Genomic DNA, 54,865 nt, shown 5'->3' with positions numbered 1-54,865 from the left:
AGGCCCTGGCGGGCCCCGTCGTCATCGTCATCGGCAGCGAGGGCAAGGGCCTCGGCCGCCTCGTCGGCGAGACCTGCGACTACCGGGTCCGGATCTCCATGCCGGGCGGCGCCGAATCCCTGAACGCCGGAGTCGCAGCGGGCATCGTGCTCTACGAGGTGGCACGCCGCAGGGCCTGACCCCCCCGGCGCCGTACGTCTCCCGGCACCGGGAACGCACGGGTCCCTCGCGGCCTGGCGGCCCTCGAACCGTCAGGCCGGCCGCGCCCCTTCCCCTGCGCTCAACGTCCCCATGAGCTGCGGCGGTTGACGTACGACAGACGTACGGGAGCGCCCGTACGCCACAGGTTGTCCGGATCTTGACGGGTCTCGGACACTTCGGACCCGTCAAGGCAGTGTCCTAATCACACGTCACTCGGTTAGATGAGTGTGGACACCAGAACGCCTCGGTTCGACGACCAACCCGCCCTGAGCATGACGAAGGTGGCCAGCGACCCCGCCCAGGTCATCGTCAACCACGCCAGCTTCCGGGTGCAGCTCGCCCCGGGCCAACGCACCCGGCTGCGCCACGCGGGCCCCGCCGGACCGGCCAGGATCCCCGCCATGAGCGGCGCAGGCAGCCGCAGGCGGACTCCCGTCGTCTGGAGCGGCAGGTCCGAGCCGGGCGACCCCGGAGCGACCGGGCTCCTCCAGGCCGTACGGAACTCCACCGCCGGCCACCTCGACGCCCACCCGGGCGGCGGCTTCGGCACGGGCTACGACGACATGGGCGCCGGCACACAGGTCATCCCGCGCCTCGACGACACCCAGCCCAACCCCGTACTCCGGGCGCCCCATCAGGCCGCAGGCGGCCGCACCGGCCCCCTGCTGCCCCCGATGCGGCAGGCCGTCGGCGCCTACGACCCCGTCGACACCCCGCCCCCCTACCCGTACGACTTCACCCACGACGACGACCCCGACGCCGAGCGCACCACCTCCGCCGGGGAACGACGCCACGCCAACGACACCGTCCGGCACGCCTACTACCCCGGCCGCCGGATGAACCTCGGCGTCGTACTCCTCCCGCTGCGCGTCATCCTCGGCTTCCTCGCCATCTACGCCGGCATGGGCAAGCTCTGCGACCCCGCCTACTTCGACGACGGCGACCGCGGCTCCATGGTCAGGTGGCTGACCTCGCTGCACCCCTGGTCCGCCGCCGAACCCCTGCGCGACTTCGGACTCGCCCACCCCGTCGCCACCGGCCTCTCCGTCGCCTTCCTCCAGGTCGTCGTCGGCGTCCTCACCGTCCTCGGCCTCTGGCAGCGGATCGCAGCGGCCTTCGGCGCCCTGCTCTCCGCCGCCGTCCTCGTGGCGGTCAGCTGGCGCACCGCCGCCACCTACGACACCACCGACATCATCCTGCTCGCCGCCTGGAGCCCGCTCGTCATCGCCGGCGCACCCGTCTACTCCGTCGACGGACGCCTCGCGGGGGAGGCCTGGCGCACCCTCGGCCCGCGCTCCGACATCTGGGACCTCCGCCGCCGCGTCCTGCGCCGCGGCACCGTGGTCGCCACGGTCGTCGTCGGCCTGACCCTCCTGGTCGGCTCCATGCTCGGCGGCGCGGTCCGCTCCACCGAGGTCGTCACCGTGCCCGGCCCCGACAGCTACCCGTCCAACCAGCTGCCCGGCTCCCCGCTCCCCGAGGAGACCAAGGGCAAGAAGCGCAAGCCCTCCAGCACCCCGGACAACCGCACCCCCGAGACGACACCCTCCAGCACCCCCGGCACCCCGTCGGCCGAGGAGTCCACCCCGGGCTCCGGCACCGGGCGCGACTCCGGCCCCACGGCCGGCGCGAGCACCGGCGCGCCCAGCCAGACCCAGGGCACCGGCCAGGCACCCCCGGAGGCACCGACCCCGCAGGAGCCCCCGGCCGGCGACCCTGGCCCCAGCTCGTCCGGTTCCGACGGCTCCGGAGGCGGCACGACCGGCGGCTCGGACGGCGGCGGCTCCGACGGCGGATCCGACGGCGGCTCGTCCGGCGGCGCAGGACAGAACCCCATCGGCGGCCTGCTCGGCTGAGACCGCACGACACACCGCGAGGGCGGTCACCGGAGCTCCGGTGACCGCCCTCGTCGACGTACGGAGGCGGGTCAGCCGCCCGCCTGGGCGCCCAGCTCCTTCGCCGCCTCCGTGAGGTCCTTCGCGGTGTCGATCGCCCGCCAGTAAGCCCCGTGCGGCAGCGGGAAACCGGCCAGCCGGCGCTCACGGGCCAGCCGGGGGAACGTCGTCCGCTCATGGTCGCCACGGTCCGGCAGCATCGCGGTGAACGCGGGCGCGAAGACGTACACACCCGCGTTGATCAGATACGGCGACGGCGGCGACTCGATGAAGTCGGTGATGTGCCCGAACGCGTCCGTCTCCACGGCCCCCCACGGAATCCGCGGACGGGCCAGCGCGAGCGTCGCGGTGGCATCCCGCTCCGCGTGGAACGCCGCCATCTCCCGTAGCGAGAAGCGCGTCCAGATGTCCCCGTTCGTCGCGTACCAGGGCTCCGACGGCTCGGGCAGCCGCGCCGCGGCATGCCTGAGACCGCCGCCCCGGCCCAAGGGCTCGGTCTCGACGACGGTCGTGACACGCAACGGAAGATCGGCCGAGTCCAGCCACTCCTGCAGCACATCGGCGAGATGGCCGCACGAGATCACGGCGTCGGTGACGCCCTCGGCGGCCAGCCAGGACAGCTGATGGCCGATGATCGGGGTCCCGGTCCCCGGGATCTCGACCATCGGCTTGGGGCGGTCATCGGTGTACGGGCGCAGCCGCGAGCCCTGACCACCCGCCAGGATCACGGCCTGCGTCGGAAACGTATGCATGCCAGGCACGATATGCCGTGCCCGGACACGCCCCGCTCAGCTGAACTGCGCGACGCCCGAGGCGAACGAGGTGTCGCAGACCGGACGGGAGAAACGGTGGGCGCGCGTCGGACCGTACTGGTCCACGGCGGCCTTGCCCAGCGCCTTGGCGATCGACATGCAGTGCTTCGCCAGGGACGGACGCCCCTCGACGGTGCGCTGGAGGCTCGTCAGCGCGACACCCGGGTCCTTCTCACGGAGCTCCAGCAGGAGCTTGTCCCGCAGAACGTCCTGAGGTGCCGGAGCCTTCGCCTGCTTGGACACGGTCTCCGAGGCGGCGGTCAGCAACTGGGTCTCGGTGTCCTGCCCCGACCACTGCACACGGGTGACCGCGAGGGTCCCGGACAGAACCATGACGACGGGCAGTACGAAAGCTAGGGTTCGGCCGATTCGGCGCGCGGTATGGGTCACGCAGGCGAGCGTAGCGGGCAGTGATGACTTGGCGACATTTCGTCACCCCTGCGGGGGATGGTTCGAGTGACCCTTTCGAATCGGGTGTTGACGCCCCGGGGCGAACTGACCGGTGTGCCGGGGTATTCGGAGCCCATCGGATCCGAAACCCGATTCCGCCCGCGAGACGCGAACGGCCCCGCGTCCTCGGAAGGACACGGGGCCGTGGCGGCTGAAGCGTGAAGCGCAGGCAGCCGGACGGATCAGGCGGCCGGACGGATCAGGCGGTCAGGCGCTCACCGGTCGACGTGGCGAAGACGTGCAGCTCGTCCGGGCGCGGGACGACGTGCAGCTCGGTGCCCTTCTCCGGAACGGCACGGCCGCCGACGCGGACGACCAGGTCCTTGTGCTCGCCACCGACCTGCGCGGCACCGTAGACGAAACCGTCGGCGCCGAGCTCCTCGACCACGTTGACGGAGACGGCCAGACCGGCCGGGGCGTCGGAGGAGGCCTTGGAGAGGCCGGTCGCTGCGGCGCCGCCGTGCTCGACGATGTCGAAGTGCTCGGGGCGGATGCCGACCGTGACGGTGGTGTCACCACGGTTGGCGGCGGCGGTGAGCGCCTCACGGGAGACCGGGACGACGCTGTTGCCGAACTTCACGCCACCGTCGGTGATCGGGACCTCGACGAGGTTCATCGCGGGGGAGCCGATGAAGCCGGCGACGAAGAGGTTCGCCGGGCGGTCGTACATGTTGCGCGGCGAGTCGACCTGCTGGAGCAGACCGTCCTTGAGGACCGCGACACGGTCACCCATGGTGAGGGCCTCGACCTGGTCGTGGGTGACGTACACGGTGGTGATGCCGAGGCGGCGCTGCAGGGAGGCGATCTGCGTACGCGTCGAGACACGGAGCTTGGCGTCGAGGTTCGACAGCGGCTCGTCCATGAGGAAGACCTGCGGCTCACGCACGATCGCGCGGCCCATCGCCACACGCTGACGCTGACCACCGGAGAGCGCCTTCGGCTTGCGGTCCAGGTAGTCGGTGAGGTCCAGCATCTTGGCGGCCTCTTCGACCTTCGCCCGGATCTCGGTCTTGTTCACACCGGCGATCTTGAGGGCGAAGCCCATGTTGTCCGCGACGGACATGTGCGGGTAGAGCGCGTAGTTCTGGAACACCATGGCGATGTCCCGGTCCTTCGGGGGCAGGTGCGTGACGTCGCGGTCACCGATGCGGATCGCACCGCCGTTGACGTCCTCGAGACCCGCGAGCATGCGCAGGGAGGTCGACTTGCCACAACCGGAAGGACCGACGAGGACGAGGAACTCGCCGTCCTCGATGTCGATCTCGAGCTGGTCCACAGCCGGCTTCGTGGAGCCGGGGTAGACGCGGGACGCCTTGTCGAACGTGACACTGGCCATAGCGATGCTTCTCCTCCACCGGCAGGAACGTGCCGGACGATCCGAGTAAGGGAGTGGTGTGGTCCACTGGAGTGAACCTGAGGTGACGCTACCTGGCGTTTTCGAATATGTCAGTAGTCCGAAGGTCACGAAAAATTCGTCGGCAGAGCAGCACACTTTTGACCGTGTGCAGCCCCTGGGCAGAGCACCAGCTTTTTGGCTCCTGCACCAGTGGTGGCACTTCCTGCTTCAGCGCCCTCTGCCGGCCGACCGCACCCCTGAGAGGCACACCCGCCCGGTCTTACATGGGCTCCACAGGCATCACGGCCGACGGCCCGTCGGTCCGTACCGCTCTTCGTCACGCAGCCAGCAGCACGTCTGCCAGCTCCGATGCCTTGATCACGGAGGGTGGCCTCCGCCCCGGCGGCAGCGCGGAGGCCGCCAGCCAGTACAACCGCATCCCCTCGTCCCTGAGGTTCCGCGCCGCATTCACATCCCGGTCATGTACGGCGCCGCACTCCGCGCACGTCCACTCCCGCACCGACACGTCGAGCGACGGCCCCTTCGTGTGGCAGTCGGAACACCGGCGCGTCGACGGAAAGAAACGGTCGACGATCACCAGCGTCCGGCCGTACCACGCGCAACGAAGCTGCCGCAACAGCTCCCCCCAGGCCGCATCCATGATCGACCGACTGAGCGCAGCCTTGCGCCGACGCCCTCTCCCTGTCGCCGGCCGCAGCAGATTCACGATGGCCAGATCCTCCACCACGAGCACTTGGTTCTCGCGCACGAGGCGGGTGGTCAACTGGTCCAGCATGTCCCTGCGCACATCGCTGATCAGCGCATACAGCCGAGCAATTCGCTCCCGGGCCTTCCCCCGGTTCGCCGACCCCTTCTTCTTCCGGTGCAGCCCCCGCTGCAACCGCGCCAGCTCCTTCTCGTACTTCCGCAAGAGCCGTGGATGATCCACCTTCGTCCCGTCGTCCAGCGTCACCAACGCCGCCAGACCCAGATCGATCCCCACCGCCCTCGGCTCACGCCCACCCGGCAGGAACACGGTGGGCAACGGCTCGATCCGCTCCTCGACGAGAACCGAGACGAAGTACCGGCCGGCGCGGTCCCGCATCACGGACACCTTCACCGGATCCACGCCCACCGGCAGCGGCCGCGACCACCGCACATCGAGTGGCTCCGACTGCTTCGCCAGTGTCAACCGCCCCGTGCCCGGAAGCTCTGGATCCTCCACCCACCGGAAGCCCGTCCGCACGTACGTCGCCGAGTCCCGCGAGCGGTGCTTCCTCTTCCGCTGCGGATACTTCGCCGACTGCTTGAAGAAGCGCGTGAACGCCCCGTCCAGATGCCGCAACGACTGCTGCAACACCGTCGACGACACCTCACGCAGCCAGCCCGTCTCCGACGCCTGCCGCCACCCCGTCAACGCACGGCACGACTCCGCGAACCCCACCGACACCCCATGCCGCTCCCAGGCGCCTGTCCGAAGGGCCAGCCCCTCGTTGTAGACCCAGCGGCAGGCCCCGAAGGTCTTCTCCAGCTGCTCGGCCTGTGACGGAGTCGGATAGAAGCGGTAGCGGTACACGCGCTGCTGGGTGCCGGGCTGCTTGGTCCGGCTCTTCATGGCGGTGGACGCGCGGCCGTGGTGCTTTGTGCGGTCGGCGATGCCCAGGGCGTCGCGTTTGATGCGCTTTGCTTCTTCGCCAGTCACCCGCACCGGCTGGTCCACTGCGTCCGTCATGCCCGTTCCCCCCGACTGTCCTATATGCGGAACAGCACGTCAGTCCTCTTAACGCACGGATGGTCGGATGGTCACGGGGGCGGTGAAACTTCGTGGAGACGGGCCCGGGCCGCTGTGTAGAGTGAGGGCTTGCGCGCGCGGTTTGGCGTGCACTGTGCCGCCTTAGCTCAATTGGTAGAGCAGCGATCTTGTAAGTCGCAGGTCGTCGGTTCGATTCCGACAGGCGGCTCAAACACCAGGTCAGCGCCATGCTGGCCTGGTTTTTTGTTCGAGCGGCGGCCCCCCGGGTTCAGTGTCGGCCGGTGATGCGGTCCGCTGCCTTTGCGAGGCGGTCCGTGGTGAGTCGTGGGGAGGCGGATTCCCTGCGGTCGGCCGTGCGGTAGGCGGCGTACAGGGTGTGGACGCCGAGCCAGCGGAGGGGTTCGGGTTCCCAGCGGCGGACCTTGTGGTTGACCCAGGGGAGGGTCGTGAGGTCGGTGGGGCCGGCCTGGCCGGAGTCCTGCTGGATCAGGTCGCGGAGGGTGCGGGCCGCGAGGTTGGCGGTGGCGACGCCGGAGCCGACGTAGCCGCCGGCCCAGCCGAGGCCGGTGGAGCGGTCCAGGGTGACGGTGGCGCACCAGTCGCGCGGGACGCCGAGCACGCCGGACCAGGCGTGGTCGATGCGGGTGCCCGCGGTGGTGGGGAAGAAGCGGACGAGCAGGTCGCGCAGGGCCTCGATGGTGGCGGGCTGGGTCCGGCCGTCGTTGTCCGTCGCGGAGCCGTAGCGGTAGGGGACTCCGCGGCCGCCGAGGGCGATGCGGTCGTCGGCGGTGCGCTGGGCGTACATGTAGGCGTGGGACAGGTCGCAGAGGGTTTCGCGGCCGTCCCAGCCGATGGTGTCCCAGAGGGCCTTGGGCAGGGGCTCGGTGACGATCATGGAGGAGTTCATGGGGAGCCAGGTGCGCTTCTGGCCCTTGAGGCCCGCGGTGAATCCCTCGGTGCAGCGCAGTACGTAGGGGGCGCGGACCGTGCCGTACGGGGTGACGGCGTGCTTGGGCTTGATCTCGGTGACGGGTGTCGACTCGTGGATCGTGACGCCGAGTGCTTCCACGGTGTCGGCGAGGCCCTTGACCAGTTTGGCGGGGTGCAGGCGTGCGCCGTGGGGGGTCCAGCTGGAGCCGACGGCGCCGGAGACGCGGATGTGTTCGGCGGTCTCGCGGGCGCCGCGCAGGACGCGGTCGGTCTCGCCGAAGGCGATCTCGACGGAGTGGTGGTCCTTGAGGCGGGTGAGCTGGGAGGGGGAGTGGGCGACTTCGAGGACCCCGCCGTGGTGGATGTCGGCGTCGATGTTCTCCTCGGCGGCCGTGCGGATGACTTCGCCGACGGTGTCGTTCATGGCTTTCTGGAGGCGGACGGCGGCGTCGTGGCCGTGGAGCTTGGCGTAGCGGTCGCGGCCCGCGATGCCGTTGTAGAGCCAGCCGCCGTTGCGGCCGGAGGCGCCGTATCCGCAGAACTTGGCTTCCAGGACGGTGATGTTGAGGAAGGGGACGGCTTTCTTGAGGTAGTAGGCCGTCCAGAGTCCGGTGTAGCCGCCGCCGACGATGCAGACGTCGGCGGTGGTGTCGCCGGGCAGGGGTTCGCGTGGGGCGGGGGTGCCTTCGTGCGCGTACCAGAAGGAAATGCCGCCGTTGACGGTACTGACGGTGTTCATGTGTCCCCTGCTTGTCCGTGTGCAGCCCAGTCGCTGGAGGGACGTTACCTCTACGATCGCGGCGTGATCGACGTTCCGGATGACCTGGTCATGAATCTGTGTGAGCACAAGGAAGCGGCGGGGCGGGTGTTCGCCGATGCGTTGCCCGGGCTGGCGGGGAGGTTTCTGGAGGAGTGGGGGCTGCGGTGTGACGGGCCGGTGATGTGCGGGATGTGCGCGCTGGTGGTTCCGGTGGTGCGGGAGGCGGATGGCCGTGGGGCGGCGCTGAAGCTCCAGATGGTGGATGCGGAGACGGTGGACGAGCCGGTCGCGCTGCGGGTGTGGGGTGCGGCCGGTGCGGGGGTGGTGGGGCTGCTGGAGCACGATGCGGCGACGGGGACGATGCTGCTGGAACGGCTTGACGAGCGGCGCCCGTTGACCGCGGTGGAGGATGCGCGGGAGGCGGTGCGGGTGCTCGCGGAGTCGTTGGCCCGGCTGGTGCGGGTACCGGCTCCGCCGGGGATGCGGCTGTTGGGGGACGAGGTCGCCGGGATGCTGGCGGAGACGCCCGGGGCGGTGTCGGCGCTGGCGGACGCGGACGAGCGGCGGTTGCTGCTGGATTGTGCGGCGGCGGTGCGGGAGGTGGCGGGGGAGCCGGGGGACCGGCTGCTGCACTGGGATCTGCACTACGCCAACATCCTGGCCGGGCGCGCGGAGGAGGGCCGGGCGGGGGAGTGGGTGGCTCTGGACCCGAAGCCTCTCGCGGGTGATCCGGGGTTCGAGCTGTTCCCGGCGCTGGACCAGCGCTTCGACGCGTCCGAGGTGCTGTGGAGGTTCGATTTGCTGTGCGAGGTGCTGGAGTTGGACCGGGAGCGTGCACGGGCGTGGACGCTGGGGCGGGTCCTGCAGAACGGGTTGTGGGGGATCCGGGGCGGGGCGCGGCGGGTTCCGGCGGACCATGCGGAGATCGGCCGGCGGCTGCTGGGGCTGGACTGAGGGGCGCGGGGCCTGCCCGTCTGTTTAGGCTGCCCCCATGATTCGCGTAGCCACTCCTGAAGATGTCCCTGCTATTCATGCGATGGTCCGTGAGCTCGCCGAGTACGAGAAGGCGCTCGACGAGGCGAATGCCACCGAACAGCAGCTGCGTGACGCCCTGTTCGGGGAGCGGCCCGCGGCGTATGCGCATGTGGCGGTGTCGGACGACGACGGCGAGGTCGTCGGGTTCGCGCTGTGGTTCCTCAACTTCTCGACGTGGCGCGGGGTGCACGGGGTGTACCTGGAGGATCTGTACGTACGCCCCGAGCGGCGCGGCGGCGGTCACGGGAAGGCGCTGCTGACGGAGCTGGCGCGGATCTGCGTGGAGCGTGGTTACGGGCGGCTGGAGTGGTCGGTGCTGGACTGGAACGCCCCGTCCATCGCGTTCTACGAGTCGCTGGGTGCGCGTCCCCAGGACGAGTGGACGGTGTACCGGCTGACGGACGGGGCGCTGGCGGAGCTCGGAGCGGTCTGAGGGCCACCCTGGTTCTTCCCTGGTTCCCTACGGTACGAGGACGACCTTGCCCATCGTGCCGCGCGTTTCGAGCGCGCGGTGGGCGGCGGCCGCTTCGGCGAGCGGGAAGCGCTGGACGGCGGGGCGGAGGCGGCCCGCCGCGGCTTCGGCGAGAGCGCGGGTCTCCAGTGCTCGCAGGCCGCCTCCCTTCTCGATCATGGCGGGGCCGAGGACGTTGCGTGACGTGATGCCGCGCGCGGTGCTCTCCTCCTCGGTGAGGGTGAGGACCTGGCCGCCGGAGGCGCCGTGGACGAGGTGTTCGCCGCCCGGGCCGAGCAGGTCGAGGGCGGCGCGCGCCGTGATCCCGCCGACCGAGTCGAAGAGGACGGTGGCGTGGCGGCCGAGGGCTTCGAGGTGGGCGCGGGCGTGCCGCGGCCAGTCGGGGAGGGTGTAGTCGACGGCGAGGTCGGCTCCGTTCGCCGTGGCGTGGGCGGTTTTGGCGGGTCCGCCCGCCAGGCCGATGACGGTGGCTCCGGCGTTCTTCGCGTACTGGACGAGGAGGGTGCCGATGCCTCCGGCCGCGGCGGTGACGACGGCGACGGAGTGGGGGCCGAGTTCGGTGAACCCGAGGATCCCCAGGGTGGTGCGGCCCGTGCCGATCATGGCCACGGCCTCGGCCGGGCCGAGGCCGGCGGGGAGCGGGTGGAGCTTCCCGGCGTCGACGACGGCCAGTTCGGCGTAGCCGCCGGGGGCGCCGCCGATGTGGGCGACGACGTCGCGGCCGAGCCAGGCGGGGTCGGTGCCCTCGCCGAGCGATTCGACGGTGCCCGCGATCTCGCGGCCGGGGATGGTCGGCAGTTCGGCGGCGGTGAGCCGGTAGGGGCTGGGTCTGCCTTCGCGCAGGTGGGTGTCGAGGAGGTGGACCCCGGCCGCGGCGACGGCGATGCGGACCTGGCCGGAGGCGGGGACGGGGTCCTCGGTCCGTTCGTGGCGGAGGTTCTCCGCGGGGCCGAAGGCGTGGAGGCGGATGGCGTGCATGGCGGGGCTCCCCGGGTGGTGGCGTGGTGGTCGGCGTACCACCAGCCTCGGACCTCAGGTGCGCTTGAGGTCAAGGAGTCCCTGCTGTACGGGGAGCGTTCTTCGGTGTCCTGCCGAGGAGTTCCACCGCCAGGACCGCCGCTTCGATGCCGCTGTTGAACGCGACCTCGCTGAGGAGCCCGGGGGCGGCGACCTGGTCGCCGGCGAGGAGGATCCCGTCGCCCCTGTCGACGGCGGGCCGGTCGCGCCAGGTGGTGCCGGGCTTGTCGACGGCGCCGGTACGGCCGGACGCGAGTGCTTCGCGGCGCCAGGTGGTGCGGTCGCGCCAGCCGGGGAAGCCGAGGCCGAGCAGGTCCTCGGCGCGGCGGACGGCGTCGGCGCGCGGGGTGCCGGGGGCGAGGGGGATCTGTGCCTGGATGAGCTGTTCGCCCGCTGGGGCGAGGGTGGGGTCCTGGGCGGTGAACCGTTCGATCCAGCCGGGGGAGTCGAGGTCGGAGACGATGAACGGGTCGCCGCGCCGGGTCCGCAGGGCCAGGTCGAGCAGGGCGGTCCGGCCGCTGTCCCAGGTCAGGGTGGGGTCGTCGAGCAGGGTGCGGGCGGAGTCCAGCTGGGTGGCGACGATCACCGGTCCGCCGCGGTGGAGTCCGGCCAGGTCGCGGGGGCCGATGCGGGTGGCGGTCTCGATGCGTACGCCGAGGTTCCAGGCCCGCGCGGCCATCCGGTCGACGAGCTGCGCCCAGCCGCCGACGGGGTAGTGGGCCTCGGGCGGCAGCGCGGTGGCGCGGCGCAGCCGTTCCTGGACGAAGGCGGCGGAGAGCGAACCGGGGTCGTGGTGGAAGAGGGCCACGCCCATGTAGTGCGCGGCCGCGCGTGCGCCCGCTTCGCCCACCTGGGTGGTGGCCCAGCTGAGGAAGTCCGCGTCGACGGGGGCCAGGCGGGGGTTACGGCGGCTGAGGCGCAGCATGGCGAGGGGCGGGGTCCTGCGCAGAACGCCCGCACGGTGGAAGAGGAAGCGGGTGCCTTCGAGGGGCGGTACGGAGGCGAGCCGGCCGAGGAGCCCCCGCTGTTCGAGCCAGGTCCAGTGCGGTCCGCGGCGGTAGAGGGCGTGCGGGCCCTCGTTGGTGAGGTAGGGGCCCTCCGCGGTTCTGGCCCGCCCGCCGAGGGTGTGGTGGGCCTCGTGGATGGTGACCGCGGCCCGGGATTCGGCGGCGGTGATGGCGGCGGTGAGTCCGGCGAGGCCGCCGCCGACGATGTGGATGCGCTGCATGGCTGGATCTCCTCACGAGGGGCGCTTCTGCACGGAGGACGGTTCGGCCGGCCGGTTCTGTGACACCGACCCGGGGGGTGTCAGTGGTGTGCGTCACGATGGGGGGCATGGCACGTACAGGCAACAGGAGCAGCAGGAGCGCGGGCGCGGCGAAGGGCGGGGTGGCCGGGGCGCGGCGGCCGGAGGTCCGGCTGCCGTCCCTCGTGGCGTACGACGGGGAGGGGCTGGAGCCCGACGGGGACTACGACGGGGTGCGGTTCGAGGAGACGGACCTGGCCGACGCGTCGGGGCCCGGGGCGCGCTTCATGGACTGCGAGCTGCGGGGCTGCGCCCTGGACCGGACGGAGCTGGTGCGGGCCAGGTTCATCGACTCGGTGCTGACGGGCGTACGGGGTGTGGGCACCGATCTCGCGGGGGCGTCGCTGCGTGATGTGGAGGTCCTGGACGCGCGGCTGGGCGGGGTGCAGCTGCACGGAGCGGTGCTGGAGCGGGTGCTTGTGCGGGGCGGGAAGATCGATTACCTGAATCTGCGCAAGGCGCGGCTCAAGGACGTGGTGTTCGAGGGGTGTGTGCTCTCGGAGCCTGATTTCGGGGAGGCGCAGCTGGTCAGGGTGGAGTTCCGGGACTGTGTGCTGAAGCGCGCCGACTTCAGTTCCGTACGGATGGAGTCCGTCGATCTGCGGACGGTCGCCGAGCTCGACATCGCGCGGGGTGTGGAGCGGCTGGCGGGGGCGGTGATCAGCCCGTCCCAGCTGATGGAGCTGGCTCCGGCGTTCGCGGCGCAGATCGGGGTGCGGGTGGAGGCGTAGGCGCGGGCCCGCTCAGAGGCGGGGGAAGCGGGCCTGGAGGTCCCAGACGACGGGGTTGTCGGCGAGGCCTTCGTGCATGTCGGCCAGGTCGGCGATGAGGTCGTGCAGGAAGTCGCGGGCCTCGCGGCGCAGCAGGGAGTGGCTGAAGGTGAGCGGGGGTTCGTCGCCGGGCATCCAGTCGGCGTCGACGTCGACCCAGCCGAAGCGGCGCTCGAAGAACATGCGGTCGGACGACTCGGTGAAGTCGAGCTCGGCGAACTGCTGGCGGTGCGAGCGGTTGCCCCGGGGGTCGCGGTCGATCTGCTCGACGATGTCGCAGAGCGCCCAGGCGAAGTCGAGTACGGGCACCCATCCCCAGGCTGTGGATACTTCCCGGTCGGCCTTGGTGTCGGCGAGGTAGACGTCCCCGGAGAAGAGGTCGTGCCGCAGGGCGCGGACGTCCGCGCGGCGGTAGTCGGTCTGCGGGGGGTCCGGGAAGCGCCGGGAGAGGGAGTAGCCGATGTCGAGCACGGTTCGATGGTGTCATGCCGTGCGGTCCTCCCGTGCCGCCCGGCTCCGGGGCCTCAGGTGAGCAGCCGTTGTTCCTTGGCGACGGAGACCGCTCCCGCCCGGGTGTCCACGCCGAGCTTCTCGTAGATCCGGCCCAGGTGGGTCTTGACGGTGGCCTCGCTGATGAAGAGGGCCCGTGCGATGTCGCGGTTGCCGAGGCCCTGCGACAGCTGGCCCAGGATGTCGAGTTCGCGTCCGGTGAGGGTGGGCCGGGGGTTGCGCATCCGGGCCATGACCCGGCCGGCGACCGGGGCGGAGAGTGTGGTGCGGCCCTGTGCGGCGGCGCGGATCGCGGCGAAGAGTTCCTCGGGGCGTTCGGCCTTGAGCAGGTAGCCGGTGGCCCCGGCCTCGATGGCGCGGGTGATGTCGGCGTCGGTGTCGTACGTGGTGAGGACGAGGACGTGTGCGGTCCCGGCGGCGGCGATGCGCCGGGTGGCCTCGACGCCGTCGATCCCGGGGCCCAGCTGGAGGTCCATGAGGACGACGTCGGGGCCGAGCCGGGCGGCCAGGGCGACGGCCTCCTCGCCGCTGCCCGCCTCGCCCACGACCTCGATGTCGGGTTCGCCGCCGAGGAGGGCGAGCAGCCCGGCCCGTACGACGGCGTGGTCGTCGCAGAGCAGGATGCGTACGGGCGGAGTCATGCCTGTCCCTCCGGGGCTGACGGGTTTGACGGTGCTGACGGGGCTGACGGTTCCGGTGGGGCTTGTGGGCCCGACGGGGCGGCGGGATGGGGCAGGGGCACGGCGGCGGACAGCACCGTGCCTTCCCCGGGCGCCGATTCGACGGTCAGGGTGCCGCCGAGCTGCCGCACCCGGGCCCGCATCGCCGGCAGCCCGTGGCCGCGTACGTCCGCGGGCGGGCGCGGTGCCGGCCGGTCCGGGTCGAAGCCCCGGCCGTTGTCGGCGATGTCGAGGACCACCCGGTCGCCGAGGTGGGTCAGGGTGAGCGCGGCGACGGTGGCCTCGGCGTGCTCGGTGACGTTCGCGAGGGCGCCCTGCGCGATCCGCAGCAGCGCCGACTGCACCCGGTCGGGCAGCGGTGCGGCCGGGACGCCCTCCACATGGCAGCGGACGGTGGGGCCGTCGCCGGACCGGTCGGTCTCCCGGGCGGCGAGTGCGTGCAGCGCCGCCTCCAGCCCGCCGCCCTCCGCCAGGTCGGCGGGGGCGAGGTCGTGCACGAAGCGGCGGGCCTCGGCGAGATTGCGCTCCGCGATGCCGGTCGCCGTCAGGACGTGGCGGCGTGCGGTGGCCGGGTCGGCGTCCCAGGAGCGGTCGGCGGCCTGGAGCAGCATCTGCTGACTGGAGAGGCCCTGGGCCAAGGTGTCGTGGATCTCCATGGACAGCCGCTGGCGTTCGGCGAGGGTCCCTTCCCGGCGTTCGGTGGCGGCCAGTTCCCGACGGGTGCGCAGCAGGTCGTCGATCAGCTCACGCTGACGTACGGACAGGTCGCGTTGGCGTACGGCCTGGCGCTGCATATGGACGAAGACGGCCGTCGCGACGGCGGCGACGGCGGGCGGGGCCAGGACGAGATTCGGGTCGAAGCCACTGGCGAGCCGCAGTTGTGCGGCGACGACGAACACGGTGAGCAGGGCGACGAGCGCCAGGGCGGCGCGCGGCGGCAGGATCCGCAGGCCCGTGTAGAAGAGCGGGACGGCGCACCACGCGAAGCTCGGCGCGAGGACGACCAGGACCATCCACACCACGACGAGGGCGCCGAGCCAGGTCAGGCGGCGTGGTGTGGGCCGGGAGCCGAGCACCGGGCCGAGGAGGTACAGCCCGGCGAGCACGGCCGACAGGGCGATGATCCAAGGGGTACGGGCCTCGCCGGGGTGGCGCATGAGGAAGCGCGCGAGCGAGGCGCCGAGCAGCAGGAAGAACGCGGCGTGCATGAGGAGGGCCAGCCACCGGGCATCCGGATCGCCCGCTGCGCCCGGCCCGGTTCCGTTCCGCCGCACCTCGTACCCCGCGCTCCCTCGTCCGTGACCTGCGCTGTCCTGTCGCCGCACTGCTGACCTGCGCGGACGCCCATGCGTATCCCCGTGCGCACCCCCATGGTCACCCCCCGGCGCCCCCTCCGCATCAACCGATCGGCTGACAGGGCGGTCGGCCGACACGGGTGCGGCTTCCAGCCGGTACGCCGACCGTGCGGGCCCGGATCCGGCCGGAGGATCGATACAGGAAGCCGGACGGCTGGGAGCCGAGCCGCAGAACACCCGAGGGGACCACCATGAAGAAGATGTCGCTGCGCACCCGTGTCCTGACCGGTGCCGTCGCCGTCGGCGCCCTGGGCGCCGGAACCTTCGGCGCGATGTCCGCGAACGCCTCCACCCCCGCCGCCGCGGTGAAGGCCGACACCGCCGACCGGAACCTCCAGCAGTCCACCCACCTGACCATCGCCGCCGCGACCAAGGCCGCGCAGGCCGCCCTGGACGCCGCGAAGAAGGAGAACCAGCGCGTCTCGGTCGCGGTCGTCGACCGGAACGGCAACACCCTCGTCACTCTGCGCGGCGACGGTGCGGGCCCGCAGTCCCCGGAGTCCGCCGTGGAGAAGGCGTACACCGCCGTCTCCTGGAACGCGCCCACCTCCGAGCTGGTCAAGCGCCTGGAGCAGGCCCCGAACCTGAAGGACATCCCCGGCACCCTGTTCCTGGCGGGCGGCGCGCCCGTACAGGTCAAGGGCGCCCCGGTGGCGGGCGTCGGCGTCGCGGGAGCCCCGAGCGGCGACCTGGACGAGAAGTTCGCCACGGCGGGAGTCGCCGCGCTCGGCCGCTGACGCCCGGCCCGGCGAGCGCGGCAGCCGTCCGGTCAGTCGCAGTCGAGCGCTGTGCGGGCGGCGGCGGTGAAGCGGTTCTGCACGTCGGATGCCTTGACCAGGGTCGCCGCGGCCTTCTCCTCCGGGGTGTCAGGGGAGTACACGTAATCGGCGATGTCTGTCGCGAAGTATGTCTCCTTGCCGCCGCAGACGGCATGGTCGAAGTGTCGCTCCTTCGCCGAGAGCAGCAGCTCGGGGTTACGGACGACCGCGAGCCGGGCGAACGGCTCTCGGTCGTCGTCCCGGGGCAGCCCGGTGGCGGGCTGGTGCAGGGAGAGGTCGCAGAACCAGGCGTCGTCGCGGGAGCCCGAGGTCTGCTCCCGCAGAGGACTGGCCGCCGGAGCCTTGGCGCCGAGGGAGAAGCCGTCCAGGCCGCACACCGTGGCAGGGTCGCTCTTGGCGGGAGCGGACGCCTGGATGAGGTCCGCCGAGGCGTTCCCCGCAGCTGAGTCGGCAGGCGCGCAGTCGTGATCGGCGGCGAGCTTACGGGCTGTGGCCCGGGTCAGTCGGGCGAGTTCTGCCGGGTCGGCGTCCCCCCGCTCGGTGACGACGTTCAGGACCGTGCGGTCGCCCTTGGCCCATGCGGCGCCGATCGGGCCGCAGTCGGACGGCAGGGCCACCCAGCCGTTGCCGTCCGTGTCGAAGGCGCCGGGCAGCTCGCCCGGCAGGATGTTCTGTGCACCCGAGGCCTTCCACCCGGACCGGCCGAAGGGGTGGGCGGGGGTGACAGAGGCGGCCGACAGCCGGATTTTCGCGTCCGTGGTGCCCGGCAGCCAGCCGGACTGTTCCACCGTGCAGCCTCCGAGGTTGTCGGTGCTGCCGGTCACCCGGCCGAAGCCGTCGAGGCTCTTCCCGGCGTCCTCGCCGCTGAACCACCCGTCGCACAGGTCACGGGGCCCCAGGACGTTGGTGTTGGTTGCCACCGTCACGCCGGCCACCACGGCCAGCGCGCAGACGCCGGCCGTGACCAGCCACGCCCGGCGGCGCTTGATGTGGTCTGTTCCCGTTCGTCCCATGGTGTGAAATCCTCGCCCCGCCCTGCCTGGTCAAGTGACGAGTATGAACGGGGTGATGAGGGCCTCACCCATGGGGTCCGGCCTCGTGCCGAGGAGCCGGCCTGCGGACGCGGACCGGCTCCCGGGTTCCGTGGCGCTACTTCACGTTGACGCCGGTCCAGGCGGCCTGGACGGCCGCGAGTTCGGTGCTGTCGGCCCCGTACAGGTCGGTGGCTGCCTTCTCGGTCGCGTCGCGGGCGCCCGCGTAGTCGGTGCTCGACGTCATGTAGACGGAGAGCGCCTTGTACCAGATCTGGTAGGCCTTCTGGCGGCCGATGCCCGTGACCGTGGAGCCGTCGGCGGTCGGGGAGTCGTAGTCGACGCCGCCGATGGTCTTGGCCCCGCTGCCCTCGGCCAGCAGGTAGAAGAAGTGGTTGGCGACACCGGAGGAGTAGTGCACGTCGAGGTCGCCGACGCCGGAGTCCCAGTAGTCCGCCGAGCCGCCGTCCTTGCTCGGCTTGTCCATGTAGCGCAGCGGGGTTCCGTCGCCGTTGATGTCGATCTTCTCGCCGATGAGGTAGTCACCGGGGTCGGTCGCGTTGTCGGCGAAGAACTCGACGGAGGTGCCGAAGATGTCGCTGGTCGCCTCGTTGAGGCCGCCGGACTCGCCCGCGTAGTCGAGGTTGGCGGTGGCCGCGGTCAGACCGTGGCTCATCTCGTGGCCGGCGACGTCGATCGCGGTGAGCGCGCTCTTGTCGTCGGCCCCGTCGCCGTAGGTCATGCAGAAGCAGCTGTCGTCCCAGAAGGCGTTGACGTAGCCGGTGCCGAAGTGGACGCGGGAGTACGCGGCCCGGCCGTCGCCGGCTATCCCGTCGCGGCCGAGCTCGGACTTGTAGAAGTCCCAGGTCGTCGCCGCGCCGTAGTGGGCGTCGACCGCCGCGGTCTGGCGGTCGTCGCCGGTGCCGTCGCCCCAGGTGTCGTCGTCGTCGGTGACGAGGGCGCCGGTGCCGGTCTGGCCCTGGTTGAGGTCGTACGTCTTGTGGCCGCCCCGGTCGCCGTCGGTCAGCTCGAAGCCCGAACCGCCCTTCGTCGTCGAGAGGGTGACCTTCCCGCTGTACTGGCTGTTGCCGGTGCCGGTCTCGACGGCCTCGTAACTGTGCAGCTGCTTGCCGGTCGTGGCGTCCGTGATGATGTGCAGCCGGCTGGGGGTGCCGTCCTTCTGGACACCGGTCTTCACGGTCTCGAACGCGAGGGCGGGCTTGCCGCTGCCCGCCCAGACGACGGTGCGCGCGTTCGCCGCGGCCTTCAGCTTCGGCTGCGTCGTGGGTACGGCGATGCGGGCGTCGGTGGCCTTGTCGACGCCCTTGGACGTGCCGTCGGCGGCGGTGTGGGTGACGAGGTCGCCGCCGAGGACCGGCAGTCCGGCGTAGGTGCGCTCGTAGCGGGTGTGGACGGTGCCGTGGGCGTCCTTGATCACATCACGGGCGATCAGCTTCTCCTGGCTGCCGAGCCCGAGGGACTCGGCGGCCGCCGTGGCGTCGGCCTGGGCGGCCCGCAGGGCGGTGGTGCGCTGGGTGGCCGTGTTCACGCCGAGAGCGTTGGCACCGGCCGTGGTGCCGGAGGAAGAGGCGGTGTCATCGGCGGTGCGGGAACCGGCCGTTGCCGTACCGGTCTGGACGCCGACGACGACCATCGCGGCAACTGCGGCCAGGGCGGCGGCGCGACGGGTGTTCATGTGGGGGGTCATGCCTTCTCCGTTGCTCGTTCCTGTGGGGGTTACGAGCGGAGAGCGTGCCACCGAATGAACGACTTTGACGGGACGCCGACAATTGCCTCACAAGTTTTTGACCAGTTCTTGTCCGAATGGGGCGCGTCCGTGTCCGCTATGTGAAGCGGACGCACGGGAGCCCCCGGCCGACCGCAGTCGGTACGGGGGCTCCCGTGGAAGCGCGTGTGTGACGCCGGGTCAGAGGTTGACGCCGAAGTCCTGGGCGATGCCGCGCAGGCCGGAGGCGTAACCCTGGCCGACGGCGCGGAACTTCCACTCGGCGCCGTTGCGGTAGAGCTCGCCGAAGACCATGGCGGTCTCGGTGGCGGCGTCCTCGCTCAGGTCGTAGCGGGCGATCTCGGTGCCGCCGGCCTGGTTGATGATGCGGATGAAGGCGTTCCGCACCTGGCCGAAGTTCTGGCTGCGCGCCTCGGCGTCGTAGATGGAGACCGGGAAGACGATCTTGTCGATGTCCGCCGGGAGGCCCGCGAGGTTGACGTTGATCTGCTCGTCGTCGCCCTCGCCCTGGCCCGTGACGTTGTCACCGGTGTGGACGATGGTCTGGTCCGGCGTCGCCTTGTTGTTGAAGAAGACGAAGTGGCCGTCGGAGTAGACCTTGCCGGCGGTGTTGACCGCGATCGCCGAGGCGTCGAGGTCGAAGTCGGTGCCGGTGGTGGTGCGGACGTCCCAGCCGAGGCCGACCGTGACGGCGGTCAGGCCCGGGGCCTCCTTGGTGAGCGAGACGTTGCCGCCCTTGGACAGGCTTACAGCCATGGGAAGTCCCTTTCCTCGTCGTGTGCGGGCTTCGTGCCATCACGAAAGCTACCGTCACCCGTCCTAACGCAGACAAGAGACCACGAGGTTCCTGCTCGCTTTACTTTCTTTGCCGAACTTCTGGCCGAACGCTCGCAAAACAAGGTGACGAACCGGTCGCGCGCCAGGGAACATGGGTGTCATGTCCGGGCCCTATGTCATCCGCGGTTCGGTCTCCCTGCCGGAGGCCGAACTCATGTGGCGTTTCTCGCGGTCCTCGGGGCCCGGCGGGCAGCACGTCAACACGAGCGACTCCCAGGTGGAGCTCCGCTTCGACCTCGCGGCGACCGAGTCCCTGCCCGAGGTGTGGAAGGCCCGCGCCCTCGAACGCCTCGCGAGCCGGCTGGTCGGCGGTGTCGTGTCCGTACGCGCCTCGGAGCACCGCTCCCAGTGGCGCAACCGTGAGACGGCCGCCGTGCGGCTCGCGGCGCTCCTGGCGGAGGCCACCGCGCCCCCGCCGAAGCCGCGTCTCAAGAAGAAGATCCCGCGCGGCATCAACGAGCGCAGGCTGCGCGAGAAGAAGCAGCGCGGCGACACGAAGCGCGGGCGCTCCGGCCGCGACTGGTAGCCGCGGCCTCACGGCGAGGGCGCGCCGGTGAACCACTCGGCGAGCGCGTGCCGCTCAGCCCAGCTGCCGGTAGCGGCCCTTGAAGTACGTCAGCGGCTCGCCGTCCGTGTTCGGCAGCGACGCCGTCAGCACCCGTCCGATCACCAGCGTGTGATCGCCGGCCTGGACGCGCTGCTCCGTCTCGCACTCCAGGGCGGCCAGTGCCCCGTCCACGAGGAACGCTCCCGTGGCGTCGCCCCGTATGCAGGGGAGGTCCGCGAACAGCAGCCGGTCGCTGATCCGCCCCTTCATGGAGAACCGTCCGGCGATCTGCCGCTGGCTCTCCGCGAGCACCGACACCGCCCACCGGGGCTGTTCGGCCAGCAGGTCGTCCATCCGGGAGTCGTTCCGCACGCTCACCATGACCAGCGGCGGGTCCAGCGACACCGACATGAAGGCGGTCGCCGTCATCCCGACGTCCTCGCCCCTGCCGTCCTCGTCCAGCGGTGGCTCCTGGGCGGTGATCAGCACCACGCCCGCCGCCAGACGGGACAGGGCGGCGCGGAATTCGTCGTTGCTCACCCCTTCAGCATGGGGGACGGCTTCGGGGCGCGGGGCGAGGGGAGTCTTCTGCAGCACACGGGGCACGCTAGTGCCGCGGTACACGCCGTCGCATCGGCCCAGGGGACCAGCCGGGTCCTAGGACCAGGGCCCCACGTGTGCCGATTTGCGTTCGGCAAAGAACGGCGGTGCCTGGAGGTGCGGCCGAAGGTCTTTACCATCTGTTGTGACTTGAGTCACAGAGAGCAATATTTGTTGACCCTGTGTACCGGGTGCACAGCTCACTGTGATTCAGTGGCCGTGACAGTGCAACAAGTACGTCGATATGAAACCTGGAGTTGCTGTCGAGGTCTCAGGGAGTGCGAGCAATGGAGGCCGAGTCGGAGCCGTACGTCCGTCTTGCGACCATGCGGCAGTTGCACCAGGCCGTCGCTGATCTCAACACGGCGCGGAGCCTGGCGGACACGCTGCAGTCCGTCGCCGACGGCATCGTCGCCGGTCTCGGCTACGAACTGGGCTGCGTGAACCTCGTCCGCCCCGACGGCGATCTGGTGGTCGCCGCGTTCGCCGGCAACAGCGCCGCGGAATCCCTGATCACCGGCCGTGTCGGCTCCCGCGCGTCCTGGGAGCGCAGGCTGTCCATGGGCGAGGCCTGGGACGAGCTCCGGTTCATACCGCACACCGAGGGCTGGGTGCTCCTCGACGACGACGTACCGCAGTGGCACACCGAGGGGCCCGAGCCCCGCTTCGAGGACGAGTGGCACCCCCTGGACCGCCTCTACGCCCCGATGTACGCCTCCGGCGGAGGTCTGGACCTCCTGGGGGTCATCTCGGTCGACAGGCCGCGCAACGGCCGCCGCCCCGGCGCCTGGGGCCGTGAGGCCCTCCAGATGTACGCCTCCCAGGCGGCCATTGCGATCAGTAACGCTCGTCTCCGAGCAAACATGCAGCGCGCCCTGGTCAGACTCGAACGGGAACAGCAGGCACTGCGGGCCAGCGAGGAGTCCTTCCGCCAGGCGTTCGAGTACGCCCCCAGCGGCATGGCCATCGCGGAGATGGGCGGCGACCAGCACGGCAGGCTGCTGCGGACCAATGACGCGCTCTGCCGCCTCCTGGGGCGCCCCGCCTCCGTCCTGCGCCGCTACTCCTTCGCCGACCTCGTCCACCCCGAGGACATCGGCACCCTGCTGCGCACGTCCGCCGAGGGCGGGCGGGCCGAGCTGCGGCTCGGGCGCAGGGACGGCACGTATCTGTGGGTCTCGCTGCGCAACTCCGTCGTCGCGGACACGACCGACGGCCCGCGCTTCCTGCTCACCCACGTCGAGGACATCGAGGAGCGCAAGCGCAACGAGCTGCATCTCGCGCACCGCGCCTCGCACGACGCGCTGACCGGTCTGCCCAACAGCGCCGAACTGCGCTCCCGGCTCGGCGCCCGGCTGTGTGAGAGGCCTCACTCGGTCACCTCCAGCGCCATAGAGGCGCTCGACGCGGCCTACGGCGATGTGGAGAGCCCGGCGCACGCCTATCGGGCGGACGGTTACGAGGGGGAGGCCGCCCCGGGCGTCGGCCCCTACGACCACCATGTGCACATCGTGGCGCCCGACGCGGACCGCGACGACGGGACCAAGGGGCTCGCGGTGCTCTTCTGCGACCTGGACGGCTTCAAGTCCATCAACGACCGCTTCGGGCACCACGCGGGTGACGCGGTTCTCATCGAGGTCGCCCGGCGGCTCACGACCTGCGTACGGGACGGTGACACGGTCGCGCGGCTCGGGGGTGACGAATTCGTCGTCCTCGCGGACGGTCTCGGGGCGGCAGATGCCGCGGATCTGGCCGTACGCTTGCGTAACGCCATCATTCCGCCCATCCGGGTGGACGGCCGGGCAGTCAGGGTCGGGGCGAGTTTCGGTATCGGCTGGGCCGAGTGCGGCATGACCGAGGAAGAGGTCCTGCACTCCGCCGACCAGCGGATGTACGTGGAGAAGCGGTCCCGGTCGAAGGTTCACCGCAGAGCCGGCTGACGTTCACGCCCCGGCCGTTCCCGTGCACCGCACGGTTTTCCGGGGTGCCGAGGGCAATTCGACGCATGCTCCGTTCGGGGTAGGCTCGGCCGGTCGGCGACGGCTGGCGACATGGTGAGGAGTGACCCAGGGATGACGGCCGGAAACAACGGCGCGAGCAAGCCCGAGGACGACGATCCGTTCGGCTATCTGTACGCGGACGGGCAGGCGGCGGGCGCACAGCCGCCCGGGCAGGGTGGCTACGGCTACCCCGGTCCGGCCGCGCAGCCCGGCGTGCCCAGAACGTCGTACAACCAGGTGCGGACGGTCGGTGAGCGCCAGTACGGGCAGGTCCCGCCGCAGCAGGCGTACGGCCAGCAGCCTCCGCCGCAGTACGGCCAGCAGCCCCAGCAGTACGGGCAGCCGAACCCGCAGTACGCGGCGCCGGAGACGTACCCCGGGGGTGCCCCCACGGCGCAGAGCCAGTCCGGGGCGTACGGCGGCGACGGCAGGAACTCCGGTCCCGGCCGTGGCGGCCCGAACACCAAGGCGCTGCTGATCGCGGCCGTCGCCGTGGTCGCGGTCGTGCTCATCGGTATCGGCGCGGCGCTGATGACGGGCGACGACGGCGACAACAAGAAGGACGAGGCCGGCTCGTCGGCGGGCCCGGCCGACGAGGTCGAGGAGTCCCCGAAGCCGGAGAAGTCGGCGGACGCCTCCCAGGAGCCCGTCGACCTGCCCGAACAGGACGCGGCGACGCTGACGCTCGGGGGCACGGCCTCCCTGGACAACACCGTCAAGGGCGCCAAGAGCGCGAACGGCCAGTACATCAGCCTCAACGAGGTCGGCCGGTCGGCCACCTGGACGGTCGATGTGCCGGAGGACGGCGCGTACACGCTGTTCGTGACGTACGGCGTGCCGGGCAAGGACGCCAAGACGTCCCTGACGGTCAACGACGAGGACCCCCGCTCCATCAACATGAAGAACTTCGCGCACGCCGCGGAGGGCGATCTGGAGAAGGGGTGGACCAGGACGTACGCCTGGGTCCAGCTGAAGAAGGGGTCGAACTCGCTGATGCTCTCGTGCAACGAGGGCGACTCGTGCGACGCCAACCTCGACCAGCTGTCGCTGAAGTCGGGCCACGTCGAGAAGTAGCCCCAGGCGCACGCGCACCACTGTCGTCCCGGTCATCGCCCCGTGCGAGCCGGGACGCGGTCGTTCGGGGGGCCGTTCAGGCGGCCGGTGCGTGCTGTTCGACGGTGACGCGGGTCAGCAGGTCCTCGTAGGCCGCGCGGTCGAACTCCCCGGCCGCCGGGGCCAGTACGGTCGCCGCGGACAGGGCCACCGCGCGGGTCAGCCGGTCCTGCCAGCCGAGCCCTTCGGCCAGCGCGGACAGCAGCCCGGCGACGGCGGAGTCGCCCGCGCCCGTCGGGTTGCCCCGTACGGCGGAGGGCGGTGCGGCACGCCAGACGCCGTCGGGGGTGACGGCGAGGAGTCCGTCCGGGCCGAGCGAGGCGACGACGCTGTGCGCGCCCCGGCGGCGGGCGTCGCGGGTGGCGCGCAGGGGTTCGCGGGCGCCGGTGAGCTGGGCCAGCTCGTCGGCGTTCGGCTTGATCAGGTCGGGGCGGGCGGCGATGCCCCGGCGCAGGGGTTCGCCGCCGGTGTCCAGGAGGACGGGCACGCCGGCCGCGCGGGCGAGCCGTACGAGTTCCGCGTACGCGCCGACGTGGATGCCGGGAGGCAGGCTGCCGCAGAGCGCGACGGCCTCGGCTCCGGGGAGCAGCTCCCCGAACGTGCCGAGGAAGGCCGCCCATTCGCCGGCGCCTATGTGCGGGCCCGGCTCGTTGAGCTGGGTGGTGTCACCGCTGGTGCGGTCGACGACGGCGAGGGTGCGGCGGGTGTTGCCCGCGACGGGGACGAGCGCGTCGGTGGGGCGGTGGGGGAGTGCGCCGAGGAGTTCGCGCAGGACCGCTCCGGTGGGGCCGCCGGCGAAACCGGTGATCACGGTGGAGTGGCCGAGGGCGGCGAGCACCCGGGCCACGTTGATGCCCTTGCCGCCGGGGCGCTCGGTCACCTCGTGGACGCGGTGGCTGGCGTGCGGGACGAGGGCGGGGACGGCGTAGGTCAGGTCGAGTGCCGTGTTCAGTGTGACGGTCAGTATCACCTGTACCGGCCCCCGGTTTCCTTGGTCGTCCGTACCCACGCGCCGTCTCCCCGCGGCGCTGTCCTCGGTGATCATGCCAAAGAGGCGGCGGCCGTCCCAGGTCTCCGGGACAACCGCCGTCTCTTCGTTACGTGTTCAACCGCCCGTTGCCGGGGGCCGCCGTCATCCGAGCGGGGGCTCCACGATCCACTCGCCGCGGCGCATGACGCCCTTGAGCGCGAAGTCCGCGTCCAGGACGACGAGGTCGGCGTCCTTGCCAGGTTCCAGCGAGCCGACCCGGTCGTACAGGCCGAGGAGCCGGGCCGGGTTGGCGGAGATGGACCGGACGACGTCGTCGACGGGGATCCGGTCGATGGTCACGGCCCTGCGGAACGCGGTGTCCAGGGTGAGGGTGGAGCCCGCGATCGAGCCGCCCTCCACGAGCCGTGCGACCCCGTCCTTGACCTCGACGGCGAGCGGCCCGAGCTCGTAGAAGCCGTCGTCCGCGCCGGCCGCGTCCATGGCGTCGGTGATCAGGGCGACCCGGCCGGCGCCCGCGTGGTGGTAGGCGAGCTCCAGGGCGGCCGGGTGCAGGTGCGTCCCGTCGTTGATCAGCTCGACGGTGACCCGCTCGTCCTCCAGGAGCGCCACGACGGGGCCCGGGTCGCGGTGGCCGATGGCGGGCATCGCGTTGTAGAGGTGCGTGGCCACGGTGGCGCCCGCGTCGATCGCCTCGACGGTCTGCTCGTACGTCGCGTCCGTGTGGCCGACCGCAGCGATCACCCCGTGCTCGGCGAGCAGCCGTACGGACTCGATGCCGCCCGGGCGTTCGGTGGCGAGGGTGACCATCTTCGCGGTGCCGCGTGCCGCGTCGAGCAGCTTGCGGACCTCGGCGGGGTCGGGGTCGCGGAGCAGCTCCTCGCTGTGGGCGCCCTTGCGGCACGGGGAGATGAAGGGGCCCTCGAAGTGGACCCCGGCGAGCTCGCCCTGTTCGACCAGCTCGGAGAGCAGACCGGCCTGGCGGGCCAGGAAGTCCATGTCACCGGTGACGGTGGAGGCGACGACGGTCGTCGTGCCGCGTTCGCGGTGCGCCCGCGCCCCGGTCAGGACGTCCTCGGCGGTCCCGGTGGCGAAGGACGCGCCGCCGCCGCCGTGGTTGTGCATGTCGACGAATCCGGGGACCAGCCAGTGGCCGGAGAGGTCGAGGGTCCGGGTGTCCTCCCGCGTGCTGCCGGCGATCCGGGTGCCTTCGACGATCACCCGGCCGTTCTCGACGGTGCCGGTGGGAAGCACCACCCGGGCACCTGCGAGAACGGTGCTGTCTGCGCGTCCGGCCATCAGGCGGATACCTCCGTGGAGAGTAGATCCCAGGCGAGCAGCCCTGCGCCCAGGCATCCGGCGGTGTCCCCGAGGGCCGCCGGGACGATGTGAGGCAGCTTCTGGAACGTGACCCGTTCCTCGACAGCCGCACGCAGTGGTGTGAACAAGGTTTCCCCCGCCTCGGCGAGACCGCCACCGATGATGAGCGTGCGGGGGTCCAGCAGGGTGAGCGCGGTGACCAGCCCGGCGGCGAGCGCGTCGACGGCGTCCTGCCACACGCGCAGGGCCGCCGGATCGCCCGAGGCGACGGCCTTCGCGCAGTCCGCGGCGTCCGCGTCGGGGTCGCCGGAGGCGGCGGCCCAGGCCCGGGACACGGCGGCGGCCGAGGCGAGGGTCTCCAGACAGCCGCGCTGACCGCAGCCGCAGTCCGGGCCGTCCGGCCGGACCACGATGTGGCCGATCTCGCCCGCGTAGCCGTGGGCGCCCGCCTCGATGGTGCCGGCGATGCCGATGGCCCCGGCGATCCCGGTGCCCAGCGGCACGAACAGGAAGCGGTCCGCTCCCCGGCCGGCGCCGATCCGTCCTTCGGCGAGGCCGCCGGTCCGGACGTCGTGGCCGAGCGCGACCGGTATGCCGCCGAGCCGCTCGCCGAGCAGCTTGCGCAGGGGTACGTCGCGCCAGCCCAGGTTGGCGGCGTAGACGGCGATGCCGCGTTCCGCGTCGACGATGCCCGGTACGGCGACGCCCGCGGCGACGGCGGATTCGCCGAGGTGCTCCTCGCCGTACGCGTACAGATCCGCGGCGAAGCCCAGGATCGTCTCCACGACGGCCTCGGCGCCACGGTCCCTGCCGGTGGCCCGGCGCGCCTCGTGGAGCAGGGTGCCGTCGGCCCCGACCAGGGCGGCCTTCATTCCTGTGCCGCCCACATCGAGGGCGATGACGTGTCTCACGGAGACAGTTTCGCCCGCCGACCCCTAAAAGGTCTAGTCCACTATCGAGGTTTGTTGAGCACCCATACAAAACGGTCCTGCTAGATTGCCGGTTTGCTGGACCGGTGGTGTAGACCTCCGCGTCGGCGTGTAGCAGGATCGCGGGTTCGTCGTCGGAGCGGTGACGTCCGCGTCGACCGGAACGTTAGGGATGGGCAAGGGCTGTGCAGCGGCGCTATGTGGGTCTGACCGCGGTGGTGGCCGCACTCGGTATGACGGCAACGCTGTCGGGGTGCGGTTCGGACCCCGGAGGCGACGTCACGCTGCGGCTGGTCGCGGCCGACTACGGCACCAATGCGGAGAACAGCTCCCAGAAGTACTGGGACGACGTCGCCGGGAAGTTCGAGAAGGCCAACCCCGACATCAAGGTCGAGGTCAGCGTCTACTCCTGGAAGGACGTCGACCGCAAGGTCGCCGAGATGGTGAAGGCCGGCGAGGCCCCTGACATCGCGCAGATCGGGGCGTACGCCGACTACGCCAAGGCGGGCAAGCTCTACACCGCCGACGAGACGATAGCCATCCGTACGGGGTCCAACTTCCTGCCTTCGCTGACGGACGCGGGTGAGGTCGACGGCAATCTGTACGGGCTTCCGTTCGTGGCCAGCACCCGGCTCCTCTTCTACAACAAGGGCCTGTTCGCCAAGGCGGGTCTCGGCGCCCCGCAGACCTGGGACGACATCCAGAGCGACGCCACCGCGCTCAAGGCGCGCGGCGTGACCTACCCCTTCGCCCTGCCGCTCGGCCCGGAGGAGTCCCAGGCCGAGACCCTGATGTGGCTGCTCAGCGGGGGCGGCGGCTACACGGACGAGGTCGGCAACTACGACATCGACTCCCCGGCCAACATCACGACCTTCCAGTGGCTGAAGAAGGACCTCGTCGGCAAGGGCCTCACCGGGCCCGTCGCCCCGGGGAAGCTCGACCGGGCGAAGGCCTTCGAGGCGTTCACCGAGGGCGAGGTGGGCATGCTCAACGGCCACCCGACGCTGATGCAGGAGGCCGAGAAGAAGGGCGTCCAGGTCGGTATGGTCCCGCTGCCCGGGATCGACGGGCCGACCAAGGGCTCGATGGGTGTGGCCGACTGGATGATGGGCTTCAAGCAGAACGGGCACCGGGTCGAGATAGGCAAGTTCCTCGACTTCGCCTACACGGACGAGAACGTGCTGTCCTTCGCCGACCAGTACGACCTGCTGCCCGTGACCAGCAGTGCGTCCGCCGCGATGGAGGCCGACAGCAAGCACAAGTCGCTGCACGAGTTCCTCTCGGCGCTGCCGAACTCGCAGCTGTACCCGTTCGGCAAGACGTCGTGGGCGCAGGCCAGCGAGACGATCAAGGAGAAGATCGGGTCCGCGGTCGAGCCCGGGGGCAGCCCGGAGAGCGTGCTCGTGGAGATCGCGTCGAAGGCCCGGCAGGCGGAGAGCGCGGAGTAGGTAGGTTGGTTGATATGACCGCCTCCGCCTCCCCCTCCGCCTCCTCCGACGAACCGGCCGACTCCGCCGCCCCGCTCTCGGGGCAGGAGCGTGCGGTGCTGGCCCTGGAGCGGCGGTCCTGGGCGGGGCCGGGCGCGAAGGAGCGGGCGGTCCGGGAGGAGCTGGGGATCTCGCCGGTCCGCTACTACCAGCTGCTCAACGCGCTGCTGGACGACCGCCGTGCGCTGGAGGCGGATCCGGTGACGGTGAACCGCCTGCGGAGGGTTCGGGAGGCGAGGCGGGGGCGGCGCTGAGGCTGCCGCCGGTCCGGGCCGGGCCCGTTCCGGGGCTCTGCCCCGGACCCCGCGCCTCAATCGCCGGCGGGGCTTGATGGGGCTGCTGTTCGAGGTCGCCTCAATCGCCGGCGGGGCTTGATGTGGTCCCGTGGGCGGTGGGCGCCGATACGCTCGGGGTATGGGTAATCCGGTACGTCCCCTCCCGACCCCGTCCAGCCAGGCCGGCCGTGACGGCCTCGCCGCGCTCCTCGAACGGCCCCGGCGTGCGGTCGTCGCGTTGGACTTCGACGGCACGCTCGCCGACATCGTCCCGGACCCGGAGCAGTCCCGGGCGCACCCCGATGTCCTCCCCGCCCTCTCCGCGCTCGCCCCGCAGGTCGCCGCCGTCGCCGTGATCACCGGGCGGCCGGCCGACACCGCCGTGCGGTACGGCGGCTTCGCCGGGGCGGCCGGGCTTGATCATCTCGTCGTCCTCGGGCACTACGGCGCCGAACGCTGGGACGCCGCCACCGCCACCGTGCACGCCCCCGCCCCGGACCCCGGCGTCGAGGGCGCCCTCGCGGAGCTCCCCGCCGTGCTGGCGGGGACCGGTGTCGGCGAGGGCGCCTGGATCGAGGAGAAGGGCCGCGCGGTCGCCGTGCACACCCGCCGCGCAGCCGACCCGCAGGGCGCCTTCGAGGCCCTGCGCGGGCCCCTCGGGGACCTCGCCGCCCGCCACGGTCTGATCGTCGAACCGGGCCGCCTCGTCCTGGAGCTGCGCCCGCCGGGCATGGACAAGGGCGTGGCGCTGGAGGAGTACGTGAAGGAGACCGGCGCGGAGGCCGTGCTCTACGCCGGCGACGACCTCGGCGACCTCGCCGCGTACGCCGCCGTGGAGGAGCTCCGCGCCCGGGGGACGAAGGGCCTGCTCGTGTGCAGCGGCACCGAGGTCCCCGAACTCGCCGAGCGCGCGGACCTGGTGCTGCCGGGCCCGGTGGCGGTGGCGGAGCTGCTCCACTCGATCGCCCGGCGGATCACGAAGGACTAGGCCCGCAGCGCGTCCAGCTGGTCCAGGAACCACTGCTGCGGCGGCAGCGCCGTCGCCGCAGCGGCCAGGCGCTTCGTGCGGGCGCCGCGCTCGCCCGGGTCCATGGTGAGCGCCTCGTGCAGCGCCGTGGCCGTGGCCGACACGTCGTACGGGTTGACCACGATCGCGTCCTCGCCCAGCTCCTCGTACGCCCCCGCCTCCCGGGACAGCACCAGTGCGCAGCCGTGGTCCGAGACGACCGGGACCTCCTTGGCGACCAGGTTCATGCCGTCGCGGATCGGGTTGACCAGAGCCACGTCCGCCAGCCGGTACGCCGCCAGGGAGCGGGCGAAGTCGTCGTCGACGTGGAGCAGGACGGGGGTCCAGCCCTCCGTGCCGTACTCCGCGTTGATGGCGTCGGCGACCCGCTGGACCTCCGCCGTGTAGTCCCGGTAGACCGCGAGGTCCTGCCGCGAGGGGTAGGCGAAGGCCACGTGGACCACGCGCTCGCGCCATTCGGGGCGCTCCTCCAGCAGCGCACGGTAGGCGTGCATGCCGCGGACGATGTTCTTGGAGAGCTCCGTGCGGTCCACCCGCACGATCGTGCGCCGGTCCGCGCCCACCTGCTCCCGCAGGATCTCCATCCGGTCGTCCACGTCCGCCTCACGGGAGCGGCGGCGCAGGAAGTCCGCGTCGGCGCCGAGCTCGTGCACCCCGATCCGGGTGCGGCCGGTGCCGCCGAGGATCTCCGTGCAGCAGCCGATGAAGGCGTCCGCCCAGCGGCGGGTCAGGAACGCGGCCCGGTCGGCGCCCAGGATGCCCTTGAGGAGCTGCTCGCCGATGTCGTCGGGCAGCAGCCGGAAGTAGTCGACGGGAGCCCAGGGGGTGTGCGAGAAGTGGCCGATCCGCAGGTCGGGGCGGAGCTCGCGCAGTATGCCCGGGACCAGCGAGAGGTGGTAGTCCTGCACCAGGACCGAGGCGCCCTCGCCCGCCTCCTCGGCGAGCGCCTCGGCGAAGGCCCGGTTGTACGCCTCGTAGGAGGCCCACTGCCTGCGGAACTCCGCGTCGAAGACGGGCTCCACCGGCGTCTCGTAGATCATGTGGTGGACGAACCAGAGCACCGAGTTGGCGATGCCGTTGTACGCGTCGGCGTGCACCCCGGCGTCGATGTCGAGCATCCGGACCCCGGGCTCGGAGACCCTGCGCCTGACCGCCTCGCGGTCGCTGTCGCTGAGCGCGGCGCACACCCACAGCTTGTCGTCCACGGCGCTGAGGCCGGAGACGAGCCCGCCCCCGCCCCGTTTCGAGTCGAGCGTGCCGTCCTCCCGCAGTGCGTACGACACGGGGCCGCGGTTGGACGCGACGAGGACCTGGGCGGCGTGCTCGGAGACCATGTACCCGAACCTAGCCCGTCGGGGAAGCCGCCAAACGTGAAGCGGGTGCGGAGACGGGCGTGGGGCGGGTGCGGAGCCGGGTGTGGAGCCGGGCGCAGAAGAACCGTTACGCCGCGTTCCGTGACGCGTACTCCGCGATCTCCCGCATCGGCGGCCTCTCCTCGGTGTCCACCGCATGGGTGTGCGGCACGAATCCGCCGGGTCCCCGCTCGAACTGGGTGATCTCGGGACGTACGAGGGCCCCCCGGGAGAGCCGCAGCTGCGCCGTGCGGTAGATCGTGGCCGCCATCCGGCCGAGGGCCTGGCCGTCCTGATGGCGGTGTCTGCGTACGCCCACGTCGACCTGCGCCAGCGCGTCCAGGCCGACCGTGTGCAGTGCGTCGACGAGCAGGCCCAGCTCCACTCCGTAACCGACGGGGAAGGGGAGCCGTTCCAGGAGGGAGCGCCGCACCGCGTACTCGCCGCCCAGCGGCTGGACGAAGCCGGCCAGCATCGGCCAGTGCAGATTGAGCAGCGGGCGGGCCACCAGTTCGGTCACCCGGCCGCCCTGGCCTGCGGCTTCGCCCAGCGGGCGGTCGTACATGGCCTTCACGAACTGCACCGACGGGTCGGTCAGCAGGGGGCCGACGATCCCGGAGACGAAGTCCGCGGAGAAGTCCTTGAGGTCCGCGTCGACGAAGCAGACGATCTCACCGCTGGTGACCAGCAGTGACCGCCACAGGACCTCGCCCTTGCCGGGGAGCGCGGGGATCCTGGGGAGAACCGCGTCCCGGTGCACGACCCGGGCGCCGGCCCGCCGCGCCTCCTCGGCGGTGCCGTCGGTGGAACCGGAATCGATCACCACCAGTTCGTCGACGAGCTGCACCTTCTCCATCAGCTCGCGCCGGATCTCCGCGACGATCGCGCCGACCGTCTCCTCCTCGTTCAGCGCGGGCAGGACGACGCTCACGCGCGAACGGTGCGGATCCCGCGCGCGGGCGGCGGTGAGCCGGTCCAGCGGGCGGTCGGCAGCAGACCAGGAACGCCTGCTCAGCCAGCGTTCCACCTCTTCCAGCACGGTCGATACTCCCTGTATGTGATCCATCTCGCGGTTCGGACGACTATCTCAACCGTCCGGTGCTTCGGTTACAGTCTTGAACAACGCGGATGACCCTCGCATGTCGGGGTCGGTCCGCGAATAAACGCCCGGATCCATGGTCCGGTGCCATAGCGCTCATCCAGAGGGACTGAGGGAACGGCCCGTTGAAGTCCCGGCAACCCTCCTGCCGACCGCGAGGTCACGGTGGGGAAGGTGCCAATTCCGTCTTGTGGCGAAATACGTCGCAAGGAAGATGAGGAGAAAGGGCCTCCGCCATCATGGCCGTGCAGACAGTTGCAGCCGACACCAATTCTTCCACCGTGGACCTCGGTCCCGCCGCAGCGCTTTCCTGCCGCGAATGCGGCGAGCGTTTCGAGCTCGGTCCCATTTTCGCCTGTGCGTCCTGTTTCGGGCCGCTCGAAGTGGCGTACGACCTGCCGAGCGGCTCCCCCGAAGAGCTGAAGAAGCGCATCGCCGAGGGCCCCGACAACATCTGGCGTTACGCGCCGCTGCTGCCCGTCCCCTCCGATGTGGCGGACAAGCCCAACATCAACCCCGGTTTCACCAAGCTGGTCAAGGCCGACAACCTGGCCCGCGAGCTGGGCGTGACCGGCGGTCTGTACGTCAAGGACGACTCCGGCAACCCGACGCACTCCTTCAAGGACCGTGTCGTCGCCATCGCCGTCGAGGCCGCCCGCGCCTTCGGATTCACCACCCTCTCCTGCTCCTCCACCGGCAACCTCGCCGGTGCCGTGGGCGCCGCCGCCGCCCGCGCCGGCTTCCGCTCCTGCGTGTTCATCCCGCACGACCTGGAGCAGGGCAAGGTCGTCATGGCCGCGGTGTACGGCGGCGAACTGGTCGGCATCGAGGGCAATTACGACGACGTCAACCGCTTCTGCTCGGAGCTCATCGGCGACCCGCTCGGTGAGGGCTGGGGCTTCGTCAACGTCAACCTCCGGCCGTACTACGGCGAGGGCTCCAAGACCCTGGCGTACGAGATCTGCGAGCAGCTCGGCTGGCAGCTGCCCGACCAGATCGTCATCCCGATCGCGTCCGGCTCGCAGCTCACGAAGATCGACAAGGGCCTGCAGGAGCTGATCAAGCTCGGCCTCGTCGAGGACAAGCCGTACAAGATCTTCGGCGCCCAGGCCGAGGGCTGCTCCCCGGTCTCCGCCGCCTTCAAGGCCGGCCACGACGTCGTGCGCCCGCAGAAGCCGAACACCATCGCCAAGTCCCTGGCGATCGGCAACCCGGCCGACGGCCCCTACGTCCTGGACATCGCCCGGCGCACCGGCGGCGCCGTGGAGGACGTGAACGACGAGCAGGTGGTCGACGCGATCAAGCTGCTGGCCCGCACCGAGGGCATCTTCGCGGAGACCGCGGGCGGGGTGACGGTCGGCGTGACGAAGAAGCTGATCGACGCCGGCCTGCTGGACCCGTCCCTCACCACCGTCGTCCTGAACACCGGCGACGGACTGAAGACGCTCGACGCGGTCGCCCCCACGACCGGCCTGTCGGCGACGATCCGGCCCAGCCTGGACGCGTTCCGCGACGCGGGCCTCGCCGCCGCCAACTGAGAAGCTGTTGTCTTACCCCGGTCGGGGGTCGAGGGGGCTGGCACCTCCGTCTCCGGCGTTGTCGTCGGTTGCCGACGCTCCGCGTCGACGCCCTCCTCCGCCTTGGATCCGAAGGCACCAGCCCCCTCGACCTGATCCCAACCGGAGTAAGACAACAGCTTCTGACCACCCGAGACCGAAGGAAGGCACCCACATGAGCGTCAAGGTCCGTATCCCCACCATCCTCCGCACCTACACGGGCGGCCAGGCCGAGGTCCCGGCGGAGGGCGCGACCCTCTCCGAGGTCATCGCCTCCCTGGAGCAGAACCACCCGGGCATCGGCGCCCGCGTCCTGGACGACCAGGGCAAGCTGCGCCGCTTCGTCAACGTGTACGTCAACGACGACGACGTGCGCTTCGAGGGCGGCCTGGACGCGGTCACCCCGGACGGCGCGGGCGTCTCGATCATCCCGGCCGTCGCCGGAGGCTGATCCCGCGCATTGCGCAGTGTGAGCACCGTGGCCCCCTCCGCGATAGAAGCGGAGGGGGCCATTCTGCATGGTTGAGCGCGGTACAGTTGGGGAAGTCCCCGCAGCTGCCCATGCCGCCCGCATATGAGAATGCGCCCGGCCGCGACAAGAAGCAGCCAAAGTACGTGAACTCCTTGAGGCATAAGTGGCCTTTGTCAGGCCCGACTTGCCCTGGAATCCTATGAATTCCCCCAATGCGTGCGATCACGTGTGCCCAGAATTCTCGTCCGATTGACCTGTTGCAGAGGGCAGTTGGGCAGATACATTCGGCCGCGGTCGACGCGTTCCGGCGCACGCCACCCTCTCCTGTCGGAGGGTGAGTTCTGACCCGGGCCCGCGAAGTGCGGTGCTCGTGCAAGGGCCAGTAATAGGGGAGTTAGGCATGGCTCAGGGCACCGTCAAGTGGTTCAACGCGGAGAAGGGGTACGGCTTCATCGCGGTCGACGGTGGTGCGGATGTTTTCGTCCACTACAGCGCGATCCAGATGGACGGGTACCGCACCCTCGAAGAGGGTCAGCGAGTTGAATTCGAGATCTCGCAGGGCCAGAAGGGGCCCCAGGCCGACATGGTCAAGCTCGCCGTCGGCTGAGCTCGGCGCGGTCGTCCGACGACACTACTCACGCACGCGGGGCCCGTACCTCCCACCGGGGTACGGGCCCCGCGTGCGTCCGCGGTTCCCCTGGAAGGCGCTTGCACTCTCTGGGGTCGAGTGCTAATCATTGGCGTTAGCACTCTCCAGGTGAGAGTGACAGAAACTTGGACCGGGCCGGTGAGGCCCGCAGGCACGGTGGAGCAATGAACCACCGCGCACGCTGGCCGTCCGTCGCGGGCGCCTCTCGGTCCGGAGAAATCCACCCCTGTCCGGGAGGACCACTTCACATGGCCAAGATCATCGCGTTCGACGAGGAGGCACGGCGCGGTCTCGAGCGCGGGATGAACCAGCTCGCCGACGCCGTCAAGGTCACCCTCGGCCCCAAGGGCCGTAACGTCGTCCTCGAGAAGAAGTGGGGCGCGCCCACGATCACCAACGATGGTGTTTCCATCGCCAAGGAGATCGAGCTCGAGGACCCGTACGAGAAGATCGGTGCGGAGCTGGTCAAGGAGGTCGCCAAGAAGACGGACGACGTCGCCGGCGACGGTACGACCACCGCCACCGTTCTCGCCCAGGCGCTCGTCCGCGAGGGCCTGCGCAACGTCGCCGCGGGTGCCAACCCGATGGCTCTGAAGCGTGGCATCGAGAAGGCCGTCGAGGCCGTCTCCGCCGCTCTGCTGGAGCAGGCGAAGGACGTGGAGACCAAGGAGCAGATCGCTTCGACGGCCTCCATCTCCGCTGCCGACACCGAGATCGGCGCCAAGATCGCCGAGGCGATGGACAAGGTCGGCAAGGAAGGCGTCATCACCGTCGAGGAGTCCCAGACCTTCGGTCTGGAGCTCGAGCTCACCGAGGGTATGCGCTTCGACAAGGGCTACATCTCGGCGTACTTCGCCACCGACATGGAGCGTATGGAGACGTCGTTCGACGACCCGTACATCCTGATCGTCAACTCCAAGATCAGCAACGTGAAGGACCTCCTTCCGCTGCTCGAGAAGGTCATGCAGTCGGGCAAGCCCCTGCTGATCATCGCGGAGGACGTCGAGGGCGAGGCTCTGTCGACGCTGGTCGTCAACAAGATCCGTGGCACCTTCAAGTCCGTCGCCGTCAAGGCTCCGGGCTTCGGTGACCGCCGCAAGGCCATGCTCGGCGACATCGCCATCCTCACCGGTGGCACCGTCATCTCCGAGGAGGTCGGCCTCAAGCTGGAGAACGCCGGCGTCGACCTGCTCGGCACCGCCCGCAAGGTCGTCATCACCAAGGACGAGACGACCATCGTCGACGGTGGCGGCGACAGCGACCAGGTTCAGGGCCGCGTCAAGCAGATCCGCGCCGAGATCGAGAACTCCGACTCGGACTACGACCGCGAGAAGCTCCAGGAGCGCCTCGCGAAGCTGGCCGGCGGCGTGGCCGTCATCAAGGCCGGCGCCGCCACCGAGGTGGAGCTCAAGGAGCGCAAGCACCGCATCGAGGACGCGGTGCGCAACGCCAAGGCCGCCGTCGAGGAGGGCATCGTCGCCGGTGGTGGCGTGGCTCTGCTCCAGGCCTCGGCCGTCTTCGAGAAGCTCGACCTGACCGGTGACGAGGCCACGGGCGCCAACGCCGTGAAGCTCGCGCTGGAGGCCCCGCTCAAGCAGATCGCCGTCAACGGTGGTCTCGAGGGTGGCGTCATCGTCGAGAAGGTGCGCAACCTGCCGATCGGGCACGGCCTGAACGCCGCGACCGGCGAGTACGTCGACATGATCGCCGAGGGCATCATCGACCCGGCGAAGGTCACGCGCTCCGCGCTGCAGAACGCCGCGTCCATCGCCGCGCTCTTCCTCACCACCGAGGCCGTCATCGCCGACAAGCCGGAGAAGGCCGCTGCGGCCGCTCCGGGCGGCATGCCGGGCGGTGACATGGACTTCTGATCCTCGGATCAGCAGCTCCATGCAGGACCCGTAGCACCCCGCAGTACCGCAGTACCGCAGTATCCGTGCGACGCCGCCCCCCGGGATCCGTTCCCGGGGGGCGGCGTCGTTGCGTGCTGCGGGTGTCTCACCCGGCGGGAGCGGCCAGTATGCAGAGGGGCTTGCCTTCGTCGGGGTCGCCCACGTAGGTCCAGAGCTTGAGCGTCCCGCCGTTGCGCAGCGCCGCGTACCAGCTCTCCTCGCCGGCATCCCGGAACGACACCTGGACCGTGGTCCCGTCCCCATCGGCCTGGATTTCCCAGGTGCCCGATCCCGATCTGGGTTCGTCGGTGCCGTCGATGATGTCGTAGTCGCTGCAGACGTGGTCGGCGGTGATCGTTCCGTCCGGCTTCAGCTCCAGCCTGCCGCCCCGCTCGTCGGTCCACGTAACGGCGGCCTGGGGCAGGGACAGCCCTATCGGCTCGCCCTTGGGGGTCGGGGGGACGGCGAGCCTCCCGCAGCCCGCGAGAGTGCACACGAGCGGGGCGAGCACCAGCAACGACCAGCGGGAACGCGTCATTCGGCACCTCGGGGCCTTGCACGGGACACGGGCGCGGACGGTCCGTGCAGGCAGGAGCGTAAAGCACCGCGGCCACCCTCTGAGCCCGGAGCACCTTGCCAGGGGCCTCTTCCCGTCAACACTCGAATGCATGGCAACGATGCGTTACGCCCAACTCCCGTATCTGTCAGCTCTCTTGACCCGGAGTTTTAAAAGTTTTACGTTCCTTGGCATCTGAGAGCGCTCTCAAAGCTCTCCACCCCCCGTGACGAGGTGCTGCCCCATGCAAGCCTCACTCTCCAGACCCGCAGCCGCAGCGGTCCTGACCCTCGCCCTGGCCGCCGTAGGCCTGGGCCCTGCCGCGTCCCCGGCGGCAGCCGCCACCATCCCCGCGGGTTCCGGCAGCTACACCGACAGCCGCCCCGCCGGTACCTCCGGTCCCACCACCAACACCGGAGCTCCGGTCACGCCCAAGCTCACGGCGGCGGCCAAGGACAGGCCGGTGCCGACCAACGACTGGTGGTCCTCCCTCGCCTACCAGCGGTACGGCGACAACCCGTACTCCACCCCGATGTACGGGCACCCGCTGACCTACCAGGCGACCTCCGGCGGACTGGAGGTCGGTTACCCGACCACGCCCGCGATCGTCGGGGAGGGCCGCCAGTACGAGTACGCGCACAAGGCGGACCTCACCGTCGGCCTCAACGGGCTGAACTCCCCGGACACCAAGGCCGACGACTGGTCCGACTGGACCGTCACCCCCTACTGGTCGGACGGCACCCGCACCCTGCGCACGACCATCGGCCACGGCATGCCCTTCGTGTACGCCAAGGGCTCCGGCGGTGACGCCCGCATCACCACGGCCGGCACCCCCACCGTCTTCGCGGACAACGGCAACGTCCTCGGCATCACGGTCGCCGGCCACCACTACGCCCTCTTCGCTCCGACCGGCAGCGACTGGAACGTCTCCGGCACGGCGATCACCGCCGGGCTCGGCGGCAAGGACTACTTCTCGCTCGCCGTGCTGCCGTCCACGGACGCGCTCGCGACCTACCGGAAGTACGCCTTCAGCTTCGTCACCGGCTCCAAGGTGGCCTGGGAGTCCACCGGCGGCACGGTCAAAGCCACCTACAGCCTGACCACGGAGGCCAAGGAGGGCACCGAGCGCGGCACGCTCCAGGCGCTGTACCGCCACCAGTGGCTGCACACCTCCGATGCGCTCACGCCGTACACGTACGTCTCCCCGCGCGGCACCATGAAGGTCCGGGAGTCCGCCTCCTTCACCACCAGCCAGAAGAACCAGGGCGTGCTGCCCGCGCTGCCCGCGTCCACCGGCGTCGACAAGGCGCGGCTGACCGGCTATCTGAACGAGGTGGCGAACGCCTCCGACCCGCTCGTAGGGGCGGCCGACACCTACTGGACCGGCAAGGCGCTCGGCCGCCTCGCCCAGCTGGTGCCGGTGGCCGACCAGATCGGCCAGACGGCCATCCGGGACAAGCTGCTCGGCCTGATGAAGGGCCGCCTCCAGGAGTGGTTCACGGCGGGCGGGGCCAGTGAGTTCAGCTACGACAAGGACTGGAAGACCCTCACCGGCTACCCGGCCTCGTACGGCAGCGACACCGAGCTCAACGACCACCACTTCCACTACAGCTACTACGTCTACGCGGCGGCGATCGTCGCCCAGTACGACCAGGCGTGGGCGGCCGACTCCGCCTGGGGCACCATGGTCAAGACCTTGGTGCGGGACACCGCCAACCCGAGCCGCACCGACTCCGCGTACCCGTTCCTGCGCGGCTTCGACGTGTACGCGGGCCACAGCTGGGCCTCCGGGCACCAGGGCTTCGCGGCTGGCAACAACCAGGAGTCGTCGTCGGAGTCGATCAACCTCAGCGCGGGGCTCGTCCTGTGGGGCGCGGCGACGGGCGATACCGGCCTGCGCGACCTCGGCAGCTACCTGCTGGCCACCGAGTCGGAGGCGATCACGCAGTACTGGTTCGATGCCGACCAGCAGGTCTTCCCGGGCACCTTCGGGCATGACACGGTCGGCATGGTGTGGGGCAGCGGCGGCGCGTACTCCACCTGGTGGACCGCGAACCCGGAGGAGATCCACGGCATCAATGTCCTCCCCGTCACCGGTGGATCCCTGCACCTGGCCCGGGAGAAGGCCGCCATCAAGCGGAACATCGCCGAGATGGAGAGGGAGAACGGCGGACCGGCCGTCGAGTGGCGCGACCTCCTGTGGGAGTTCGAGTCGCTGGCCGACCCCGCTGCGGCCAAGGCCAAGTGGGATGCGGGCAACGGGGGTTACTCCCCTGAGCAGGGTGAGTCCAAGGCGCACACCTACCACTGGATCACCACGCTCGACAGCCTGGGCGCACCCGATCTGACGGTCAGCGGGAACATCCCGACGTCCGCCGTCTTCTCCCGGAACGGCGTCCGCACCTACGCCGCTCACAACTACGACTCCACCGCCCGCACCGTCACGTTCTCCGACGGCAAGACCCTCTCGGTGCCGGCCCGCTCCACGGCCACCGGCACGGGCGCCGGCGGCGACCCGGACCCGGACCCCGATCCCGACCCCGATCCCGATCCCGAGGAGCCCGGTCCGTCCACCGGGAACACCTTCCGGCTGAAGTCCGGCGGCACCCTCACCACCGCCACGGACGGCGCGGCGGGAGCCGACACGCTGGCCTCGGCCGACGGCGTCAACCGGGACGGTACGCCGTACAGGCCGACGGTCTACGAGATCAAGAAGGTCGACGGGACGCTCGCGGCGGGTGCGTCCACCGCGTTCCGCCTGCGGGTCGACGCCGGTACGAAGGTCGGGCTCGCCCCGCAGGTCCGGGTCAGCTACGACCTCACCGGCGACGGCACCTTCGACCGGACCGAGACCTACCGCTACTTCGCGACCGACCCGGTCGCGGGGTGGGAGGAGTACACCCAGGCGGTGGGCACCGCGGCGGTGACCGGCAGCCTGGGCAACCTCAAGGCTGGAACAGTCCGGCTGGAGATCTGGAACGCGCTGGGCAACGGCACCTCGCAGGTGCAGACCGGCACGGACGCGGCGGTCGTGAAGATCCCGTTCGCCTAGGGCCATACAGGCCATACAGGCCATACAGGCCATACGGGCCCCACAAGCCATAGGGCCTTCCACCCGGGTCGGGCCGGATCGCGGAGTCCTCGCGGTCCCGGCCCGGCCCGGGCGGTTCTCACCACGGTTCCCGCCGCCCCGATCTCTGTCATGACCCTGGCGAAACATGCGCTTCACCCTTCACACTGTGATGGGAGCGCTCCCATCGCATCGCGAGAGCCGCGCTCCCCCCACCGCCTCCGTCGACGAAAGGCCCTCCCGGTGAATGCCTCACCACTGCCCGCACGGCCCGTGCGCGTCCGCCCCCGGAAGGGGCGCCGCGTGTCCGGGATTTCGGCCGCCGCCTTACTGTGCGCGGCGGTCCTGGCCCTGCCCGGTACGGCCGGTGCACAGGCCGCCGAACCTGGGCCCGAGCAGATCACCAACGGCGATTTCGCTGCCGGTACCGCCTCGTGGTGGTGGACGCCGAACGCGACGGCGGCCGTGTCGGACGGCCGGCTGTGCACCGAGGTCCCCGCCGGCACGTCCAACGCCTGGGACGTCATCGTCGGCCAGAACGACGTCCCGATCGTCGCGGGCGAGAGCTACGAGCTGGCCTACACGGCCAGTTCGACCCAGCCCCTGACAGTCCAGACCCGGGTCCAGGAGGCGGCGGAGCCGTACACGACGGTGCTCTCCAGCGCGGACCCGGTGGGCACGGACGCCACGCCGGTGAGCCGCACCTTCACGGCCTCGGTGGATCTGCCCGCCGCGTCGGTGCAGTTGCAGATCGGCGGCGGCGAGAAGGCGTCGACCTTCTGCCTGGACGACGTGTCGCTTCGCGGCGGGGCCGAGCCCCCCGTCTACGTACCGGACACCGGGTCGCCCGTCCGCGTCAACCAGGTCGGGTATCTGCCCCACGGCCCCAAGGGCGGCACCGTGGTCACCGACGCCGACGAGCCGCTGACCTGGACGGTGAAGGCCGCGGACGGCACGACGGCCGCCACCGGTAGGACCGCCCCGCAGGGCGAGGACCCCAGCTCGCTCCAGCGGGTCCACACCTTCGACTTCGGTGACCTCACCACGGCGGGTGACGGATACACCGTGGAGGTCGACGGCGAGGTCAGCGAGCCGTTCGCGATCGGCGACGACCTGTACGACGGGCTCCGCTCCGACGCGCTGGCGTACTTCTACCACAACCGCAGCGGCATCGAGATCGACGCGGACCTCGTCGGCGAGGAGTACGCGCGCCCGGCCGGCCACATCGGTGTCGCGCCCAACAAGGGCGACACGGACGTCCCGTGCCAGCCGGGTGTCTGCGACTACCGGCTCGATGTGTCGGGCGGCTGGTACGACGCGGGCGACCACGGGAAGTACGTGGTCAACGGCGGTATCTCGGTGGCCCAACTGATGGCCACGTACGAGCGCACCCTGACCGCGCCGGACGCCGAGTCGGCGGAGCTGGGCGACGGTGAACTGCGGGTTCCCGAAAGCGACAACGGGGTGCCGGACATCCTGGACGAGGCGCGCTGGGAGATGGACTTCCTGATCAAGATGCAGGTCCCGGCCGGTGAACCGCTGGCGGGGATGGTGCACCACAAGATGCACGACGCCGCGTGGACCGGGCTCCCGACGAAGCCGCATCTCGACCCCCAGCAGCGTGAACTGCACCCGCCGTCGACAGCGGCCACGCTGAATCTCGCCGCCTCGGCCGCCCAGTGCGCCCGGCTCTACGCCCCCTTCGACCAGGACTTCTCGGACCGCTGCCTGACGGCCGCCGAGACCGCGTGGGCCGCGGCGAAGCAGCACCCGGACGTCCTCGCCGACCCGGACGACGGCACCGGCGGCGGCGCGTACAGCGACAACGACGTCTCGGACGAGTTCTACTGGGCGGCCGCCGAGCTGTTCACCACGACGGGCAAGGACACCTACCGCCAGGCGGTGCTCTCCTCCGACCTGCACGGCGACGCGGACGCGGTCTTCCCGGCGGGCGGCGGCATCTCCTGGGGCTCCACCGGCGGACTCGGCGTGCTCACGCTGGCCACCGTGCCGAACGGCCTGACGGCGGACCAGCTCGGTGAGGTCCGCTCGGTCGTCACCACGGCCGCCGACCGTTACGCCGAGCAGTCCCGCACCCAGGCGTACGGGCTGCCGTACGCGCCCAAGGACCAGGACTACGTCTGGGGGTCCAACAGCCAGGTCCTGAACAACATGATCGTGCTGGCCACGGCCCACGACCTGACCGGCAAGGCCGCCTACCAGGACGCGGTGCTGAGCGGCGCCGACTACCTCCTCGGCCGTAACCCGCTCAACCAGTCGTACGTCACCGGCTACGGCGAGCGGAACTCGCACAACCAGCACCACCGCTTCTGGGCCCACCAGTACGACGCCACCCTGCCGAACCCGGCGCCCGGTTCCCTCGCGGGCGGGCCCAACCTGACCGCGATCGCCTCCGGCGACCCGGTGGCGGCGGAGAAGCTGAGCGGCTGCGCCCCGGCCATGTGCTACATCGACGACATCGGCTCCTGGTCGACCAACGAGATCACCGTCAACTGGAACGCGCCGCTGGCCTTCATCGCCTCCTACCTGGACGACGCCGGCGACGGCGGGCAGGCGGCCCCGGCCCGCGCGTGCGAGGTCACGTACTCCTCGCACCCGTGGAACAGCGGCTCGACGGTCACGGTCCGCGTCAGGAACACCGGCTCGGAGCCGGTCTCCCCGTGGAAGCTGACCTGGCTCCTCTCCGGTGAGCAGCGGCTGAGCCACACCTGGAGCGCGGAGTTCGCCCAGTCCGGCCGCACGGTCAGCGCCAGGCCGCTGGCGTGGAACAAGGCCCTCGCGCCGGGCGCGGCGGTCGACTTCGGCTTCAACACCTCGGCCCCCGGCCCGGCCCCAGACCCGGACCCGGGGGCGTTCAAGCTGAACGGCCGCGCCTGCAGTACGGGCTGACCAGCGCGTCGGTGGCGTACGGGCCCGGGGCTGTGCATCGGCGCCGGGTCCGTACGCCCCTCATTCGGGAGTGGTTTCGGCACGTCGCCCGCACCGCGCACCTGGGCCGTCGCCCCGGAAGCGTCCGAAACCGCTCCCGATTCAGCGTTCAGCGGCGGCCCCGTGACCAGGCCGTCCGGTCGGAGCGTGGGACCAGGCCCGCGCGGACCGAGGCCATCCGCTCCTGCACCCCGCCGGTGGGTACGGCGCCGGGAGGGCCCGCCACGGCGGGGTCGGCCTCGCCCCGGCACGGTGCGCACAGCCCGCCCGCGAGGGCTTCCGGGCTGCCCGGGGCGCGGCACTCGCCGCACTCCAGGCTGAGCAGGGCGGTCCGCCGTTCCGGGGCGGGCCGGGGCGGGGGCAGCTTGTCGGTGAGCCGCCTGCGGAGCAGCGAGGCGGCGTGGTGGACCGGCACGGGGAGCCCGTCGGTCAGGGCGTGCAGCAGCTCGGCCTCGGTGGCGCCCCGCGCGAACCACTCGCTGACCTGCGGCTCCAGGCTCGCGCACTCGGCGGCCGACAGGGTCAGCGCGGGCGCCGTACGCCCCAGGGCGGCCAGCAGGACGAAGGCCCGGCTGCGCGTGGGCCGTCGGGGAGCTTCCTGCGGTACGTCGCCGCGCGTGAACGCCGCCCACCAGGCGTCGTCGCGCGCGGTCCGGGAGAAGAACGTCCGCGTCACCCAGAGCATGACCTCGTCGGTGGTGACGCACTCACGGCCCCGGCGCAGATGCCCGGCCGCCTGGAGCCTGTTGAGCGCGGTCCGCAGGGCGCACTGGCCGTACGGGAGCCACCGGGCCAGCGTCTTCACGGAGACGTCGGAGCCGTCGGGCAGCCGGTCGATATAGGCGGCGACGGCGGCCTCACGGGGCGGCAGATGCGCGAAGTCGCGCTCACCGCGCGGGCGCTGGTCCGGGGCGGACCGCTTGCCGTAACCGGGGTTCGCCATCGGGTGCGGGGGCACGTACGGGGCGTGGGGGGCGGCACTAAGCTGGCTGGCAGCCATCAGATCGTCTGTCCGATCTCGTTGGTCAGACCCCTGTCCGGTGTTGGCGCACCGACGGGGGTCGTCTGGTCTATGGAGTTGGCACGCTAGAGCGTGGCCACGGCCCGTGGCAAGTCGGTCGCATTCGGTCAACTGTGCAGGCAGGGTGGGTGGGTGGGAATCAATCCCTCCACCCATTCCTCTGAAAGAGCGCTCGGACTCCAGGACTTGAGCTTCGGGTCCGCGAAGGTCCGCGAAGGGCTCGTGACTGGCTCACCGCGTCCGGCTCAGCGCGTGCCGAGGGAGTACGGCGCCCCCGTTCCGACGGCCTCCAACTTGTCGGGGTTGGCGACGTTGTGGATGGTCGCGATGCGCCCGGACTCGTCGAAGTCGAAGGTGACCGTGGCGATCACGCGGCCCGCCCCGCTGAAGACCAGGCCGGGCCCGCCGTTGATCTCGACGAGTTCCGCCTTCATGTCGGCCGGCTCGACCCCCTGGTAGGTGACGGTCCCGATGGCCGCGAACCAGGCGGCCACCGTGGACGCGCCCACGACCGGGCGCAGGGCCTGGCGGACCTTGCCGCCGCCGTCCGTCCACAGCGTGACGTCCGGGGAGAGCAGCTCCAGCAGGGAGTTCATGTCCCCGCCGGTCGCCGCCGTGAAGAACCGTTCGGTGACGTCGCGCTGCTGCGACCGGTCTGCCGCGAAGCGGGGCCGCCGGGCCCGTACGTGTGCACGGGCGCGGTGCCCGGCCTGCCGTACGGCGGCTTCGGACCGCTCCACCGCCTCCGCGATCTCCGCATGGCTGAAGTCGAAGACCTCCTTCAGCACGAACACCGCGCGCTCCAGCGGGCTCAGCGTCTCCAGCACCACCAGCATGGCCATGGACACCGACTCGGCGTCCATGACGGTGTCCGCGGTGTCCGCGCTGGTCAGGATGGGTTCCGGGAGCCATGGCCCCACATAGACCTCGCGCTTGTGCCGGGTGGAGCGCAGCCGGTCCATCGCCAGGTTCGACACGATCCGCGCCAGATACGCCTTGGGGTCGGCGACCTGGGTGCGGTTGGCGGCCGACCACTTGATCCAGGCGTCCTGCACGGTGTCCTCGGCGTCGGCCGCCGTGCCGAGGATGCGATAGGCCACCGAGAACAGCAGATTGCGGTACCGGTCGAACGCCTCCTGGCCGGGGTCGGCCTGTGACTCGGTCACCTGGCCCCCCGGATCCGGGTGAAGCGGCCACCGCGCGGCCAGAACGCGCCCGACGCGGGCAGCTTCTTCATGCGGCCGTAGGTCGGCCAGGGGGAGGCGGTCACCGTCTCCTTATACCGGGCGGCCGTCCGGCCCGTCAGGTACATCCGTCGCGGGCTGTCGTCGGGCCGGGTGAACTGCACGACTGCGTCCTCCCGGCCCAGGCTCACCGGCGTGTGGTAGTAGCCGAAGCGGAAGGGCTTGGGCCGCTTGCCCCGCAGCGTACGGAGGACCGACACCGCCGCGTGCACGCCGGTCGGCATCCCGCCCTGGCAGGTGCCGTGCATGACGCCGTACCCCTGGCGGACCGCCGCCGCGTCGCCCACGGCGTACACCTCGGGGTGCGAGGTGGACCGCAGGGTGGTGTCGGTGACGACCCGGCCGCGCTCGTCGACCTCCAGGCCCGCCGCGGCGGCCAGCGGGGAGACCCGGGTGCCGCTGGTCCACAGGACGAGGCCGGCCGCGATGCTCTCCCCGCCCGCCAGCTCGACCGAGTCCGGCAGCACCTTCACCACGTCGCACCCGCTGCGGACCCGGACGCCCAGGCGGTCCAGCGCGGACCGTACGTAGGCCCCGGCCTTCGGGTTCATCAGCGCGCCGGGTTCGTCGCGGCCCAGCAGGACCACGTCCAGGTCCGGGTACCGCTCGGCGATCTCCGCCGCCGACTCGACACCGGTCAGCCCGCTGCCGCCCACGACCACCGTGCCGCTGCCGAGCCCCGCCAGCCGGTGGGCCACCGCCTCGGCCTCCTGCGGGCCGTTCAGGGTGTACGCGTACTCCTCGACGCCGGGCACCGCCGAGGTGTCGGCCACGCTGCCCAGCCCGTACACCAGCGTGTCGTAGTGCAGGACCCGGTCGTCGTCGATGCGTACGGTCCTGGCGTCCGCGTCCACCGCCGTCACCCAGCCGCGTACGAACTCCGCGCCCGTGCCGTCGAGCAGCTCCAGGATGCTCAGCTCGCCGAGCTGCTGTCCGGTCGCCGCCATGTGCAGCCGCAGCCGCTCGGTGAAACGGTCCTGCGCGTTGACCAGGGTGACCCGTACGTCCTCCTGGCGCCTGGTCCGGGCCGCCAGCTGGACGGCCGCGGCCATGCCCGCGTATCCCGCGCCCAGGATCAGGACGCGGTGGGGGGTCTGCCGGTCGGTCTCGCGCTGTGTGTCCATGGTGTCCGCCTTCTTCCGCTGCTTGCTGACGATCTCGGGACGCAAGCAGAGGGCCCGGCTGTGACACGACCTGAAGGTGACCTGAGTCACATCACGAGGTGAGTTCTACTCGTGGATGCGGTCGAGTCCGAGCCGCGCGGGAGGCGGCAGAGGTACCGCCCCGTCGGCTCGGAAGGCGTGCAGCAGATAGGCGGCGAGGCGCCGGGACGCGGTGGCCGCCTCCTCGTCCGCGCCGGTCGTGACCCCGCAGTTGGCGAGCAGCAGCAGGGTGATGTCGCTCGGCTCGAAGTCCTGGCGCAGTCCGCCCGCGTCCTTGGCCCGCCGGACCAGCAGCGCCAGTCCCTCCTCGGCGCGGGAGCGCTCGCGCGCGAAGTCGGCCTGGTCGGGGAACTCCGTCAGGAACGCTTGGGTGAAGCCCCGGTCCGCCGCCTGCATCACGCAGACCCGCTCGATCACCGTGCAGAACCCGCGCCAGGGGTCCGGGTCCGCCAGCCCCTCGTCCAGCACGGACACACAGTGGTCGAGCTCCTCCGCGAAGGCCTCCGTCACGAGAGCGTCCCGAGTGGGGAAGCGGCGGTACAGCGTGGCGACGCCGACCCCGGCCCGCCGGGCGATCGCCGCCACCGGGACGTCGATGCCCTGCGCCGCGAACGCCTCGCGCGCCGCCTTCAGGATGCGGTCCCGGTTCTCCCTGGCGTCGGCGCGCAGGCCGTCCCGGGGCGGCTTGTGAGAGGTCTGAGCAGGCATGTTTCTCACTTTAGTCCAAACGGAGGGGGTCGTCCGTTTACCGGCTTACCGTGGAGAACATGAACGACATGCGCGCGGCGCTCTACGACAGCTACGGCCCTCCCGACGTGCTCTACGTCGGCACGGTCCCGGTGCCGGAACTCCAACAGGGTGAGGTCCTGGTCCGTGTCCACGCGGCAACCGTCAACGGCGGCGAGCTGTACGGCCGCGCGGGACGCGTCCGCCTGGTGACCGGCCGGAAGTTCCCGCAGCGCACCGGGATCGACTTCGCCGGCGAGGTCGCCGAGGTGGACCCCGCCGTCAAGGGCCTGCGCCCCGGCGACCGGGTGTGGGGCGTTCTGCCCCGCACCTTCGGCAGCGCCGCCGAATACGTGGCGGTCCGGCCCCGGAACCTCTCGTACGCCCCCGAGAACCTCGGCCTGGTCGAGGCCGCGTCCCTCCCCGTGGGCACCACCGCCATCACGGCCTTCCGCAAGGCGCGCCTCGAAGCGGGCCAGCGGCTGCTCGTGCGCGGGGGCAGCGGGGGCGTCGGCAGCATCGCCGTCCAGCTCGGCAAGGCGCTCGGCGCCCATGTCACGGCTCTCGCGGGCACGAAGAACCTCGACTTCGTCCGGGAGCTGGGCGCCGACGAGGCCCACAGCTACACGACCACCGGGCCGTCCGACCTGGGCCGCTTCGACGTCGTCCTGGACACCGTCGGCACCGAACTCCGGTCCTTCCGGCGGCTCCTGGCCCCCGGTGGCCGTATGGTCTCCATCGCCTTCGACCTGGACCACATCGCCGCGAGCCTCGGTTACGTGCTCGCCTCGACGGTCCATGGCCGGGGGCGCGTCCAGTTCTTCAGCGGCAACCCGAAGCACGATCTGCTCGCCGAGATGACCCGGTACGCGGAGAGCGGCGCGATCCGCCCCGTGGTGGACACCGTCCACCCGCTCTCCGAGATCGCCGCCGCACACCGCGCACTGGAGGCGGGCGGCGTGCGGGGCAAGCACGTCATCCAGGTGATCTGAATCCTGGGGGTCCGAGCCGCCCCGCACTCACACGCCGAGGCCGGCGTCCCGCGCCAGCAGCGCGGCCTGCACCCTGTTCTCGCACTCCAGCTTGGCCAGGATGCGGCTCACATACGCCTTCACCGTCGCCTCGCTCATATGGATCCGCTGACCCGCGTCCGCGTTGGAGAGGCCCTCGCCGAGGAGGGCCAGGACGTCGCGTTCGCGGTCGGTCAGCTTCTCCAGCCTCCGGCGGGCGTCCTCCGCCCGCTGCGTGGCACCGCCGGAGGCCAGCGAGTCCACGACGTGCCGGGTGGCGCCCGGCGAGAGATACGCCTCGCCGCCCGCCGCCGCCCGGACCGCCCGCATCAGCTCCGCCGGGGCCGAGTCCTTCAGCAGGAAGCCCGCGCTTCCCCCGGTCAGGGCCCGCAGCACGTTGTGCCGCTCCCCGAACGTCGTCAGGATCAGAACGCTCACCTGAGGGGCCGCCCGGCGCAGCTCGCCGAGGGCCGTCAGCCCGTCCATGACCGGCATCTGGATGTCCATCAGCGCGACGTCGACCCGCTGGGAGCGGGCGAGTTCGACCGCCTCACGGCCGTCGGCCGCCTCGGCGACCACATCGATGTCATCGGCCGACGAGAGGATCATCCGGATGCCCGCCCGGATCAGCGGCTCGTCATCCGCCACAAGAACCCTGATCACGACTCTCCTGAGCGGTTCTGATCGGCCATGTTCCCTCAGGTCGCCTCGAATGACTTCTTCTCGATCAGCTTGCCGTCCTTGAAGCAGAACCGGAAGACCGGGTCCGCGTCCAGGCTGCTCCCGATCTCCGAGGAGAGGAGGGTGAGGCACGTCGAGCCGTCGGGCTCCGGCGGCGCTCCGGCACCCGGGCCGGTGTTCATGAACGAGTCGCCGTGCGGCAGCGCGTCGCGGACGGACCGCTCGGACTGGCCGATCTTCACCGCGTCGTACTGCGCGGGTTCGATCATCGCCTTGTCCGCCTCCCGTACGAGGAAGACGACCCCGACGACCACCGCGATGACGACCACGACGCCGACCAGGGCCGCCACCCCGCACCCGATGGCTATCCCGTTGCCCCTCTTGGTCCTGTTCACTGCCCTGGCCAACTCCTTCGGGAGACCGTTCCACTCGATGACCGGTCCAGCCTCACCTCCGGAGCCCGCCGGATTCTGCGCCCGAAAGTCGTCCTGCGGGGCGACGAACGTCTTCCTCGCGTCACCGGGCGAGGTGTACGGGAGGACGCCGGCCAGCCGGAACCCGCCGTCGGCCGTGGGGCCTGCGTGCACCATGCCGCCGACGAGCCGGGCCCGCTCCGCGAGACCGGTCAGCCCCTGGCCGCCGCTCGCCACACCGCTGGGCACCGGCTGTGCCACCGGGCCGTTGGCGACCTCCACGACCAGTGAGTCCGGCTCGTACCGCAGGCCGATGGAGATCGAGGCGCCCGGAGCGTGCTTATGGGCGTTGGTCAGGCCCTCCTGGACGACGCGGTACGCCGCGTGGTCGGCGGTGGTCGCGAGCGGGCGGGCCTCGCCCGAGCGCCGGACCTCCACCGCCGTACCGGCCTTCCGGGACGTCTCGGCCAGATCGTCGATGCCCGCCACCCCACGGGACGGCGCCCCGGGGCCCTCGCCGCCTTGAGGGGCCCCGGCGGCCGGGCCGGCGTCCGCACCGTCCCTCAGTACGCCGACGACGTCGCGCAGTTCGTGCATCGCGGCCACCGACGCCTCACGCAGCACACCGACGGCCTCGCGCTGCTGGCCCGTCAACTCCCGTTCCACCTCCAGCGCGCCGGTGTGCACCGCGATCAGCGCGAGTTGGTGGCCGAGGCTGTCGTGCATGTCCTGCGCGATGCGCTGACGCTCCAACATCCTGGCCTGACCGACGAGCATCGCCCGCTCACGCAGGAGTTGGGCGTTGTACTCGTGGAGCGTGTCGGTCAAGGTCCGGCGCTGCGACCAGTAGCGTCCCGCGAGCCCCGGGACGAGGATCGCGACCAGGATGAACATCCCGGCGACGGCCAGGAGCGGCAACGACGTGTGCGACTCCCACGCCGCGGTCAGGCCGAGGGTGAGGCCGTACGCGGTGCCGAAGACAGCGCACGCCCTGCCGAGTCCGTCGATCCGCCGCCCGGCCGACCAGGCGACGACGAGGAGCAGGGGCGCGAACCCGAAGAACGGCGCGGAACCGGCCGCAGCAGCCAGCAGCACGGACGCAGGCAGCCCTCGGCGCAGGAGTGACAACAGCCCCGCCAGCACGCCGACTCCGACGGCCACCGCCGTGTTCTCGTCGTCCAGAAGCCCTGCGCCCACCCCCACCAGGGCGAGCGCCAGGCTCAGGAACGATTCGCCCACGATGCGCCCGGCCGGCCACATCCCGGGCGCGAGGAGGGCTCGCCCCGGTACGGCCGACCAGGACGCCAGCCGCGTCCTCACCGCCGATGCGTGGAGGGTGGGTGCGGGGTGCGCGGTTGCCGTGGAATCCAGACGAGTCACGCGCCCACGGTAGAGACCTCCGGTCCGGCGCCGCTGTAGCCGTTGGTCGCGACGCGGAACGACGAAAGTCGCTCAGCCGCGCTTCAGGTCGGCGACGAAGGCGGACCAGGCGGCGGTCCGGAAGACGAGGGACGGGCCGTCGGTGACCTTGGAGTCCCGGACGGGGACGACGTGGGGGTGGCCGTCGGAGACCTCCAGGCAGTTGCCGCCGTCGCCGCCGCTGTAGGTGGACTTGCGCCAGGTGGCTACCTCCAGGCAGTTGCCGCCGCTGCCGTCGCTGTAGGACGACTTGTGCCAAGTCGCTGTGGTCAGGTCGTAGTCAGAACTGTTGATCTTCATGGGCGTAATCCTCCGCCACTGAATCGATCAAGGCCAGGGATGCATCGGGTGACAATGCACTGGCCACCAGTAGATCGTAGGTCAGTTCGTACGACCGCACCGATGATGGGTCGTCGAGTAGTTGTCCTGATCCCAGCCCGTCCAGGTAGGCCAGGGGAGGTGCATCGGGGAAGGTCATGAGCTTGAGAGGCCCGCCCATCGCCGGGTGTCCGCCCGCACTGAACGGCAACACCTGGACGATGATGCCTCGTTGCCGCATCAGCTTGGTGAGGTGGGTCAGTGCCTCGCGCATCACCGCAGAACCGCCGACTCTCCGCCGCAGGGCGGCCTCATCCAGAACTGTCCAAACCAGGGGCGTTGTTGGATGGGACAACAAGCTGGCCCGCGCAACTCTGGCCTCGACGAGCTCGTCCACCACTTCTTCCGGGGCGGTCGGCCGGTAGCCCAGAAAGACCGCCCGCGCGTACGACTCGGCCTGTAGAAGCCCCGGGATGAGCAGCGGTGAGTACTCCCTGATCGTCTCCGCGACGGCCTCCGCCTCCGCCGCCTCCGCGAAGTGATCCGGGTATTTGGACTTCTTCAGCGCCGCGCAGTTCCGTACGAAGAAGCCGCCCGCGCCCAGCACTTCGTCCAGCTTCTGGGCCTGGTCCACCTGCATGCGCCGTGTGCCGGCCTCCAGTTGTCCGATGAACGAGCCGCTGACGAACAGGGGCGCCCCGAGGTCGTCCTGTGACAGGCCCGCCGCCTCTCTGCGGTGGCGGAGTTCGGCGCCCAGGAGGGCACGGGGTGAGGAGGAGGGATCGAGCTTCTTGGGTCCGGGCAAGGCGACTCCCTGGTGACACATCTGCGGATGTTGGAACTGCGCCTCTTCCACGGTAGCGCCGAATTGGACACGCTGAGTAGGCATACCCACTACTCAGCGTGGAAATGGGGAAGATCATGATGACGGCTACGGAACGGCGCAAAGAAGCAGCGGGCAGAGTGCGTGCGGCTGAGGACGCGGTGGCGCGGCTGCGGGACGGGCTGGCGGGGGTCGGCGTGAAGCTGCCGTCGCTGCGGATCGATCCGGTGTCGTGCGCGGGCAACGAGCCGACTCCGCTGGTCGACCTCGGCCGGTGCTCGATCGAGACGGCCATGCGGCTGAGTGTGCAGCTGGAAGCGGCGGTGGCTCATGACAGTTGAAGGACTGGAGCCGTGTACACCGGAGCCCGGCACGTTCGCCGTGGACGGGCGGGACGGCCGGGTGGGCCGGGTGATGGGCCGCGTCGGACCGTACGTACAACTGCGTCCGCCAGGCGGTGGCGCGGAGTGGGACTGCCCGCCGGAAGCCGTCCGGCCCGCCCCGCCGGGGCTCGTGCTGCGGGCGCGGGTGCGGGAGATCAACCGGGAGGGGCGGCTGCCCTGAGGCGGGCGCCCCGGGGTGTCACGCCCGGGTGGCCGCCGCCTGCGGCTCCCGGGCCCGGACGAGCCGCTGGTGGAGCACGGCGAGGACGGTGTGCGCCGGCGCGAGGACCAGTGCGCCGGTGAGCAGCAGGGCGGCGGCGATCGGGGCGAGGATCCCGGCGACGTACGCGCCGTAGGTGTTGTCCGGGCCCCACTCCAGGAAGAGGGAGACCGCGCAGGAGCGCAGGGGCCGGGCGGCGGGGTGGAGCAGGAGGTACAGGCCGACGGTGAGCGCGCCCAGGGGCAGCGCGACGGCCACGGTGCGGAACCAGGCGGAGAAGGGCCGGCCCCATGTCAGCGACCAGGAGCGGCGCATGGCGGCCCAGGGCCCGAGGCCTTCCGTCGCGGCGGTGACCGGGGCGAGGGTCCAGCCGAGCCGGAGGACGAGGGCGATCGTCAGGCCGAGCAGGGGCGGACCGTAGCGCAGCACCTCGAACAGGTTGGGGTACTCCCACTTCGGGACGAGCACGGTGTACTCGCGGAACAGGGTGGTCGTGAAGTACTCCTCCACCAGGATCCCGAGTACCACCGGAGCCCACACGAGCACTCCGCGCAGCGCGTACACGCCCAGGACCGTACGGAATCGGCCGCGCGTCCCTCCGGCCGCCGCCGCACGGGCGGACGCGGTCTGGATGGCGGTGCATCCCAGGTGCAGCAGGAGGATCAGGAACGGCATGCAGGCGAGGAGGATGAGCCAGAGGTGCTGCACCCGGCGGCCGTCGGGTGCGTAGGAGTCCCCGTCGTACGCCTCGGCCCGGATCGCGCCCGCTCGTATCTCGGTGAACGTGGGCCAGGCGACGAGGAACGCCACGGCCGTCAGCAGCAGAGCCCCCAGGGCGACCAGTCCGGCCACGCGTGCCGTCAGCCCGAACAGCGGGCGCCCGTCCCGGCGCAGGACGCCGAACGCCGTACGGACGATGCCGTGCCGTGGCCCGCCCCCGCCCTCCTCCGCCCGCAGTTCCCCGGAGGTGGTGGGACCGTTCGTCATACGTTCCGCCTCTTACTCTCGACATGCGCTGCCCGGTGACGGGATCAGCCTCTGCCCACTGAGATGCGGGTGAACGGCGGCCCGGTTCTCCGGCCGTGACGAAAACCCGCAGGAGAAGGGACATGCGATGCCCGCTGCGGTAGTCGAAAGTGATCAGGGTTCCGAAGGCCTCCCGTGGACGTACCTGCTGCGGGCCTGGCGGGAACTGGATGCGCCCGAAGGCTGGCGCGTCGAGATCGACGAAGCGCGGATCGTCCTGACGCCGCCGCCCCATGCGCACCACAGCGGCATTGCCGCCGCGGTGCAGCGAAGGCTCTACGCGAACCTCCCCGAGGAACTGGGGATCTACCAGACGCTCGGTGTGCACGTCGCGCCGCTCGACAAGCTGTACGTCGCCGCTCCCGCTGCCCGAGCCCTTCGACGTCACGCTGCTCACGGACGGCTTCCCGGGCTGACAGCGGGGCCGGCCCCGTGATGGGAGCCGGCCCCGCCTCTGATCATGTGTCGCCCGAACTACATGATGCGGTAGCTGTCGTAGTAGCCGCCGACCTGGGCGTGGTAGCCCGGGTCGTTCGCGTGCGTGTGCTTGTCGAACTCCGGGGAGTCCTTGATCTGGTCCTTGGTCAGGTCGACGAATATCTTCTTGTGCTCGGTGTCGATGCCCTTGACCGTGCCTGCCGGGAGCAGGACGTCCTTGCCGAAGATCCAGACTCCGGTGTCGACGACCAAATAGGCGGAACCCACCTCGTCGGAGTGCTTGTCGACCTTGCCGATGCTTCCGTCCGTGGCCTCGACCGAGAATCCGGTCAGGTCGGCGCCCGCAGTGTGACCGCTCGTAGGCTGGTAGCCCCACAGGTTGTCGCTCATGAATTGGCTCCTTCCTCGACGGTTCATTCGGCA

51 protein-coding genes, 1 tRNA gene, 1 pseudogene and 1 riboswitch (1 of these 54 running past the window's edge) are annotated in these 54,865 nt (G+C 71.0%); of the genes and pseudogenes, 23 read left to right on the top strand and 30 right to left on the bottom strand.

Going from position 1 to position 54,865, the window contains the following annotated elements; genetic code table 11:
- Positions 1–179, top strand: partial view of a 23S rRNA (guanosine(2251)-2'-O)-methyltransferase RlmB gene (rlmB, locus tag ACIRD8_RS09660; RefSeq protein ID WP_403988442.1) — the 3' end only. 778 nt of this gene lie to the left of the window's left edge; only the last 179 of its 957 coding nucleotides appear in the window; its start codon lies off the left edge, out of view; the stop codon is at positions 177–179.
- A gap of 243 nt (positions 180–422) precedes the next feature.
- Positions 423–2,057, top strand: a complete 1,635-nt coding sequence (locus tag ACIRD8_RS09655) for a DoxX family membrane protein (protein WP_403988440.1) — start codon at positions 423–425, stop codon at positions 2,055–2,057.
- Positions 2,058–2,128: 71 nt separating this feature from the next.
- Here the strand turns inward: ACIRD8_RS09655 and ACIRD8_RS09650 are convergent, their stop codons facing one another.
- The 4 genes from ACIRD8_RS09650 to ACIRD8_RS09635 all read right to left on the bottom strand — a co-directional run bounded on the left by ACIRD8_RS09650 (position 2,129) and on the right by ACIRD8_RS09635 (position 6,426).
- Positions 2,129–2,848: an NDP-sugar synthase gene (locus ACIRD8_RS09650; RefSeq protein WP_403988438.1), complete on the bottom strand. Its 720-nt coding sequence runs from the start codon at positions 2,846–2,848 to the stop codon at positions 2,129–2,131.
- A gap of 36 nt (positions 2,849–2,884) precedes the next feature.
- Positions 2,885–3,298, bottom strand: a complete 414-nt coding sequence (locus ACIRD8_RS09645; RefSeq protein WP_403988436.1) for a hypothetical protein — start codon at positions 3,296–3,298, stop codon at positions 2,885–2,887.
- A gap of 259 nt (positions 3,299–3,557) precedes the next feature.
- Positions 3,558–4,694: an ABC transporter ATP-binding protein gene (locus tag ACIRD8_RS09640; protein WP_073743645.1), complete on the bottom strand. Its 1,137-nt coding sequence runs from the start codon at positions 4,692–4,694 to the stop codon at positions 3,558–3,560.
- Positions 4,695–5,031: 337 nt separating this feature from the next.
- Entirely contained in the window at positions 5,032–6,426 is a 1,395-nt protein-coding gene (locus ACIRD8_RS09635) for an RNA-guided endonuclease InsQ/TnpB family protein (protein ID WP_403988434.1), read from the bottom strand.
- A gap of 156 nt (positions 6,427–6,582) precedes the next feature.
- Between ACIRD8_RS09635 and ACIRD8_RS09630 the strand changes: the two genes are divergently transcribed.
- A tRNA-Thr gene (locus ACIRD8_RS09630) sits at positions 6,583–6,655 on the top strand.
- Between the two features lie 60 nt (positions 6,656–6,715).
- On the opposite strand, the gene ACIRD8_RS09625 is transcribed toward ACIRD8_RS09630, so the two are convergent.
- On the bottom strand, positions 6,716–8,116 hold the full coding sequence (locus ACIRD8_RS09625; RefSeq protein WP_403988432.1) for an NAD(P)/FAD-dependent oxidoreductase: 1,401 nt from the start codon (positions 8,114–8,116) through the stop codon (positions 6,716–6,718).
- A gap of 90 nt (positions 8,117–8,206) precedes the next feature.
- On the opposite strand from ACIRD8_RS09625, the gene ACIRD8_RS09620 reads away from it, so the two are divergent.
- Together ACIRD8_RS09620 and ACIRD8_RS09615 are read left to right on the top strand one after the other, a co-directional pair.
- Entirely contained in the window at positions 8,207–9,091 is an 885-nt protein-coding gene (locus tag ACIRD8_RS09620; protein WP_403988713.1) for an aminoglycoside phosphotransferase family protein, read from the top strand.
- Between the two features lie 37 nt (positions 9,092–9,128).
- Positions 9,129–9,605 (top strand): GNAT family N-acetyltransferase, encoded by a 477-nt coding sequence (locus ACIRD8_RS09615; RefSeq protein ID WP_403988430.1) that lies wholly within the window; start codon positions 9,129–9,131, stop codon positions 9,603–9,605.
- A gap of 27 nt (positions 9,606–9,632) precedes the next feature.
- On the opposite strand, the gene ACIRD8_RS09610 is transcribed toward ACIRD8_RS09615, so the two are convergent.
- Positions 9,633–10,622, bottom strand: coding sequence for a zinc-binding dehydrogenase (locus tag ACIRD8_RS09610; protein ID WP_403988428.1), 990 nt, complete (start codon positions 10,620–10,622; stop codon positions 9,633–9,635).
- A 70-nt stretch (positions 10,623–10,692) separates the two neighbouring features.
- Positions 10,693–11,889, bottom strand: a complete 1,197-nt coding sequence (locus ACIRD8_RS09605; RefSeq protein WP_403988426.1) for an NAD(P)-binding protein — start codon at positions 11,887–11,889, stop codon at positions 10,693–10,695.
- 107 nt (positions 11,890–11,996) lie between these two features.
- Here ACIRD8_RS09605 and ACIRD8_RS09600 point away from each other — a divergent pair, with 107 nt between their 5' ends.
- Positions 11,997–12,698 (top strand): pentapeptide repeat-containing protein, encoded by a 702-nt coding sequence (locus ACIRD8_RS09600; RefSeq protein ID WP_403988424.1) that lies wholly within the window; start codon positions 11,997–11,999, stop codon positions 12,696–12,698.
- Between the two features lie 12 nt (positions 12,699–12,710).
- On the opposite strand, the gene ACIRD8_RS09595 is transcribed toward ACIRD8_RS09600, so the two are convergent.
- The 3 genes from ACIRD8_RS09595 to ACIRD8_RS09585 are packed head-to-tail and all read right to left on the bottom strand — an operon-like array spanning position 12,711 to position 15,201.
- Complete coding sequence (locus tag ACIRD8_RS09595) at positions 12,711–13,208, bottom strand: hypothetical protein (RefSeq protein WP_403988422.1); 498 nt, start codon at positions 13,206–13,208, stop codon at positions 12,711–12,713.
- A gap of 53 nt (positions 13,209–13,261) precedes the next feature.
- Complete coding sequence (locus ACIRD8_RS09590; RefSeq protein WP_403988420.1) at positions 13,262–13,888, bottom strand: response regulator; 627 nt, start codon at positions 13,886–13,888, stop codon at positions 13,262–13,264.
- Positions 13,885–15,201 (bottom strand): sensor histidine kinase, encoded by a 1,317-nt coding sequence (locus ACIRD8_RS09585; RefSeq protein ID WP_403988418.1) that lies wholly within the window; start codon positions 15,199–15,201, stop codon positions 13,885–13,887. The genes ACIRD8_RS09590 and ACIRD8_RS09585 overlap by 4 nt, the downstream gene beginning before the upstream one ends.
- 272 nt (positions 15,202–15,473) lie before the next feature.
- Between ACIRD8_RS09585 and ACIRD8_RS09580 the strand changes: the two genes are divergently transcribed.
- Positions 15,474–16,019 carry a heme-binding protein gene (locus ACIRD8_RS09580; protein WP_403988416.1) on the top strand — a complete coding sequence of 182 codons (546 nt, stop codon included), beginning with the start codon at positions 15,474–15,476 and terminating at the stop codon, positions 16,017–16,019.
- Positions 16,020–16,051: 32 nt separating this feature from the next.
- On the opposite strand, the gene ACIRD8_RS09575 is transcribed toward ACIRD8_RS09580, so the two are convergent.
- The 3 genes from ACIRD8_RS09575 to ACIRD8_RS09565 all read right to left on the bottom strand — a co-directional run bounded on the left by ACIRD8_RS09575 (position 16,052) and on the right by ACIRD8_RS09565 (position 19,595).
- Entirely contained in the window at positions 16,052–17,074 is a 1,023-nt protein-coding gene (locus ACIRD8_RS09575; protein ID WP_403988414.1) for a hypothetical protein, read from the bottom strand.
- A 136-nt stretch (positions 17,075–17,210) separates the two neighbouring features.
- Complete coding sequence (locus ACIRD8_RS09570) at positions 17,211–18,800, bottom strand: M4 family metallopeptidase (protein ID WP_403988412.1); 1,590 nt, start codon at positions 18,798–18,800, stop codon at positions 17,211–17,213.
- Between the two features lie 219 nt (positions 18,801–19,019).
- Positions 19,020–19,595 (bottom strand): TerD family protein, encoded by a 576-nt coding sequence (locus tag ACIRD8_RS09565; RefSeq protein WP_031093417.1) that lies wholly within the window; start codon positions 19,593–19,595, stop codon positions 19,020–19,022.
- Between the two features lie 172 nt (positions 19,596–19,767).
- On the opposite strand from ACIRD8_RS09565, the gene arfB reads away from it, so the two are divergent.
- Positions 19,768–20,202: an alternative ribosome rescue aminoacyl-tRNA hydrolase ArfB gene (gene arfB / locus ACIRD8_RS09560; RefSeq protein WP_205018118.1), complete on the top strand. Its 435-nt coding sequence runs from the start codon at positions 19,768–19,770 to the stop codon at positions 20,200–20,202.
- Between the two features lie 54 nt (positions 20,203–20,256).
- Here arfB and ACIRD8_RS09555 read toward each other — a convergent pair whose 3' ends face one another.
- Positions 20,257–20,763 carry a flavin reductase family protein gene (locus tag ACIRD8_RS09555; RefSeq protein ID WP_403988711.1) on the bottom strand — a complete coding sequence of 169 codons (507 nt, stop codon included), beginning with the start codon at positions 20,761–20,763 and terminating at the stop codon, positions 20,257–20,259.
- 347 nt (positions 20,764–21,110) lie between these two features.
- On the opposite strand from ACIRD8_RS09555, the gene cdgB reads away from it, so the two are divergent.
- The gene (gene cdgB / locus ACIRD8_RS09550; RefSeq protein ID WP_403988410.1) at positions 21,111–22,763 is read left to right on the top strand and encodes a diguanylate cyclase CdgB; all 1,653 of its coding nucleotides are present in this window, start codon (positions 21,111–21,113) and stop codon (positions 22,761–22,763) included.
- Between the two features lie 132 nt (positions 22,764–22,895).
- Positions 22,896–23,897 (top strand): carbohydrate-binding protein, encoded by a 1,002-nt coding sequence (locus ACIRD8_RS09545; protein ID WP_403988408.1) that lies wholly within the window; start codon positions 22,896–22,898, stop codon positions 23,895–23,897.
- A gap of 76 nt (positions 23,898–23,973) precedes the next feature.
- Here ACIRD8_RS09545 and ACIRD8_RS09540 read toward each other — a convergent pair whose 3' ends face one another.
- The 3 genes from ACIRD8_RS09540 to ACIRD8_RS09530 all read right to left on the bottom strand — a co-directional run bounded on the left by ACIRD8_RS09540 (position 23,974) and on the right by ACIRD8_RS09530 (position 27,116).
- Positions 23,974–24,906: a 1-phosphofructokinase family hexose kinase gene (locus ACIRD8_RS09540; protein ID WP_403988709.1), complete on the bottom strand. Its 933-nt coding sequence runs from the start codon at positions 24,904–24,906 to the stop codon at positions 23,974–23,976.
- 162 nt (positions 24,907–25,068) lie between these two features.
- A complete protein-coding gene (nagA, locus tag ACIRD8_RS09535) occupies positions 25,069–26,223 on the bottom strand; it encodes an N-acetylglucosamine-6-phosphate deacetylase (protein ID WP_403988406.1) in 1,155 nt (384 codons plus the stop codon).
- A complete protein-coding gene (locus ACIRD8_RS09530; protein ID WP_403988707.1) occupies positions 26,223–27,116 on the bottom strand; it encodes an ROK family protein in 894 nt (297 codons plus the stop codon). The genes nagA and ACIRD8_RS09530 overlap by 1 nt, the downstream gene beginning before the upstream one ends.
- 290 nt (positions 27,117–27,406) lie before the next feature.
- On the opposite strand from ACIRD8_RS09530, the gene ACIRD8_RS09525 reads away from it, so the two are divergent.
- From ACIRD8_RS09525 to otsB, 3 genes are all read left to right on the top strand, one after another.
- Entirely contained in the window at positions 27,407–28,621 is a 1,215-nt protein-coding gene (locus tag ACIRD8_RS09525) for an extracellular solute-binding protein (protein ID WP_403988705.1), read from the top strand.
- Between the two features lie 14 nt (positions 28,622–28,635).
- Entirely contained in the window at positions 28,636–28,914 is a 279-nt protein-coding gene (locus ACIRD8_RS09520; RefSeq protein WP_403988404.1) for a DUF3263 domain-containing protein, read from the top strand.
- A 160-nt stretch (positions 28,915–29,074) separates the two neighbouring features.
- The gene (otsB, locus tag ACIRD8_RS09515; protein WP_403988402.1) at positions 29,075–29,923 is read left to right on the top strand and encodes a trehalose-phosphatase; all 849 of its coding nucleotides are present in this window, start codon (positions 29,075–29,077) and stop codon (positions 29,921–29,923) included.
- Here the strand turns inward: otsB and ACIRD8_RS09510 are convergent.
- Both ACIRD8_RS09510 and ACIRD8_RS09505 read right to left on the bottom strand, forming a co-directional pair.
- Positions 29,920–31,296 (bottom strand): trehalose-6-phosphate synthase, encoded by a 1,377-nt coding sequence (locus tag ACIRD8_RS09510; protein WP_403988400.1) that lies wholly within the window; start codon positions 31,294–31,296, stop codon positions 29,920–29,922. The genes otsB and ACIRD8_RS09510 overlap by 4 nt on opposite strands.
- Positions 31,297–31,402: 106 nt before the next feature.
- Positions 31,403–32,353: a glucosyl-3-phosphoglycerate synthase gene (locus ACIRD8_RS09505; protein ID WP_403988703.1), complete on the bottom strand. Its 951-nt coding sequence runs from the start codon at positions 32,351–32,353 to the stop codon at positions 31,403–31,405.
- A gap of 153 nt (positions 32,354–32,506) precedes the next feature.
- A riboswitch (SAM riboswitch) is annotated at positions 32,507–32,634 on the top strand.
- Positions 32,635–32,652: 18 nt separating this feature from the next.
- On the opposite strand from ACIRD8_RS09505, the gene thrC reads away from it, so the two are divergent.
- The 4 genes from thrC to groL all read left to right on the top strand — a co-directional run bounded on the left by thrC (position 32,653) and on the right by groL (position 36,961).
- Positions 32,653–33,951: a threonine synthase gene (thrC, locus tag ACIRD8_RS09500; RefSeq protein ID WP_403988398.1), complete on the top strand. Its 1,299-nt coding sequence runs from the start codon at positions 32,653–32,655 to the stop codon at positions 33,949–33,951.
- 193 nt (positions 33,952–34,144) lie between these two features.
- Positions 34,145–34,420 (top strand): MoaD/ThiS family protein, encoded by a 276-nt coding sequence (locus ACIRD8_RS09495; RefSeq protein ID WP_099174090.1) that lies wholly within the window; start codon positions 34,145–34,147, stop codon positions 34,418–34,420.
- Between the two features lie 421 nt (positions 34,421–34,841).
- Positions 34,842–35,048, top strand: a complete 207-nt coding sequence (locus ACIRD8_RS09490) for a cold-shock protein (RefSeq protein ID WP_003967346.1) — start codon at positions 34,842–34,844, stop codon at positions 35,046–35,048.
- Between the two features lie 290 nt (positions 35,049–35,338).
- The gene (gene groL, locus ACIRD8_RS09485) at positions 35,339–36,961 is read left to right on the top strand and encodes a chaperonin GroEL (protein ID WP_403988396.1); all 1,623 of its coding nucleotides are present in this window, start codon (positions 35,339–35,341) and stop codon (positions 36,959–36,961) included.
- Positions 36,962–37,088: 127 nt separating this feature from the next.
- Here groL and ACIRD8_RS09480 read toward each other — a convergent pair whose 3' ends face one another.
- Positions 37,089–37,520, bottom strand: a complete 432-nt coding sequence (locus tag ACIRD8_RS09480) for a hypothetical protein (RefSeq protein ID WP_403988394.1) — start codon at positions 37,518–37,520, stop codon at positions 37,089–37,091.
- A 262-nt stretch (positions 37,521–37,782) separates the two neighbouring features.
- On the opposite strand from ACIRD8_RS09480, the gene ACIRD8_RS09475 reads away from it, so the two are divergent.
- Positions 37,783–40,590, top strand: coding sequence for a glycosyl hydrolase (locus ACIRD8_RS09475; RefSeq protein WP_403988392.1), 2,808 nt, complete (start codon positions 37,783–37,785; stop codon positions 40,588–40,590).
- A gap of 330 nt (positions 40,591–40,920) precedes the next feature.
- A complete protein-coding gene (locus ACIRD8_RS09470) occupies positions 40,921–43,518 on the top strand; it encodes a glycoside hydrolase family 9 protein (protein WP_403988701.1) in 2,598 nt (865 codons plus the stop codon).
- Between the two features lie 148 nt (positions 43,519–43,666).
- Here the strand turns inward: ACIRD8_RS09470 and ACIRD8_RS09465 are convergent, their stop codons facing one another.
- The 4 genes from ACIRD8_RS09465 to ACIRD8_RS09450 form a co-directional block, all read right to left on the bottom strand.
- A complete protein-coding gene (locus ACIRD8_RS09465) occupies positions 43,667–44,557 on the bottom strand; it encodes a hypothetical protein (protein WP_403988390.1) in 891 nt (296 codons plus the stop codon).
- Between the two features lie 266 nt (positions 44,558–44,823).
- Entirely contained in the window at positions 44,824–45,744 is a 921-nt protein-coding gene (locus tag ACIRD8_RS09460; protein WP_403988388.1) for an RNA polymerase sigma-70 factor, read from the bottom strand.
- A complete protein-coding gene (locus ACIRD8_RS09455) occupies positions 45,741–46,946 on the bottom strand; it encodes an NAD(P)/FAD-dependent oxidoreductase (RefSeq protein WP_403988386.1) in 1,206 nt (401 codons plus the stop codon). The genes ACIRD8_RS09460 and ACIRD8_RS09455 overlap by 4 nt, the downstream gene beginning before the upstream one ends.
- Before the next feature lie 105 nt (positions 46,947–47,051).
- On the bottom strand, positions 47,052–47,693 hold the full coding sequence (locus tag ACIRD8_RS09450; RefSeq protein ID WP_403988384.1) for a TetR/AcrR family transcriptional regulator: 642 nt from the start codon (positions 47,691–47,693) through the stop codon (positions 47,052–47,054).
- A 59-nt stretch (positions 47,694–47,752) separates the two neighbouring features.
- Between ACIRD8_RS09450 and ACIRD8_RS09445 the strand changes: the two genes are divergently transcribed.
- A complete protein-coding gene (locus ACIRD8_RS09445) occupies positions 47,753–48,703 on the top strand; it encodes an NAD(P)-dependent alcohol dehydrogenase (RefSeq protein ID WP_403988382.1) in 951 nt (316 codons plus the stop codon).
- A 27-nt stretch (positions 48,704–48,730) separates the two neighbouring features.
- On the opposite strand, the gene ACIRD8_RS09440 is transcribed toward ACIRD8_RS09445, so the two are convergent.
- From ACIRD8_RS09440 to ACIRD8_RS09425, 4 genes are all read right to left on the bottom strand, one after another.
- Positions 48,731–49,384 (bottom strand): response regulator, encoded by a 654-nt coding sequence (locus tag ACIRD8_RS09440; RefSeq protein WP_403988380.1) that lies wholly within the window; start codon positions 49,382–49,384, stop codon positions 48,731–48,733.
- 35 nt (positions 49,385–49,419) lie between these two features.
- Complete coding sequence (locus ACIRD8_RS09435; RefSeq protein ID WP_403988699.1) at positions 49,420–51,075, bottom strand: sensor histidine kinase; 1,656 nt, start codon at positions 51,073–51,075, stop codon at positions 49,420–49,422.
- 192 nt (positions 51,076–51,267) lie between these two features.
- The gene (locus ACIRD8_RS09430) at positions 51,268–51,534 is read right to left on the bottom strand and encodes a DUF397 domain-containing protein (RefSeq protein WP_403988378.1); all 267 of its coding nucleotides are present in this window, start codon (positions 51,532–51,534) and stop codon (positions 51,268–51,270) included.
- Positions 51,515–52,357, bottom strand: coding sequence for a Scr1 family TA system antitoxin-like transcriptional regulator (locus tag ACIRD8_RS09425; RefSeq protein WP_403988376.1), 843 nt, complete (start codon positions 52,355–52,357; stop codon positions 51,515–51,517). The genes ACIRD8_RS09430 and ACIRD8_RS09425 overlap by 20 nt, the downstream gene beginning before the upstream one ends.
- A 119-nt stretch (positions 52,358–52,476) precedes the next feature.
- Between ACIRD8_RS09425 and ACIRD8_RS09420 the strand changes: the two genes are divergently transcribed.
- The gene (locus tag ACIRD8_RS09420) at positions 52,477–52,716 is read left to right on the top strand and encodes a hypothetical protein (protein WP_403988375.1); all 240 of its coding nucleotides are present in this window, start codon (positions 52,477–52,479) and stop codon (positions 52,714–52,716) included.
- The gene (locus ACIRD8_RS09415) at positions 52,706–52,939 is read left to right on the top strand and encodes a hypothetical protein (protein WP_099174079.1); all 234 of its coding nucleotides are present in this window, start codon (positions 52,706–52,708) and stop codon (positions 52,937–52,939) included. The genes ACIRD8_RS09420 and ACIRD8_RS09415 overlap by 11 nt, the downstream gene beginning before the upstream one ends.
- A gap of 18 nt (positions 52,940–52,957) precedes the next feature.
- On the opposite strand, the gene ACIRD8_RS09410 is transcribed toward ACIRD8_RS09415, so the two are convergent.
- Positions 52,958–53,965, bottom strand: coding sequence for a hypothetical protein (locus tag ACIRD8_RS09410; RefSeq protein WP_403988373.1), 1,008 nt, complete (start codon positions 53,963–53,965; stop codon positions 52,958–52,960).
- 127 nt (positions 53,966–54,092) lie between these two features.
- Here ACIRD8_RS09410 and ACIRD8_RS09405 point away from each other — a divergent pair.
- Positions 54,093–54,359, top strand: a pseudogene (locus tag ACIRD8_RS09405) (Uma2 family endonuclease); the annotation flags it as partial.
- Between the two features lie 119 nt (positions 54,360–54,478).
- Here the strand turns inward: ACIRD8_RS09405 and ACIRD8_RS09400 are convergent.
- Entirely contained in the window at positions 54,479–54,832 is a 354-nt protein-coding gene (locus ACIRD8_RS09400; protein ID WP_403988371.1) for a PRC-barrel domain containing protein, read from the bottom strand.
- Between the last annotated feature and the right edge of the window lie 33 nt (positions 54,833–54,865).

The organism is Streptomyces sp. NPDC102451 (assembly GCF_044765485.1).
Classification (GTDB): Bacteria; Actinomycetota; Actinomycetes; order Streptomycetales; family Streptomycetaceae; genus Streptomyces.
Note: the sequence above shows the minus strand (reverse complement) of the source record. Positions and strands in the feature narration are given on the sequence as shown.

Bases quoted from the DNA above. Each gene is read 5' to 3' on its own strand.
- ACIRD8_RS09570 (WP_403988412.1), bottom strand. From the start codon at position 18,800: ATGACCCCCCACATGAACACCCGTCGCGCCGCCGCCCTGGCCGCAGTT.
- ACIRD8_RS09625 (WP_403988432.1), bottom strand. From the start codon at position 8,116: ATGAACACCGTCAGTACCGTCAACGGCGGCATTTCCTTCTGGTACGCG.
- ACIRD8_RS09430 (WP_403988378.1), bottom strand. From the start codon at position 51,534: ATGAAGATCAACAGTTCTGACTACGACCTGACCACAGCGACTTGGCAC.
- ACIRD8_RS09575 (WP_403988414.1), bottom strand. From the start codon at position 17,074: ATGGGACGAACGGGAACAGACCACATCAAGCGCCGCCGGGCGTGGCTG.
- ACIRD8_RS09480 (WP_403988394.1), bottom strand. From the start codon at position 37,520: ATGACGCGTTCCCGCTGGTCGTTGCTGGTGCTCGCCCCGCTCGTGTGC.
- ACIRD8_RS09450 (WP_403988384.1), bottom strand. From the start codon at position 47,693: ATGCCTGCTCAGACCTCTCACAAGCCGCCCCGGGACGGCCTGCGCGCC.
- ACIRD8_RS09495 (WP_099174090.1), top strand. From the start codon at position 34,145: ATGAGCGTCAAGGTCCGTATCCCCACCATCCTCCGCACCTACACGGGC.
- ACIRD8_RS09600 (WP_403988424.1), top strand. From the start codon at position 11,997: ATGGCACGTACAGGCAACAGGAGCAGCAGGAGCGCGGGCGCGGCGAAG.
- groL (WP_403988396.1), top strand. From the start codon at position 35,339: ATGGCCAAGATCATCGCGTTCGACGAGGAGGCACGGCGCGGTCTCGAG.
- ACIRD8_RS09610 (WP_403988428.1), bottom strand. From the start codon at position 10,622: ATGCACGCCATCCGCCTCCACGCCTTCGGCCCCGCGGAGAACCTCCGC.
- ACIRD8_RS09655 (WP_403988440.1), top strand. From the start codon at position 423: ATGAGTGTGGACACCAGAACGCCTCGGTTCGACGACCAACCCGCCCTG.
- ACIRD8_RS09615 (WP_403988430.1), top strand. From the start codon at position 9,129: ATGATTCGCGTAGCCACTCCTGAAGATGTCCCTGCTATTCATGCGATG.
- ACIRD8_RS09605 (WP_403988426.1), bottom strand. From the start codon at position 11,889: ATGCAGCGCATCCACATCGTCGGCGGCGGCCTCGCCGGACTCACCGCC.
- ACIRD8_RS09490 (WP_003967346.1), top strand. From the start codon at position 34,842: ATGGCTCAGGGCACCGTCAAGTGGTTCAACGCGGAGAAGGGGTACGGC.
- ACIRD8_RS09635 (WP_403988434.1), bottom strand. From the start codon at position 6,426: ATGACGGACGCAGTGGACCAGCCGGTGCGGGTGACTGGCGAAGAAGCA.
- ACIRD8_RS09445 (WP_403988382.1), top strand. From the start codon at position 47,753: ATGAACGACATGCGCGCGGCGCTCTACGACAGCTACGGCCCTCCCGAC.
- ACIRD8_RS09580 (WP_403988416.1), top strand. From the start codon at position 15,474: ATGAAGAAGATGTCGCTGCGCACCCGTGTCCTGACCGGTGCCGTCGCC.
- ACIRD8_RS09410 (WP_403988373.1), bottom strand. From the start codon at position 53,965: ATGACGAACGGTCCCACCACCTCCGGGGAACTGCGGGCGGAGGAGGGC.
- ACIRD8_RS09420 (WP_403988375.1), top strand. From the start codon at position 52,477: ATGACGGCTACGGAACGGCGCAAAGAAGCAGCGGGCAGAGTGCGTGCG.
- ACIRD8_RS09525 (WP_403988705.1), top strand. From the start codon at position 27,407: ATGACGGCAACGCTGTCGGGGTGCGGTTCGGACCCCGGAGGCGACGTC.
- ACIRD8_RS09455 (WP_403988386.1), bottom strand. From the start codon at position 46,946: ATGGACACACAGCGCGAGACCGACCGGCAGACCCCCCACCGCGTCCTG.
- ACIRD8_RS09530 (WP_403988707.1), bottom strand. From the start codon at position 27,116: ATGAAGGCCGCCCTGGTCGGGGCCGACGGCACCCTGCTCCACGAGGCG.
- cdgB (WP_403988410.1), top strand. From the start codon at position 21,111: ATGGAGGCCGAGTCGGAGCCGTACGTCCGTCTTGCGACCATGCGGCAG.
- ACIRD8_RS09565 (WP_031093417.1), bottom strand. From the start codon at position 19,595: ATGGCTGTAAGCCTGTCCAAGGGCGGCAACGTCTCGCTCACCAAGGAG.
- ACIRD8_RS09545 (WP_403988408.1), top strand. From the start codon at position 22,896: ATGACGGCCGGAAACAACGGCGCGAGCAAGCCCGAGGACGACGATCCG.
- ACIRD8_RS09510 (WP_403988400.1), bottom strand. From the start codon at position 31,296: ATGGTCTCCGAGCACGCCGCCCAGGTCCTCGTCGCGTCCAACCGCGGC.
- ACIRD8_RS09465 (WP_403988390.1), bottom strand. From the start codon at position 44,557: ATGGCTGCCAGCCAGCTTAGTGCCGCCCCCCACGCCCCGTACGTGCCC.
- arfB (WP_205018118.1), top strand. From the start codon at position 19,768: ATGGGTGTCATGTCCGGGCCCTATGTCATCCGCGGTTCGGTCTCCCTG.
- ACIRD8_RS09620 (WP_403988713.1), top strand. From the start codon at position 8,207: ATGAATCTGTGTGAGCACAAGGAAGCGGCGGGGCGGGTGTTCGCCGAT.
- ACIRD8_RS09650 (WP_403988438.1), bottom strand. From the start codon at position 2,848: ATGCATACGTTTCCGACGCAGGCCGTGATCCTGGCGGGTGGTCAGGGC.
- otsB (WP_403988402.1), top strand. From the start codon at position 29,075: ATGGGTAATCCGGTACGTCCCCTCCCGACCCCGTCCAGCCAGGCCGGC.
- ACIRD8_RS09415 (WP_099174079.1), top strand. From the start codon at position 52,706: ATGACAGTTGAAGGACTGGAGCCGTGTACACCGGAGCCCGGCACGTTC.
- nagA (WP_403988406.1), bottom strand. From the start codon at position 26,223: ATGGCCGGACGCGCAGACAGCACCGTTCTCGCAGGTGCCCGGGTGGTG.
- ACIRD8_RS09640 (WP_073743645.1), bottom strand. From the start codon at position 4,694: ATGGCCAGTGTCACGTTCGACAAGGCGTCCCGCGTCTACCCCGGCTCC.
- ACIRD8_RS09520 (WP_403988404.1), top strand. From the start codon at position 28,636: ATGACCGCCTCCGCCTCCCCCTCCGCCTCCTCCGACGAACCGGCCGAC.
- thrC (WP_403988398.1), top strand. From the start codon at position 32,653: ATGGCCGTGCAGACAGTTGCAGCCGACACCAATTCTTCCACCGTGGAC.
- ACIRD8_RS09475 (WP_403988392.1), top strand. From the start codon at position 37,783: ATGCAAGCCTCACTCTCCAGACCCGCAGCCGCAGCGGTCCTGACCCTC.
- ACIRD8_RS09400 (WP_403988371.1), bottom strand. From the start codon at position 54,832: ATGAGCGACAACCTGTGGGGCTACCAGCCTACGAGCGGTCACACTGCG.
- ACIRD8_RS09590 (WP_403988420.1), bottom strand. From the start codon at position 13,888: ATGACTCCGCCCGTACGCATCCTGCTCTGCGACGACCACGCCGTCGTA.
- ACIRD8_RS09435 (WP_403988699.1), bottom strand. From the start codon at position 51,075: ATGTGGCCGGCCGGGCGCATCGTGGGCGAATCGTTCCTGAGCCTGGCG.